The following is a 56,764-nucleotide window of genomic DNA, read 5'->3' on the forward strand; positions in this document are numbered from 1 at the left end:
GGTCGGCCAGACCGGCGAGGCGCTGCAACGCATTGTCAGCCGCGTCGCCGAGATCGACGGCCTGGTGTCGGAGATCGCCGCCTCGGCCCAGGAACAGGCCACGGGCCTTCAGCAGGTCAACACCGCCGTCAACCAGATGGATCAGGTCACTCAGCAAAATGCTGCGATGGTCGAGCAGTCGACCGCCGCCAGCCACTCGCTGTCGCAGGAGGCCGAGACCCTCGCCGGCTCGGTGTCGAGATTCCAGATCGGCGCCCCTCAAGCCTCGGGCGCCTCAGCTCCGGCGGCTCGCAGTGCGCCTAAAACCCAGCCGCGTCCGGCCAATCGCACGGTCGCCCAGATGCGCACCGTCGGCTCCGGCGGCGCCGCCCGCAAACCCCAGCCGGTCGTCTCCGAAGACGGCTGGGAGGAGTTCTGATGACCGCCTCCCTGTCCCTCCCGGCCGTCCTCGACCTGGCCCAGGCTGAAGCGCTGAAGGCGGCCCTGCTGCCGATGCGCGGCCAGTCGGTCGTCATCGACGCCTCGCGCGTCGAGCGCCTGGGCGGCCTGTGCCTGCAGGTCCTCATCTCGGCCCAGCAGACCTGGGCCAGCGACGGCCACTCTTTGAAGATTGACGATGTGTCGCGTGAGTTTGCCGACCAATGGAACGCATTCGGGGCGGCCTCGGCCGATCGCCCGCTGGGAGCCCTCTCGTGATCAAGACAGTCCTGACCATCGACGACAGCCGCACCATGCGCGACATGCTGATGATGGCCCTGGTTGATGCGGGGTACCGCGTGATCCAGGCCGTGGACGGCGTGGACGGGCTGGAGACGCTCGCCGCCGAGGGCGCCGATGTCATCATCACCGACATCAACATGCCCCGCCTGGACGGCTTCGGCGTGATCGAAGGGGTCCGTGCCGACCCCAACCATCGGGCCACCCCCGTGCTTGTCCTGACCACCGAGAGCGACGCCGCCAAGAAGCAGCGAGCCCGCGACGCCGGCGCTACCGGCTGGATCGTCAAGCCGTTCGACCCGGCCAAGCTGGTCGACGCCGTCCGTCGCGTGGCGGCCTGACCCATGACTGACGCGGTCGATCCCTTCGAAGCGATCAAGGTCGTCTTCTTCCAGGAGTGCGATGAACTCCTCGGCGACCTGGAGACGGGCCTGCTCGCCATCGAGCAGGGCAGTGCGGACATGGAAACGGTCAACGCCGTCTTCCGCGCCGTCCATTCGGTCAAGGGCGGGGCAGGGGCCTTCGGCCTCGACGCCCTGGTTCGGTTCGCCCACGTCTTCGAGACCCTGCTGGACGAAATTCGTTCGGAGCGGAAGCCGTGCGACGACGTGACGGTCAAGACCCTGCTGCGCGCCTCGGACGTGCTGGCCGACCACATCGCCGCCGCGCGCGGTCAGGGCGCGCCGGTCGACGAGGCCCGCTCGGCCGGTCTGGTCGCCGAACTGGAAGCCCTGACGCACGGGGAGGCCATCCCGGCCAACGCCGAATCCGAACCCGCTTTCGCTCCTGTCGCCGCCGCGCCGATTGAAGCCGACGAAGACGATTTCGGCTTCCGCCCCGTCGCCTTCAATCTCGCCGATCTGGGCGCCCCGGACGAGCCGGCGGCGCCCGCCGCCCCCCCTGCCGCCGACGCCTGGCACATCGTGTTCCGTCCGCATGGCCGGATGTACGTCAACGCCAACGAGACCGGCCTGCTGCTGCGCGAGCTATCCCACCTCGGCGAGATGACCGTCGAACTCGACGTCTCGGCCGTGCCGGATCTGGACGCGCTGGACGCCGAGGAATCCTACCTCGCCTGGACCATCGACCTGACCACCGACGCCGGCGAAGCCGCGGTCCGCGATGTCTTCGACTTCGTGGAAAGCGATTGCGACCTGTCCATTCGCCCCGCTGCCGCCGCCGCCGCCGCCGCGCCTGAAGCCGCCGAGGAAGCGCCCGCGCCGGCCGCCGACTTCGATATCTCGGCCCTGCTGGCCCGCGCCCAGGCCGAGGTTGTGGCCGAGCTCGCTCCCGCACCCGTGGCTGAACCCGTCCCCGCGCCGGCGCCCACGCCGGTCGCCCCGCCCGTCGCCGCCGTGGCCCCCGCGCCGACCCCGGAGCCAGCCCCGGCCGCCGCCAACGCCCCGGCTGCGGCCCCCGCCGCCCAGGCCGCCGTCACCATCCGCGTCGATCTCGACCGCGTCGATCGCCTGATCAACGTCGTCGGCGAGCTGGTCATCCAGCAAGCCATGCTGGCCCAGCGCGTGATCGAAAGCGGCCTGGCCCGTTCGTCGGGCATCTCGGTCGGTCTGGAAGACCTCGAACTGCTGACGCGCGAGATCCAGGACAGCGTCATGGCCATCCGCGCCCAGCCGGTGAAGTCGGTCTTCCAGCGCATGCCGCGCCTCGTCCGCGAAGTCGGCGAGATGACCGGCAAGCGCGTCCGTCTGGTCACCGCCGGCGAGGACACCGAGGTCGACAAGACCGTGGTCGAACGCCTGGCCGAACCGATCACCCACATGCTGCGCAACGCCATCGACCACGGACTGGAAAGTCCGGAGGAACGGGCCGCAGCCGGCAAGCCGACCGAAGGCACGGTGCGCCTCGCCGCCCTGCACCGCTCCGGCCGGATCGTCATCGAGATTTCCGACGACGGCAAAGGCATCAACCGCGAACGGGTCAAGGGCATCGCGATCTCGCGCGGCCTGATCGCCGAGGACGCGGCCCTGACCGACGACGAGATCGACAACCTGATCTTCCTGCCCGGCTTCTCCACCGCCGAGGTGATCTCCGACATCTCCGGCCGCGGCGTCGGTATGGACGTAGTTCGCCGCTCCATCCAGGGCCTTGGCGGACGCATCTCCATCTCGTCGGAGCCCGGCAAGGGCTCGAAGTTCACCATGTCCCTGCCCCTGACCCTGGCGGTCCTGGACGGCATGGTGGTGACCGCGGCGGAACAGACTCTGGTGGCGCCGCTCTCGGCGATCGTCGAAAGCCTGACACCGCGCACCGAAGACGTGCACTACATCGGCGGCAAGGACGCGGTGATCCGCATCCGCGACATCTTCGTGCCCCTGATCGACGTGGGCGTGGCCCTCGGCTTCCGTGAAACCGCCATCGACCCCGCCTCCGGCGTGGCGGTCCTGGTGGAGAGCGAAGGCGGCGGCAAGGCCGCCCTGCTGGTGGAAGCCATCCAGGGTCAGCGCCAGGTCGTCATCAAGAGCCTGGAGACCAACTACCAGCAGGTCGATGGCGTCGCCGCCGCCACCATCCTGGGCGACGGCCGCGTCGCCCTGATCCTGGACGTCGACGCCATAGTAGCCAGTTCGCGCCGCCGGTTCGTGCGGCACGAGACGGTGCGTTCCGAACTGAAAATCGCGAGTTGATCATGACTGAAGCCACCAACGCCGCCGCACGCGAACTGATCGCCTTCCGGATCGGGGAGCAGGAGTTCTGCGTGGACATCATGGCCGTGAGGGAAATCCGCGGCTGGACCCCGGCCACGCCCCTGCCGCGCGCCCCGGGCTTCATGAAGGGGGTCATCAACCTGCGCGGGGCCGTCCTGCCGATCATCGACCTGGGCGCCCGCTTCGGCCTGCGCACCTCGGAGCCCACGGCGCGTCACGTCATCATGGTCGCCCATGTCGGCGGCCGGATGGTGGGCCTGCTGGTCGACGCCGTGTCCGACATCATCCAGCTCACCGACGAGGCGATGCAGCCGACGCCCGACGTCGCCAGCGACCAGGTCAAGTCCTTCGTGAAGGGCCTGTTCGCCCTGGACGGCCGCCTGATCAGCCTGATCGAGCTGGACCGGATCATCCCGGAAGCCGCGGAAGCCGAAGCCGCATGAGCTCGGATTCCGGATCAAGAAGGGCCGCCGGGCGCGAGTCCCTGGTCGAAGGCGAGTTCGCCTTCACCGCCGAGGACTTCCGCCACATCGCTGAAATCCTGCATAGTCACGCCGGCATCGCCCTCAACGAGGGCAAGGCGGCGCTGGTCTACTCGCGGCTGGCCAAGCGGCTTCGGACCCTCGGCCTGCGCAGCTTCCGCGACTATTGCGCCCTGGTCCAGGGCGTGGACGGCGTCGACGAGCGTCAGATGATGACGGCCGCCCTGACCACCAACGTCACCCGCTTCTTCCGCGAGCCGCATCACTTCGATCATCTGCGCGACCAGGTTATGCCGGGGCTGGCCGAGCGCGCCCGTCGCGGCGAGCGGGTCCGCCTGTGGTCGGCCGCCTGTTCGAATGGTCAGGAGCCCTATTCGATGGCCATGACCGTCCTGGCGGTCCTGCCCGAGGCGGCCGAACTGGACTTCCGCATCCTGGCCACGGACATCGATCCGAACATGGTCGCCGAGGGTATCGCCGGCGTCTATTCGAGCGAACATCTCGACGCCGCGCCGCCGATGCTGCGCAACCGCTTCTTCGAGAAGGCGCCCCATTCTTCTTCGGGGGTGCAGGGTCGCGACATGCTGTCGGCCAATGCGACGCTGCGCGAACTCGTGTCGTTCCGCGAACTCAATCTGATCGGCGACTGGCCGATGCGCGGCAAGTTCGACGTCATCTTCTGCCGCAACGTCGTGATCTATTTCGATGACGCGACCCAGGAGCGGGTGTGGAAGCGGTTCACCCCGCTGATGAACCCCGGAGCCACCCTCTACATCGGCCACTCCGAGCGGGTCAGCGGCCCGGCCGTGAACCAGCTGAGCACCAGCGGCCTGACGACCTACAGGCTGGCCGCATGAGTGCGCCCATCCGGGTTCTGGTCGTGGACGACTCGCCGACGATGCGCGGTCTGATCACGGCCGCCCTGCGCCGCGACCCTGAGATCGAGGTCGTCGGTTCGGCCGCCGACCCGCTGGAAGCGCGCACCCTGATCAAGGAACTGAATCCCGACGTCATCACCCTCGACGTCGAGATGCCCAACATGAACGGGCTGGAGTTCCTTGAGAAGATCATGCGCCTGCGGCCCATGCCCGTGGTTATGGTCTCGACCCTGACCCAGGCCGGCGCCGACGTGACCCTTCAGGCGCTGGAGATGGGCGCGGTCGACGCGGTCGGGAAGCCCGGCGCCGGCGTCACCGCCGTCGAGGCCTTTGCCGAACTGACCCTGAAGGTGAAGACGGCCGCCCGGTCGCGGGTCCGTCGCCGCGAGACGGTCGAGACGCCCCGCCCCCGCACCGACTATCGTCCCGGGGCGGACCACATCCTGGCCATCGGCGCCTCGACCGGCGGCGTGGAAGCCCTGATCACCATATTGTCGGCCTTCCCGGCCAACTGTCCGGCGACCGTGATCACCCAGCACATGCCGGCGACCTTCACGCCCAGCTTTGCCGCGCGCCTCGACAAGATGTCTGCCGCCACGGTCAGCGAGGCCGTCGACGGCGCGCTGCTGATGCCCGGCCACATCTATCTGGCGCCCGGCGGCCTGACCCACCTTGAGGTCTCGGGCACGACCCCGCGTTGCCGCCTGAGCGAGGGCGACACGGTCAGCGGTCACCGGCCATCGGTCGATGTCCTGTTCCGTTCGGTCTCGCGCCTGCGCCGTCCGATGACCGGCGTCATCCTGACCGGCATGGGCCGCGACGGCGCGCAGGGTTTGCTCGAGATGCGCAACGCCGGCGGCCACACCCTGGGCCAGGATGAGGCCAGCTGCGTCGTCTACGGCATGCCGCGCGTCGCCCATGAGATCGGGGCCGTCGAACGCCAGCTGCCGCTCAACCGTCTCTCGTCCGCCATTCTCGATCTGTGCGCCTTCCCCGGCGCCCAGACAGCCGCCTGAGGATTCCAGATGCCCGCCGCCTCCTCCATTCACGTCCTGATCGTAGACGACCAGATGTCGATGCGCAGCCTTATCCGCACCAGCCTGCAGCAGATCGGCTTCCGCGAGTTTCGCGAGGCGGCCGACGGCGAAGCCGGCCTGCGCGAGATGATCACCAAGCCTGCGCACCTGGTCATTTCCGATTTCAACATGCCCAAGCTCGACGGCCTCGGCCTGCTCCGCGCCGTGCGCTCGCACCCGCCGACCCAGGGCGCCGCCTTCGTCATGCTGACCGGCCGCGCCGACAAGGAACTGGTCCAGCGCGCGGTGCAGTTCGGGGTCAACAACTACCTGGTCAAGCCGTTCACCGTCGCCCAGCTCAAGGACAAGCTGGAAAGCGTCTTCGGGCCACTGACATGATGTCGGCCGACGCCCTGGCGACCGAACAGCGGATCCACGTGGGCCAGGGCGAGCACCATGTGACGTCCGACGCAAACGTGATGCTGACCACCATCCTCGGGAGTTGCGTGGCCATGTGTCTGCGCGATCCGGACACGCGCGTGGGCGGCATGAACCACTTCTTGCTGCCGGAAGGCGCGGGGGCAGGAACCGACGCAGGCCGCCGCTACGGCGCCTATGCGATGGAGCTTCTGATCAACGACGTCCTCAAGGCGGGCGGGCGTCGCGACCGGCTGGAAGCCAAGCTGTTTGGCGGCGGGCGGATGTTCGACAGCCTGCGTGACGTGGGCATGGCCAACGCCGACTTCGCTGAACGCTTCCTGCGCGACGAGGGCATCGCCCTCGTGGGCGGCAGCCTGCGCGGCCCGGGCGGTCGACGCCTTCACTACTGGCCCGCCACCGGGCGAGCCCTTCAGCGTGCGGTGACCGACGGCCATGTGCCGGTCCAGGCGCCGCCCCGTATCCAGCCGGTCCCCTCGGGCGCCGTGGAGTTGTTCTGATGTCGAAGTCGCAATCCCGCGCCCTGCTGGTCGCCGTCTCGAACGAACTGGCCGAAATCCGAGAACGTCTCGAGGACCTCGCCGACCTGACGTCGGGGCTGATGGCGGACTGCCCGGCGGAGCGCCATGCAGAGACGATGTGCAGCATTCAGGATTTCGACCTTCTGATCCAGCGTCTCGACGGGCTCAGTGGTCTGGCCGCCGCCCTGGGCGCCGGTGCGCCTATGGCCACGGCCTTGCATGCCCTGACGCTGTCGGACCTCTATGATCGCCTTTCGGGTGACACCGGTATCCGTCCCTCGATGTCCGCGCCTTCGGGCGAACTGACCCTGTTCGACTGAAGCCATGGCGCGTCCTCCCACCCCGGATCGGGTCAACCTCGCGCGCTCCACCGTGCTGCTGGTCGACCACAATCAGAAGTCGCTCGACATGCTGAGTTCGATCTTCCACGGGTTCGGGGTCAAGCAGCAGATCAAGTGCGGCTCCACGGCCGAAGCCGTGTCGATCATGGAAACCCGCGACGTGGACCTGATCCTGATCGACTGCTCGATGCCCGAGATGGACGGCTATGACTTCACCCGCTGGCTCCGGCGCGAAACCAGTCCGCCCGTGCGCTATACGCCGGTCATCCTGCTGACCGGCCACGCCGCCCAGTCGAAGGTGCACACGGGGCGCGACTGCGGCGCCAGTTTCCTCGTCACCAAGCCTCTGACGCCGACCGTCCTCCTGCAACGTATCCTGTGGCTGGGCGCCGATGAGCGGAACTTCGTCGAGTGTGAAACCTACGTCGGCCCCGACCGTCGGGTCCGCAATCTCGGTCCGCCCGTGGGCATGAAGGGGCGCCGTAGCGGCGACCTGTCGGAACACGTCGGCGCCGCCACCGAGGCGAATATGGATCAGTCCGATATCGATATGTTGATGAAGCCGATGAAGGTCTCGTTGTGAGCGAACCCCGGACGTTCAAGATCAAGAGCACTCTGGCCCGCCAGATGAAGGATCCGGGCGGTCGCCAGGTTCGCGATCTCGAGCGGCAGGCGGTGGCGCAACTGGAAACCCACCGCGATGACGCCATGGCCACCGTAGGCGAGACGCTGGCGACGCTTGAGGCCCTGTGCGCCGAGGCGCCGGCACGAGCGGGCCCGCAGGTCTACGCCCTGGCCTCGTCGATCGTCGATCTGGCTGGCTATTTCGACACCGGCCCGCTGTTCGAGGCGGCCTACAGCCTGTGTGAAATCTCCGACCGTATGATCCAGGCCGACACCTGGCACTGGCCGTCGGTACAAGTTCACGCCCAGGCGTTGAGGCTGATCCTCGCGGGCGGATGCCGGACCGGCCGCACCAGCGACACCCTGCTCGCCGGCCTGCGCTCGATTACCCAGACCCGATAACGGCCCGCCATCCCGGAGGTGTCGCGGACAAAGAATTTATTCCCGGCACGCTCTTGTCGGGTTGGACCGCGTCGCCCATGTCCTCTGACGGTCTTTGAAACCGTCAGATGAACGGCCGCCTGGCGACCCGTAGTCGAGTGCGTCCGCAGGGCTGGAACCCTAACCGACTGGACTCATTGAATTCGAGCCGGACTCCCCGGACTCGCCGGACTCTGTTTTGAAGTTCGGCTTCAGCACTGGAAGGGCGCACGGCGCCCCGTCAGGTCGAGGGTAGCAGTTCCGCCGCGAACTGACGGTAACGACCGGCCCGGACGCCGTCCGTCGCGCGGGCGATGTCCGGCGCGAAATAGTGGTCGCTGTCATAGGCGGCGACCGCCTCGCGCACGATCGACCAGATCTGTTCCAGCGCCGGCGAACTCTTCAGCGGGCGATGGAATTCGATCCCCTGGGCGGCCGCCAGCAGCTCGATCCCGACGACGGTCGCTGTGTTCTCGGCCATCTCCAGCAGGCGTCGCGCGCCGTGGGTGGCCATGGAGACATGGTCTTCCTGATTGGCCGAGGTCGGGACGGTGTCGACGCTGCACGGATGGCTCAGCATCCGGTTCTCGGCGACGAGGGCGGCGGCGGTCACCTGGGCGATCATGAAGCCGGAGTTCAGCCCGCTCTCGCGGACGAGGAAGGCCGGCAGTTCGCTCATCTTGGGATCGACCAGGATCGCCGTGCGCCGCTCCGAGATGTTGCCGATCTCGCACAGGACCATGGCCAGCTGGTCGGCGGCGAAGGCGACCGGCTCGGCGTGGAAGTTTCCGCCCGAGATGACGTCGCCGTCCTCGATGAAGACCAGCGGATTGTCGGTCACCGCATTGGCCTCGCGCTCCAGTGTCGCGGCGGCGTTGCGGATGACGTCGAGCACCGCCCCCATGACCTGGGGCTGGCAGCGCAGGGAGTAGGGGTCCTGCACCTTGGCATCGCCCTCGCGGTGACTGTCGCGAATGGCGCTGTCGGCCATCAGACCGCGCAGGGCGGCGGCGACGTCGATCTGGCCGGGCTGGTTGCGGAGCGCGTGGATGCGGGGATCGAACGGGGCGTCGGATCCCTTCAGCGCATCGACAGACAGGGCGCCGGCCGCGATCCCGGCGGCGAAGGCGGCCTCGGTCGCGAACAGGCCGGCCAGGGCCAGGGCCGTCGAACACTGGGTGCCGTTGAGCAGGGCGAGCCCTTCCTTCGGTCCGAGCGTCAGGACCGGCAGACCGGCCCGCGACAGGGCGCTCTCGGCGTCCAGCGTCTCGCCCCGATGCCGCGCCTCGCCGACGCCGATCAGGACGCAGGACATATGGGCCAGGGGCGCCAGATCGCCCGAGGCGCCGACCGAACCCTTGGACGGAATACAGGGCAGGACGTCGGCATTGACCAGGCCGATCAGGGCCTCCAGCGTCTCGCGCCGGATGCCCGACGCCCCCTTCGACAGACTGGCGATCTTCAGCACCAGGATCAGCCGAACGACCGCATCATCCAGCAATGGCCCGACGCCGCAGGCGTGGCTCAGCACAAGGTTCTTCTGCAGCGTCTCCAGATCGCCGGGCGCGATGGAAGTGTTGGCCAGCAGGCCGAAGCCGGTGTTGATGCCATAGACCGTGCGGCCTTCGGCGATGATGGCGGCGACGGTCGCGGCCGACTTATCGACATCGGTCCAGGCGGAGGCGGCGACCTCCACGGTGACCGGGCCGTCGATGACCGCCCGCAGCTGGGCGAGGGTGAGGGGTTCGGCCCCGACGATGATGGTTGTCATGGTCAGGCCTTCAGGCTGGGCAGGTTCAGGCCGTGCTCGCGGGAGGCGGCGCGGGCGATCTCATAGCCGGCGTCGGCATGGCGCATGACGCCCGTGGCCGGGTCGTTCCACAGGACGCGCTCCAGCCGCTTCGCCGCCTCGGGCGTGCCGTCGGCCACGATGACCACGCCGGAGTGCTGGGAATAGCCCATGCCGACCCCGCCGCCGTGGTGCAGGGAGACCCAGCTGGCGCCCGAGGCCGTGTTCAGCAGGGCGTTCAGCAACGGCCAGTCAGACACGGCGTCCGACCCGTCCATCATGGCCTCCGTCTCCCGGTTGGGGCTGGCGACCGAACCCGAGTCGAGGTGATCCCGGCCGATGACGATGGGGCCGCTGAGTTCGCCCGACGCCACCATCTCGTTGAACATCAGGCCGGCGCGGTGACGGTCGCCGAGGCCGATCCAGCATATGCGGGCGGGCAGGCCCTGGAAGGCGATCCGCTCTTCCGCCATGTCGAGCCAGCGGTGCAGGCCGGCATTATCAGGGAACAGACGCTTCATCGCCGCGTCGGTCTTGCGGATATCCTCCGGATCGCCGGTCAGGGCGGCCCAGCGGAACGGGCCGATGCCGCGACAGAACAGCGGGCGAATATAGGCCGGCACGAAACCCGGGAAGTCGAAGGCCTTCGCCACCCCCTGGTCGAAGGCGACCTGGCGGATGTTGTTGCCGTAGTCGGTGACCGGGATGCCCGCCGCCTGGAAGTCGAGCATGGCCTGGACATGGACGGCGCAGGAGGCCTTGGCGGCGGCCTCTACGGCGGCGGGGTCAGACACGCGCTTGTCTTCCCATTCCGCGACCGTCCAGCCGGCGGGCAGGTAGCCGTTGATCAGGTCGTGGGCGCTGGTCTGGTCGGTCACGAGGTCGGGCCGCACGCCGCGCCTCACCATTTCCGGCAGGACCTCTGCGGCGTTGCCCAGCAGGCCGACCGAGATCGGTTTACCGGTCCGCCCGGCTTCCTCGATCAGGGCCAGCGCCTCGTCGAGCGTCTCGGTCATGACGTCGAGGTATCGGGTCTTCAGCCGCATCTCGATCCGGCTGCGCTGGCATTCGACGGCGAGGCAGGAGGCCCCGGCCATGGTCGCGGCCAGGGTCTGGGCCCCGCCCATGCCGCCGAGGCCGGCGGTCAGGATCCATTTGCCCGACCAGTCGCCTCCGTGATGCTGGCGGCCGGCCTCCATGAAGGTCTCGTAGGTGCCCTGAACGATGCCCTGGGTGCCGATGTAGATCCACGACCCGGCCGTCATCTGGCCGTACATCATCAGGCCCTTGCGATCGAGTTCGTTGAAATGCTCCCAGGTCGCCCATTTGGGCACCAGGTTGGAGTTGGCGATCAGCACGCGCGGCGCGTCTTCATGGGTGCGGAAAACGCCGACGGGCTTGCCCGACTGGACCAGCAGGGTCTCGTCCGGCGCCAGGGCCCGCAGGCTCTCGACGATGCGGTCGAAGCTGGCCCAGTCGCGGGCCGCCTTGCCGATCCCGCCATAGACCACGAGGTCTTCGGGCCGCTCGGCGACCTCGGGATCGAGGTTGTTCATCAGCATGCGCAGGGCGGCCTCGGCGGCCCAGGTCTTTGCCGTCATCTCGGTCCCGCGAGGGGCGCGGACGACACGGGCGTTGGAGGGGCTGGAGGTCATGTCAGGCGTTCCGGGCGAAATCGATGCAGGCGGTCAGGACAGCGCGGAGATGCCGGCGCATCGGCTCGGCGCGTTCGGGGTCGTAGGGCGAGGGCCAGTTCGCCTCCGACACGCCGCCCTCCGGGTCGAGGATGTAGCCGCGATCGGCCAGCTCCATCTGGATGGCATGAGTTCCGGTCTCGGGCCGCCCGTAATGCCGTGTCGTCCAGCCGCCCTTGAACCGCCCGTTGGTCACCTGGGAGGGACCACAGGCGGCCTCGACCGCGCGGGTCAGTCCGGGCGCGCAGGTCACCCCGTCGTTGTCGCCGATGTTGAACAGGGGCAGCGCTCCGTCGAACAGGCGCGGCACGACCGAGCGGATCGAATGGGCGTCGTAGAGGACGACAGGCCCTGATGCGGCCAGCCGGTCGATCTGGGCCCGGACGGCGGCGTGATAGGGATCGAACCAGGTCGCGCGCCGCTCGGCGATCTCGGCTTCGGTCGGTTCCTGGCCGGGGCGGTACAGGGGCTCGCCGTCGAAGGTCTCGACGGGGCAAAGGCCGGTCGTCGCCATGCCGGGATAGAGGGAGGCGCCGGACGGATCGCGGTTCACGTCGATGACGCTGCGGCTGATCGCGGTGCGCACCGTCGTGGCGCCCATCTCCCCGGCGAAATCATACAGCCGGTCCACCCACCAGTCGGCGTCCTTGCGGGCCAGCCAGGGCGAGACCATCCGCGTCTCGATGTCGCCGGGAATGCTCGTTCCGGTGTGGGGGAAGGCGACGATCAGACGCGCCGGTCCCTCGACGACGGTCAGCCAGTCTGTGCTCATTCCAGTCTCCCTCGCCAAATGCCCGACACGTGATATGTCTAGACATAGTGTTCTCACCCCGTCGGGATTGTCCAGTGTCGCAGACGCCGTTCGAAGGTCGCAGCCTGTGGTTCGAGCAAGCCCTGTTGCCCCAGGGCTGGGCGCGCGACGTGCGGGTCACGATCGCGGACGGGCTGATCTCGGGCATCGAGGCCGAGACGCCCCGCGCCGCATCTGACGAGGCGCACGGCGTCGCCCTACCGGGCATGGCCAATGTCCACAGCCACGCCTTCCAGCGCGCCATGGCGGGCCTGACCGAGGCACGCGGGCCGGCCAAGTCAGAGGGGGGAGGCGACGCCGGCGACAATTTCTGGACCTGGCGCCAGCTGATGTACCGCTTCCTCGACCGGGGCGGTCCGGAGGAGATCGAGGCCATCACCGCCTTCGCCTTCTGCGACATGCTGGAGGGCGGTTTCACGCGGTGCGCCGAGTTCCACTATCTGCACAACGACCCGACGGGCACGGCCTATGCCGATCCCGCTGAACTGACCGGACGGATCGTCGCGGCGGCGGAGACGACCGGTGTCGCCCTGACGCTGTTGCCGGTCTTCTACGCCCACTCGACCTTCGGCGGCGCGGCCCCGAACGAGGGCCAGCGGCGGTTCATCACCGATGTGGACGGGTTCGCCGATCTGGTCGCGCGCGGTCGCAGCCTGACCGCGAGCCTGCCGGACGCGGTCGTCGGCGTCGCCCCCCACAGCCTGCGCGCGGTGACGCCTGACGAACTGGCGGCCATGCCCGGTCTGGCCGCGGGCGGGCCGATCCACATCCACGTCGCCGAACAGACGAAGGAGGTCGACGACTGCCTCGACTGGTCCGGCGCGCGCCCGGTCGAGTGGCTGCTGGCCAACGCTCCAATCGATCAGCAGTGGTGCCTGATCCACTCGACCCATGTGACCGAGGCCGAGTGGCGCGGCGTCGCCAGGGCGGGCGCCGTCGTCGGCCTCTGCCCCCTGACCGAGGCCAATCTGGGCGACGGCATCTTCCCGGCGCAGGACTTCGTCGAGGGCGGCGGCCGGTTCGGGATCGGCACGGATTCCAACATCCAGATCGGCGTCGCCGACGAACTGCGCATGCTGGAGTATTCCCAACGGCTGGCGTTGCGCGCGCGGGGCGTGATGGCGGACGCGCAGCGCTCCACGGGTCGCGCCCTGTTCGATCGCGCCCTGTCCGGCGGGCGTCAGGCAACCGGTGGCGAGGGCGGTCTCGCCGTCGGCCGGCCCGCCGACCTGATCGGCCTTGACGCGGGCGCCGTCGGCTTCGCGGGACGACAGGGCGATGCGGTTCTCGACAGCTGGATCTTCGGCGGCGAGCGGGCCATCCGCTCGGTCTGGCGACGTGGCCGGCGAGTGGTGGTCGATGGCCGGCACGTCGCCCGCGACGCCGTCGAGGCCCGCTATCGCAAGGCGCTTTCGGTCGTCCTCGGATGAGCGAGCCCGCCACCCTGCACCGCCGCATCTACGACGACCTGGAGGGCCGCATCCTGTCCGGCGACTGGGCGCCCGGCGCGCGCATTCCGTTCGAGCACGAGCTGACGGAGCGCTACGGCTGTTCGCGGATGACGGTGAACAAGGCCATCTCCGAACTGGCCGCGCGGGGGCTCGTGACGCGTCGACGACGGGCCGGAACCTTCGTGGCCCAGCCGCGCGTGCACTCCGCCATCCTCGCCATTCCCGACCTGCGCGCCGAGGCGACGCAGCGCGGCCTGGCCTATGAATACCGGCTGCTGTCGCGACGCGAGCGGCAGCCGGCCGACGCAGAGCGCGACCTGGCGGGCGGCGGGCTGTTGCTGGAGCTCGACGGACTGCACCTCGGGGATGGAACGGCCCTCGCGCTGGAGCGACGCCTGATCGCCCTGTCCGCGGCGCCCGAGGCCGCGAGCGTGGATTTCAGCACGGCGCCGCCGGGAAGCTGGCTGCTCGACGCCGAACCCTGGACCGAGGCCGAGCATCGGATCTCGGCCGTGTCCGCCACGGCGCAGGACGCGCGTCTGCTGGGGCTCAAGGCCGGAGCCGCCTGTCTGTGCGTCGAACGCCGCACCTGGCGGGACGGCCAGGGGGTGACCCAGGTGTGGCAGACCTTCCCCGGCGACCGCTATGATCTGGTGGCCCGGTTCTCGCCCGGCCGTGACGCGCGTGGAGACCGTGGATGAAGGCCGACCGTCTGATCACCGACTGCCATGTCGCCACGATGGTCCCCGCCTCCGACAGAATGGGCGGCGCGGCCTATGGCGCGATTGAGGACGCCGCTCTCCTGATCGCCGACGGTCGCATCGTCTGGATCGGACCCCGCGCCGATCTGCCCGCCCATGAGGTCCTCCGGACGGACCGGCTCGACGGCCGCTGGGTCACCCCCGGCCTGATCGACTGTCACACCCATCTGGTCTTCGGCGGCGACCGGTCGGGCGAGTTCGAACAGCGTCTGAACGGCGCGACCTATGAGGAGATCGCCCGCGCCGGCGGCGGCATCGTCTCGTCCATGACGGCGACCCGGGCGGCGTCGGAGGATCAGCTCTACACCTCCGCCCTGTCCCGCCTCGAGGGGCTCAAGGTGACCGGGGTCACCACGGTCGAGATCAAGTCCGGCTATGGCCTCGACCGCGACGCCGAGCTGAAGATGCTGCGCGTCGCCCGCCGCATCGGACGCGAGGCCGGGGTCCGCGTCCGCACGTCGTATCTGGGCCTGCATGCCGTGCCGCCCGAACATCGGGCCGACCGCTCGGCCTATGTCGATCTCGCCATCGACGACATCCTGCCCGCGGCGCATGCGGAAGGCTTGGTCGATGCGGTCGACGCCTATTGCGAGCCCATCGCCTTCTCAGACGCCGAGGTGTCGCGCCTGTTCGAGAAGGCGAAGGCGCTCCGCCTGCCGGTCAAACTTCACGCCGACCAGCTGTCGGACGGCGGCGGCGCGGCGCTCGCGGCCCGCTACGACGCCCTGTCCGCCGACCACATCGAACATTCCAGCGAGGCGGGCGTCCGCGCGATGGCCAAGGCCGGCGTCGTCGCCGTCCTGCTGCCTGGCGCCTATCTGATGCTGCGTGAAACGACCCCGCCGCCGATCGCGGCCCTGCGATGTCACGGGGTCGCCATGGCCGTCGCGACCGACTGCAACCCCGGCACCTCGCCGGTCGCCTCCATGACCGCCGCCCTGACCCTGGCCTGCGTCCAGTTCCGCCTGACGCCCGAGGAAGCCCTGGCCGGCGCCACCCGCCACGCCGCCCGGGCCCTGGGTCTCGGCGATGAGATCGGCACGCTGGAAGCCGGCAAGGCCGCCGACCTCGCCGTCTGGGACATCACCCGCCCGGCCGAGCTCTGCTACTGGCTCGGCAAGCCGATCCTGAACGCTCGCTACGTGGTGGGCGCCCCGGCCTGGGCGGGGTTGGCGGCGTTCCAGGCGACATAGGCGTCCAGGGCCTTCTGCGGCGAGTTGATCCACCAGGAATAGCCGTTGCGACGGCCGATCGAGATCTCGTTCACGTCGTCGTAGATCATCTGGTTCTTGTCGCCGAAGATCGGCAGGCCGGTCACCAGATCATAGTTGCGGGACCAGAGCGGTCCGGCGCCCGCGCGCTCGATCAGCTTGCGCCCGTCGTCAGTCATCTCGAACGAATGGTCGTAGAGCCGCTTGGATTCCAGCCAGGCGATGGCCGCGCGAACGGCCGTCTGGACTGCCGGCGACGGATCGGGCTGTCGCATCAGGAACAGCAGGATGTCGGTGGTCTCGCCGCTGGCGATCGACTGGGGCTCGTAGTTGCGGGCGCTGGACGGCGCGAGGGTCAGTGGATCGACCTGTTGCGGCCAGGCGGTCAGTTCGCCGTCGACCCTGACCTGTGCGGCCAGGATGACCTCGACGCCGTGACGCACGGCATCGACGGCGAGGGCCTTCAGGTCCCCGGGGACGAAATCGAAGCCGTTCTCGTTCTCGACCACGTCCTCCAGCAGCATGGCCGCCTCGGCTACGGCGTTGTCGTTGAAGGTGACGGCGTCATGGAACCCGCCCTCGACCGGCCAGATCTGAGGCCAGCCGCCGTTCGGGTACTGAGCGTTCAGCAGATACCGGACGCCCTTGATGATGCTGGCGCGCCAGGCGTCGCCTTCGGCGCCGGGATAGTGGCCGGCCACCTTGGCCAGGAAGCGCATCTCGGTCGTGGTGGCGCCGTTATCGAGCGTGCCGACGAAGGTCCAGAAGCGATCGACCGGCGCGTCGAAATTCTGCGGGTTCAGCTCCATTGTCTCGGCGTCGTTGGAATAGCGCTGGCCCGGCAGGCGGGCGATGCGGCGGTCCTGATTCTTGCTCCAGCCGCCGGCCGGGGTCTGGAAGCTGACGATGGCGTCGGCGACGGCACGGGCCTCCGGCGTGCCATACCAGGCGTCCTCGCGGTCCAGAGGCATGTTCCCTTGCGAGCCTCCGACGGCCAGCGGCGGCGGGGGCACGGTCGAGCCGGCCGGCAGTTCGGCCGTCAGGGTCGCGCGGTCGAGCAAGGCCTGGGCGTGGGAGCGATCAAGATAGGCGGCCCAGGCGTCACGCTGCGGCTCGGGCAACCGGGCGATCCGGGCGACGGTCAGAGACTGGGCCGGGACGTTCTGGCGCAGCTCCTCGGCCTGGGCGGTCGGCGCGAACGCAAGGCCCAACAGGATTGGAAGCAGAGCCCCGGCCCGCGCGCGTAAGGTTGTCATGACCGGCCGTCCCTGATCGAAGCGACGAGCAGGCCGCTTTCTCATTATGTTGCACGATATGCTATATGATGAGATCAACCGGTCAACTCATCCGACCGTGAAGGAGCGCCTCAATGCAAAAGATCGCCTTCTGCATGCATCTGAATCCCGGGGCCGAGGCTGAATACAAGGCGCGGCACGACGCCCTTTGGCCCGACTTGCGTGACGCCCTGTATCAGGCGGGGGTGCGCGACTATTCCATCCATCTGGAACGCGAGTCCGGTCGCCTGTTCGCCACCCTTTGGCGCAGCGACGATCATCGAATGGACGACTTGCCCGGCCTGCCGGTCATGCGAAAGTGGTGGGACCATATGGCCGATCTGATGGAGACCGACGCGACCGGCGCGCCGATTCAGACGACGCTGGAGCCGATGTTTCACCTTGAATAGGGGCGCTGTGCTCGCTTGACGGCCTCGCTTCGCGCCCTCTAGGGTGTGTCCAAATAATGAACCGCATGGCGAAAATGTGGGAATGGGACGGAACATCACAGGTCGGCTTCCGCTGACCGCCAGCCCCTTCCGACCTCCATCGCGTTCGACACCGGAGGTTCCGTCTTGCCCGCCAACCCGTTCCTAGGCGTCCTCTTCCACTGGCTCGGCGGCCTGGCCGCAGCCAGCTTCTACGTCCCCTATCGCGGCGTGAAGCGCTGGTCGTGGGAAATCTACTGGATCACCGGCGGTGTCTTCTCCTGGGTCGTCGCGCCCTGGTTCTTCGCCTCGATCCAGACGAACGACCTGATGGGCGTGCTGTCGGCGACGCCGTCCACGACCCTCGGCTACTGCGTCCTGTTCGGATGCCTGTGGGGCTTCGGCGGCCTGACCTACGGCCTGACGATGCGCTACCTCGGCCTGTCGCTGGGCATGGCGGTGGTGCTGGGGCTCTGCACGGTCTTCGGCACCCTGATCCCGCCGATCTTCCAGGGGACGTTCGTTTCCAACCTGATCTCCAGCCCGTCCGGCAACATCATCCTGCTGGGCCTGCTGGTCACCCTTGCGGGTATCATCGTCGTCGCCCTGGCCGGGGCGAAGAAGGGCGAGCCCGTCGACAACGCCGCCATCGCCGAGTTCGACTTCAAGAAGGGGATCGGCGTCGCAATCTTCTCGGGCGTCATGTCGTCCTGTTTCGCCTTCGGCCTGGCCGCCGGCGAGCCAATCCGCCAGCTCAGCGCCGCGGCGGGCACCGGTTCGCTGTGGGTCGGCCTGCCGGTTCTGTGCATCATCATGTTCGGCGGCCTGATCACCAACGCCATCTGGTGCGGCATCCTGATCGCCCGCAACAGGTCGGCCGGTCAGTGGGTCGGCAAGATGTCGACCGATGATCCCTCGACGCCGGTCGCCGGCAAGGTCCCGCTGGCCCTGAACTATCTGTTCTCGGCCGTCGCCGGCACGATCTGGTATTTCCAGTTCTTCTTCTACACGATGGGCGAGAGCCAGATGGGTCGCTTCGGCTTCTCGTCCTGGACCCTGCACATGGCCAGCATCATCATCTTCGGCGCCCTGTGGGGCTTCGCGTTCAAGGAGTGGAAGGGCGCTCCGACCAAGGCCCGCCTGATGGTGTTTTCCGGCATCGGCCTGCTGGTCCTGGCCACCGTCATCATCGGCTACGGCAACTACATCGGGCGCTAAAGAGGGCGGCCGCCAGGACGACCTAGGGCCGGGCGATCGTGTCCGGCCCCAGGTCGCTGATCCGGGTCGATCCGGTCAGGGTCATGGCGACCCGCATCTCCTTCTCGAACAGATCCAGCAAGGTCTCGACGCCCCTCTGCCCGCCTGCCGCGAGCGCATAGACGAAGGCGCGCCCAAGCATGACCGCATCGGCTCCGAGTGCGAGGGCCCGGACGACGTCCAGCCCGTTGCGGACGCCGGAATCGGCAAGGATGGCGATCTGGCCCTTCACGGCTCCGGCGATCGCGGGCAGGGCGCGCGCAGAGGACAGGACCCCGTCCAGTTGTCGCCCACCGTGGTTGGACACCACGATTCCGTCGGCGCCGAAGCTGACCGCGTCCTTCGCATCATCGGCGTCGAGGATGCCCTTGATGATCATCGGACCGTCCCAGAAGTCGCGGATCCACTGCAGGTCCTTCCACGAGATCGACGGATCGAAGTTGGCGCCCAGCCAGCCGATATAGTCGGCCAGCCCCGTCGCCTTGCCGAGGTAGGCCGACACGTTGCCGAGGTCGTGGGGTCGCCCGTTCACGCCGACGTCCCAGGCCCAGGCCGGATGGGTCATGGCCTGGATCATCCGGCGCAGCTCGGCGTTCGGCCCGCTCATCCCCGAGTGGGCGTCGCGATACCGCGCGCCGGGGATGGGCATGTCGACGGTGAAGACCAGGGTCTTCACCCCGGCCGCCTTCGCCCGCTCCAGCGCATCCTTCATGAAGCCCCTCTCGCGCAGGACGTAGAGCTGAAACCACATCGGCCGGTCGATGGCGGGCGCGACCTCGTCGATCGGGCAGACCGAGACGGTGGACAGGGTGAAGGGCACGCCGCGCGAAGCCGCGGCCTTCGCCGCCTGGACCTCGCCGCGCCGTGCATACATGCCGGTCAGGCCGACCGGCGCCAGGATCACCGGCAGGTTCAGGGTCTCGCCGAACAGGCGGGTCGACAGGTCGACTTCGCCGACGCCGCCGAGCACCCGCTGGCGCAGGGCGACCTCCTGCCAGTTCTCGACGTTCCTGCGCAGCGTCTGCTCCGCGTAGGCCCCGCCGTCGATGTAGTGGAACAGGAAGGGCGGCAGCTTGCGGCGTGCGGCCTCGCGGAAATCACCGGGCGAGGAGATGATCACCGTGTGCCTACTGCAGGTTCACGAACATGCCGCCGTCGACCAGCAGGGCCGCGCCGGTGACGTATTTCGCCATGTCGGAGGCCAGGAAGACGACGGGTCCGCCGAGATCGTCGGGCTGGCCCAGACGACCCAGCGGGATGCGGTTTTCCATGTATTCCCGCTTCTTCGGATCGGCGAGATCGTCCTTGTTGATGTCGGTCAGGATGGTGCCGGGCAGGACCGAGTTGCAGCGGATGCCGTGCTTGCCCAGCGCGATGGCGCAGGACTGCATCAGGCTGTGAACGCCGGCCTTGGTCGGGGTGTAGTGGGTCTGGTACTCGCCCCCGACCAGGGCGCTGATCGAGCTGACGGCGATGATGGCCCCACCGTTCCCCTGTTTGACCATCTGGTTGGCCGCCGCCTGGGTCATGAAATAGGCCCCGTGCAGATTGACCTCCATGGTCCGCTTCAGCGTCTCCGGCGGCATGTCGAGGAAGGCGTGGAAGGGGCAGATGCCGGCGTTCGACACGAAGACGTCGACGCGGCCGAAGGCCTCGACGGCGGCGCCGACGAAGGCGGCCGCGCTTTCGTGTTCAGCGACATCGCCCTCGATGTGGATGGCGCGACGGCCCAGGGCCTCGATCTGCGCGATCACCTCGACCGCGACCTCGCCGCCCCTGTTCGAGTGGATCGCGACGTCGGCGCCGTGACGGGCGCTTTCGATGGCGATGGCCGCTCCGATGCCGCGCGAGCCCCCGGTGACGAGGACGACCTTGTTTTCAAGCAGCATGCGAGCTCCGTGGCTTTCGTATCTCAGGGTTTGGGCGCCCAGCCGAGGTCCCGGCTGATGGCGTTGGCCGCGTCGGTGACCGTCTTGGTCAGCTCGGCCATGCGGGCGTCGGACATGTACTGGGCGGCGCTGGAGACGCTGACGGCGGCGACGATCTTGCCGTCCACGCCGCGCACAGGGGCGGCGACGCAGCGGATCTGATCCTCGTTCTCCTCAAGGTCGAAGGCGTAGCCCTTGGATGAATAGCCGCGCATCCGCTCCAGCCAGACGGCGCGGGCGGTGGAATCGAACGGCTTGCCGTCAGGCGCGTAGAAGTCGGTCCACTCGGGTTCGGATTTGTCCAGGATCAGCGCCTTGCCCAGACCCGTCGAGGCGATCGGATGGCGCTCCCCCAGGCTGGAGCCGATGTTGATCCGGCGCCGGCCGGCGACCTTGTCGAGATAGAGGGCGTGGTGACCGTCGAGCACGCCGAGATGGACCGTGTCCTCGGTCTGGGCCGACAGGTGCTCCAGCCAAGGCCGGGCGATGCGGGGCAGGTGCATCTGCTGGCTGGCGGCGTGACCCAGCTCCAGCAGTTTCGGGCCCAGGGTGTAACCTTCACGCGGGCGGAAGGAGAGCAGGCGGCGGTCCACCAGCGCCGCAGCCAGACGGTGCGTCGTGCTGCGCGTCAGCTCAAGCCGCTCCGACAGGTCGGCCAGCGGCAGGGGACCGTCGATCAACGCCTCAATCACGTCCAGACCCCGCATCAGGGTCTGACTGCCCGACGCCTTGCCGGCGGCCGGTTCTTCAGCTTCGAGCTCGATTGACGCTGTTTGTCCCATCACGTAATCACCTGTTTCAGAATGTAGCAAAACGCGCAAGTCGGCGGTCAATTGGACCACGAGTTTGACGCGACACGCGGAGAAACACCAGTGTCATCCCGCAATATGGGAAACAATCGACGGGGAGCGATTCTGCGATGAGCCGTCTGTCTCGCATCAAGGCCGTGCGCGCCTATGTCGTGAAGAACGACGGCTCTGGCGGCGGCGCCGACTATCACGATCAGGGCGACGGCCACTGGATTGACGACCATATCGCCACCCCGATGGCCAAGTATCCGGAGTACCGCCAGAGCCGCCGCAGCTTCGGCATCAATGTGCTCGGCACCCTCGTCGTCGAGATCGAGGCCGAGAACGGCATCGTCGGCTTTGCGGTGACGACCGGCGGCGAACCCGCCGCCTATATCGTCGAGAAACACCTGGCCCGTTTCCTCGAAGGTCGCGATCCGTCCGAGGTCGAGAAGATCTGGGACCAGATGTATTTCTCGACCCAGTACTATGGCCGCAAGGGTCTGGTCGTGAACGCCATCTCCGGCGTCGATCTGGCGCTGTGGGACCTGCTCGGCCGCCTGCGTCAGGAGCCCGTGTTCGCCATGCTTGGCGGCCCGGTCCGAGACGAACTGACCTTCTACGCCACCGGCGCGCGGCCGGATAAGGCGAAGGAACTTGGCTTCATCGGCGGCAAGATGCCTCTGCACCACGCACCCGCCGAGGGCGAGGAGGGGCTGCGCAAGAACCTCGCCGAACTTGAGGCCATGCGGAACGCCTGCGGCGACGACTTCTGGCTGATGTTCGACTGCTGGATGGCGCTGGACCTCAACTACGCCACCCGTCTGGCGCACGAGGCGCACAAGCTGGGTCTGAAGTGGATCGAGGAGGCGCTCAGCCCCGACGACTACTGGGGCTATCAGGCGCTGAAGAAGGCCGCCCCCAAGGGGATGCTGGTCACCACCGGCGAGCATGAGGCCACCCGCTGGGGCTTCCGCATGTTGCTGGAGATGGAATGCTGCGACATCATCCAGCCGGACGTCGGCTGGTGCGGCGGCGTCACCGAACTGATCAAGATCTCCGCCCTGGCCGACGCCAAGGGCGTGCTGATGATCCCGCACGGATCCAGCGTCTACTCCTACCACTTCGTCGTGACGCGCCATAACAGCCCGTTCGCGGAGTTCCTGATGATGGCCCCCGGCGCCGACGAGGTCGTGCCGATGTTCCATCCGCAACTGATCGGCGAGCCCGTGCCCGTGAACGGCCGGCTCAAGGTCCCCGACACCCCCGGTTTCGGCGTCGAGCTGAACCGCGACATCGCCCTGCACCGCCCTTACGCGCGCTAAGACGAAAGACCCCAGATGAAACTGCTGCGTTACGGCCCCAAGGGCGCCGAAAGGCCCGGCCTGCTTGATACCGACGGGCGCATCCGCGACCTCTCGGGCGTCGTCGCCGACATCACCCCGGCCCAGCTTGTCGGCGAGGCGCTGGACGCGCTCAAGGCGATCGACCCGGCCAGCCTGCCGCTGGTCGAGGGCGAGCACCGCTATGGCGTGCCGGTCAACGGCAGCCGCAAGTTCATCGCCATCGGCCTGAATTTCGCCGACCACGCGATGGAATCGAACCTGCCGATCCCGGCCGAGCCCGTCGTCTTCACCAAGGCCATCACCTGCCTGAACGGACCGAACGACGACGTCGTCATCCCGCGTGGCTCGCTGAAGACCGACTGGGAGGTCGAGCTCGGCGTCGTCATCGGCAAGACCGCCTCCTACGTCACGAAGGAAGAAGCGCTGGACCACGTCGCCGGCTACGTCCTGATCAACGATGTGTCCGAGCGCTCCTTCCAGATCGAGCGCGGTCCGACCTGGGACAAGGGCAAGGGCTGCGACACCTTCGGTCCGGTCGGTCCCTGGCTGGTCACCACCGACGAGGTCGGCGACGTCCAGAACCTGGACATGTGGCTCGACGTCAACGGCAAGCGCGTCCAGACCGGCAACACGAAGACGATGATCTTCAACGTCGCCGAGATCGTGTCCTACCTCTCGGAATTCATGACGCTGGAACCCGGCGACCTGATCACCACCGGCACGCCTCCGGGCGTCGGCCTCGGCCAGAAGCCGGAGCCCTGGTACCTGAAGGCGGGAGATACCGTCCGCCTCGGCATCGAGAAGCTCGGCGAACAGGGCCAGACCTTCGTGGCGTGGTCGCGATGAGCGCCGCAGTCTACACCGGCCGCTTCGCGGGCCGCACGGCCATCGTCACCGGCGGCGCCTCGGGCCTGGGCAAATGCTCGGCCGAGCGCATCATCAAGGAAGGCGGTCAGGTTTCCCTGTGGGATCTGAACGCAGACGCCCTGGCCGGCGCCGCCGCCGAGATCGGCGCACAGCATTTCGTGGCGCTGGACGTGTCGGATCCCGACGCTGTCGCGGCCGCGGCGGCCGAGGCCAACAAGATGCTGGGCAAGATCGACATCCTTATCGCCTCGGCCGGCATCACCGGCGCGACCGTACCGGTGCACGAGTTCCCGATCGACAGCTGGAAGCGGGTCGTCGACATCAACCTGAACGGCGTCTTCTACTGCTCGCGCGCGGTCGTCCCCTTCATGCTCGAGAACGGCTACGGCCGGATCGTCAACGTCGCCTCGGTCGCGGGCAAGGAAGGCAATCCGAACGCCAGCGCCTACTCGGCGTCGAAGGCCGGCGTCATCGGCTTCACCAAGTCGCTGGGCAAGGAACTGGCCGGGAAAGGCGTCATCGCCAACAGCCTGACCCCCGCCACGTTCGAGAGCCCGATCCTGGAACAGCTGCCGGCCAGCCAGGTCGACTACATGCGCTCCAAGATCCCGATGGGCCGCCTCGGCGAAGTCGAGGAGAGCGCCGCCATGGTCTGCTTCATGGCGTCCGAGGAATGCAGTTTCACCACCGCCTCGACGTTCGACACGTCGGGCGGGCGGACGACCTACTAGGAGGGCGTGCAGGTGGCGTCGGACCTTCGCATCGTCGATCCGCACGTCCACCTGTGGGATCTGTCCCGCGCCCGCTACGGCTGGCTGCAGGACGATCCCCTGCCTAATAATCCCGCGGGCGACATGAGCGGCATCGCCCACCGGAACTACCTCCTGAAAGACTACCTCGCCGACGCCGAGCCGTGGCGCGTGGACAAGATCGTCCACGTCGAGGCGGGCCAGCCGACGGGTGCGCAACTCGGTGAGACCGAGTGGCTCCAGGCCATGGCCGACGTCTACGGCTACCCCCAGGGGATCGTCGCCGGCGCCGACCTGCTGGACCCGGATCTCGACGGGTTGCTGGAACTGCACGCTACGCGAGCCAATGTGCGCGGCATCCGCCAGATCGTCTGCTGGCACGCCGATCCCCTGAAGACCTACACCGACCGCGACCTTCTGACCGATCCGGCGTGGGAGGCGGGGCTGGCGAAGCTGGCGCGTCACGGCCTGTCGTTCGACCTGCAACTCTATCCGGGCCAGATGGCCACGGCCGCCGCCATCGCCGCGCGCCATCCGGATATCCCCTTGATCGTCAATCATGCGGGTCTGCCTACCGATCGCGACGACGCGGGCATGGCGGTCTGGCGCGAAGGCCTGCGCCTGCTCGCCGCCCTGCCCCAGGTCTCCATCAAGATTTCCGGCCTCGGCATCACCGATCGCAACTGGTCCGTCGCCAGCGTCCGCCCGGTCGTCCTGGAGTGTATCGAGGCCTTCGGGACGGAGCGGGCGATGTTCGCCTCCGACTTCCCGGTGGACCGCGCGCACGGGACCTTCGACGCCGTCTTTTCGGCGTTCGACGCGGTCACGTCCGACTTCAGCCCGACCGAACGCGACCGCCTTTTCGCCGCCAACGCCGAGGCCATCTACCGCATCTGATTTGCCCCCAGTATCGCCCGAGGTCGCACCAAGACGGCCGGGCCTGAGTACCCCCAGGAGACGACCATGGTCATCCAGACCCCATTGAAAACGCAGCGCGCGATCGTCGCCGCCTGTCTGGCCGTTCTCATGGCCGCGCCCATGGCGGCCTGCGCCCAAACGACTGAACGAGCCGTATCGCCTGCTTCGGCCGTGGCGCTTGCCGCGCCCATCGATCGTCAGGCCCTGGTCGGCCGCCACAGCATCACCCTGACCGCGATCGACCGGCACGCGCCGATCATGCTGGGCAACGGGGACCTCGGGTTCACCGCCGATATCACCGGACTCCAGACCTTCCCCGAGCAGTATTCCGAACTCGCCCCCCTGCTGACCATGGCCCAGTGGGCCTGGCACACCTTTCCGAATCCTCAGGGCTACACCGAACAGAACGGCCTCATCCAGGTGCCGGTCCCCGGGCGTGGCGAGCAGCCTTACGCCTGGATGCGGTCATGGGCGGATGCGGAGACCAACCCCGCCTACACCTGGCTGCGCGCCAATCCGCACCGGTTCTCGCTGAGCCGGATCGGGCTGACATTGGCCGACGGCCGGCCGCTGGACTTCGCCAGGGTGACCGGCACGACCCAGACCCTGGACCTGTGGACCGGCGCCCTGACCAGCCGCTTCGCCTATGACGGCCAGGCGGTCGAAGTGATCACCCGCGTTCACCCGACGCTCGACATGGTCATGGTCGAGGTGTCCTCGCCGCTTGTCGAACGCGCCGGCCTGGGTGTCCGCGTCCGCTATCCGGGCGTCGATCCGGCCATCAATCCGGACCCGACGAATTTAGAAAACGAAGGGGCCCAGAGCGTTGCGATCGTGGCCCAGACCGACCACGAAACACGCATTGTCCGCACCATCGACGAGACCAGTTTCATCTCCGCCATCGTGGGCGACGGCCGGGTCACCCGGGCGGGAGATGCAGCGTTCGACGTCACCGCGAGCGCCGGCGACCGCCTGACCGTCATGGTGCGCTTCGATCAGGCCGAGCCTACCGCGGCGACGCCCGCCTTCACCGACGGCGTTCGCGCCGTCACGGCCCACTGGCATGACTTCTGGAGCGATGGCGGCGCGGTCGATTTCTCGGGCAGCACCGACCCGCGCGCGGCCGAGCTGGAGCGCCGCGTGGTGCTGTCGCAGTACCTGTCCGCCGTGAACGGGGCAGGGGAGTTGCCGCCGCAGGAGGAGGGGCTCTTCTCCAACAGCTGGTACGGCAAATTCCATCTGGAAATGCATCCGTGGCATTCCGGTTGGCAGGCCATGTGGGGACATGCCGATCTGCTGGAGCGCAGCCTGCCCTGGTATCTGGGCAACCTCGACAACGCCCGCGCAGAGGCCGCGCGACATGGCGTGCAGGGCGCCTGGTGGCCAAAGATGACGGGGCCGGAGGGCCGCAACAGCCCCAGCCTCGTCTCACCCTTCATCATGTGGCAGCAGCCGCATCCGATCCTGCTGGCCGAACTGGTCTGGCGCGCTGACAACGACCCGGCCGTGCTCGACCGCTACGGCGAACTGGTCGAGGCCTCGGCGGATCTTCTCGCCTCCTGGCCGATCGCCGACGGCGACCGGCTGAATCTTGGCACGCCCCTGATCCCGGCGCAGGAGAACTACGATCCCCTGACCACCATCAATCCGACGTTCGAACTGGAGTATTTCCGCTGGGGGCTGGAGACGGCCCAACAGTGGCGGGTCCGCAGAGGTCAGGCCCGCCGAGCCGACTGGGATCAGGTCCTGGCGAGGATCGCTCCGCCGCCAATGCGAGACGGGCTCTACCTGCCGGTGGAGAGCGTGCAGGACTTCTGGGCCACGGCCGCGTCGGACGCATGCCGCGAGCACGCAGCCGCACCTCAGTGCAAGAACCGCGACCACCCGTCTTTCCTGATGGCCTTCGGCTTCATCCCCGGCGCGCGGATCGATCCTGAGGCCATGCGCCGGACCTTCGAGGCGGTCGAGACGAACTGGGACGTGCGCCAGACCTGGGGCTGGGACTTCCCGATGATGGCGATGACGGCGGCGCGTCTGGGCGAACCCGAGAAAGCCGTCGACTGGCTGTTCGCCGACCTGAAGAACAACCAGTGGGGCGTTACCGGCATGACGCCGCGCGTGCATCTGGACGAGCACGCCGACGAACTGGTGCCTGTCTCGGCGGGAGCCGGCGGGGTGGCGATGGCGATCAACCCGGATGGCCCCGGCTACCGCCGCGCCGCGGAAACCTATTTCCCGTCGAACGGCTCGCTGCTGATGGCTGTGGGCCTGATGGCGGCGGGCTGGGACGGCTCCACCGGACACGCGCCGGGCTTCCCGAAGGATGGCTGGACCGTCCGGGTCGAAGGCCTGACGCCCGCACCGTGATCACAAGAACAAGAGGAACGCCCCGATGACGACCTCGCGCCGCACTGCCCTCAAGGCCCTGCTCGCCGCCCCCGCTGTCGGCGCCTTCGCGAACGCCGCGAACGCACAGACTGTATCCGCCGTCTCGACGCCAGCGCCGGGCGAGACGCCGGTCTGGCCCGCCCCGAACACGGCCCCGCCCTCGGTGCAGGAGACCCCGCCGGAGTTTCCGACCTGGGACGGCCCGGTCCCGACCGAGTGGATCGACGAAAAGACCGGTCACCGCGTCCGCCGCATCTCGCCGGACGGCGGTGGCGGCAAGCCGTATTTCTACAAGAACATGTTCGTGCCGAAGAAGGGCGGCGCGCCCGACCTGATGGTCATCTCCACGCCCCAGGGCATCTCGACCGTCGACCTGTCGGACTGGTCAGTCAGCGTGCTGGTTCCGGACGAGCATGCCGACCTGATGTTCACCGGTCGCGCCGGGCGCAATGTCTATTACTCGGTGACCGCGCCGGGCGAGGTCCAGCTTATGGACCGGGCCAAGACCATCTTCGTCATCGACGTGGACACCCGTGTCTCGCGCGAGATCGCCCGCGTTCCGAACGGCAACATCAATTCGGTGAACGCGGACGAGACGATGCTGCTGGGCTTCGTGGCCTATGGATCGGAGCCGCTGCAGCCCAGCGTGCCCGATCCCCGCAATCGCCGCTTCGATCAGGCAGAGTATGCGGCCAATGGCCCTGACGGCCGCCCGCTGAACTTCGCTCGCGCCAAGGGCGTGCGGATGCTCCAGCGCTGGGCCGCCCGCTACCCGATGGAGATCTTCGTCATCGACATCGCGACGGGCGAGCGACGGGTGATCCACCAGACCAACGAGTGGATCGGCCACACCCAGTTCTCGCCGACCGACCCGCAGCAGATCATCTTCTGCCACGAGGGGCCCTGGCACCGGGTCGACCGGATGTGGGCCATTCGCGCCGACGGCACGGGCCTGCGCAAGACCCACCAGCGGACCATGAATTTCGAGATCTTCGGGCACGAATGGTTCAGTCCGGACGGGAAGTCCGTCCACTACGATCTGCAGACTCCGCGCGGTCAGGTCTTCTGGGTCGCCTCGGTCGATCTGGAGACGGGCAAGCGAACCTATCGCCGCGTCGAACAAAACGACTGGTCGGTCCATTTCAACGCCTCGCAGGACGGGACCCTGTTCGCCGGCGACGGCGGTGACGGGGACATGGTCGCCCATGCGCCGGACGGCAAATGGATCGTCCTGCTGAAGCCTGAGCCGATCATCGACGGAGACCCGATGAGCGACCAGCCAGAGCTGATCTCGGTCGAGTATCTGCGCTCCGAACGGCTGGTGGACATGGGCCGTCACGACTACCGGCTGGAGCCGAATCTGACCTTCACCCCTGACGGCGGATGGATCGTCTTCGTGTCCAACATGCATGGCCGCAACCACGTCTATGCGGTCGAGGTCGCCCGGCCCTGACGGTCTTTGGGGTGTGGCTCTACTGTTCTGTTGCAATAAGCGAGAAGCTGTTGCAGTAAGTGGAACGGGTTGCCGTCCCAAAGGTCGCAACGCCATATCAACTAATGACACCGGTGCCATGAGCGCCGGGCGGGGAGAAGACACATGAGCCGGTCCAGCCAGGTCAAAGTCACGCTTGCGTCCAGCGCATCGGCCATCGCCATGCTGGCCGTCGCCGTTACGCCCCAGATCGCCGCCGCCCAGACGGCCGCGCCGGCCGCCACTGCGGCGCAGGACGAGACCCAGGTCGACGAGATTGTCGTCACCGGCTTCCGCTCCAGCCTTCAGCGCGCCCTGTCGATCAAGCGCAACGAGGCGGGCGCCGTAGACGCGATCCTGGCCGAGGACATGGCCGACTTCCCCGACCAGAACCTGGCCGAGGCCATCCAGCGCCTGCCGGGCGTGACCATCGACCGCGTCAACGGCCAGGGCACGACCATCTCGGTTCGCGGTCTGGGATCCGACTTCACCCGCACCCGCATCAACGGCCTGGAGGCCCAGGCGGCCAACGGCGGCAGCCGCAACCGCTCGTTCGACTTCTCGATGTTCGCATCCGAGCTGTTTAACTCGATCCGCGTCCGCAAGACCCAGTCGGCCGAGATCGAAGAGGGTTCGCTGGGCGCCACCGTCGATCTGCAGACCGGCCGCCCGCTGGACTTCAACGAGAGCGGCTTCCGCTCGGCGCTCTCGGCCCAGGCCTCCTACAACGACCTGTCAGAGACCACGATCCCGCGCCTCGCCGGCCTGCTGAGCTGGTCCAACGAGGACCAGACCTTCGGCGCCCTGGTGTCGGTCGCCTATTCGGAACGGGCCCCGGTCCTGGGCAGCTTCAACACGACCCGCTGGCAGCGCGGCGACGCGGCCAACGTCAACCCGACGACCGGCTCGCCCTACGGCCGGGGTCAGAATTTCGGCGGCTGCATTCCCTGCACCACCACGGCGCAACGGGACACGGTGCTGAACGCCTTCTATCCGCGCATCCCGCGCTACACCCTCGGCGAGACCTTCGAGGATCGTCTGGGCATGACCGCCGCCCTGCAGTGGCGCCCGAGGGAAACCACCGAGGTCAATCTTGACCTGCTGTGGTCGCGTTTCAACTCGGAGACCGAGAGCCCGAACATCGAGGCCTGGTCGTTCAGCCGCGCCGCCGTCAACCAGGTCGTCGTCCGCGCATACGAGATCGATGCGGCGCGCAACGCCTTCTCCTATGGCGTCTTCGACAACATGATCGTGGCTGCCGAAAACGGCTTCACGCGCAACGAAAGCAACTTCTACCAGACGTCGCTCAACGCCCGTCACGACTTCACCGATCGCCTGCACGGCACCCTGAAACTGGGCGTCAACCGCTCGGAGGCCCGCACGCCGTTGAACGTCGCCTATCGGTTCGAGACGGCGGCCAACAACACCTACACCTACGATGCGCGAGACAATAATCGCCAGCCGCTGCTGGACTATGGTTTCGACGTCACCTCGGGTCAGCGCTTTACCCTCGTCAACGCCACCCGCTCGAACGGCGGCGGCAATTTCGAGAACAATGTCGCATCCGGCGCCCTGGCCTATGACTGGACGGACTCGATCAGCTTCAAGCTGGGCGGCGAGTACCGCACCTATGCCTTCGAGACCTTCGGTCTGGCGCGCGCCATCACCAGCCCGACTGGCGCCGACCGGATTGTCGGCGTCGACGCGGTCGGTCGCGTCGTCGACATCGGGGGCTACGTCAACGCGCCCTCGGGCACGGATCTGCGCTTCATCGTGCCGGACATCGATGCACTCGCCCGGACGCTGAGCATCTACAACAACCCGCTGGTCGCCAACCGCAGCGAGCGCGAGGTGGACGAGACCGACAACGGCATCTTCCTGCAGTCCGACTTCAACACCATGCTGGGAAGCTGGGTCGTTCGCGGCAACGTCGGCATCCGCTACGCCACGACCGAGGTCACGGCCAAGGGCTGGCAGACGGTGACCGCCGGCACGCCGCCGGTGCCGAGCTTCAACTACGTCACCACCGAGAACGAGTATTCGGACACCCTGCCTTCGTTCAACCTTGTGTTCGAGCCTCGCGAGGACCTGCTCGTCCGCTTCGGCGCCGCCAAGGTCATGTCCCGTCCGACCCTGGGCGACCTGACCCCGGGCGGTTCCGTGGCCCCGACGACGCGCACGGTGTCCTACGGCAACCCGCTGCTGAACCCGTTCCGCGCCACCAACTATGACGCCTCGATCGAATGGTACTTCCAGAACGAAGGTCTGCTGGCCGTCGCCGTCTTCCACAAGGAAATCGACAGCTTCATCACCTCGGTCACCGAGGGCCTGGCCTACAACACCCTGGGTCTGCCGCTCGAACTTCTGCAGGGCGCGGCTCAGCCGACCGATATCTTCCAGGTCACGCGTCGCATCAATGGCCAGGGCGGTACGCTGGACGGGGTCGAAATCCAGTACCAGCAGCCGTTCACCTTCCTGCCGGGCTTCTGGTCGAACTTCGGCTTCACAGGCAACATCACCTTCGTGGACTCTGAAGTCAGCTACGGCACCGCCGGCAAGAACCGCCTGACGGGCCAGTCGAAGAACACCGCCAACGCCACCCTCTACTACGAGGACGGTCCGTTCCAGGCCCGCGTCTCGGCGGCTCACCGCAGCCAGTATCTGCTGTCCTTCCCGGGCGCGAACGGCAACTCGGAAGAGGGCGTCAACGACACGACCAACATCGACTTCTCGATGTCCTATGACTTCTCCGACAGCATGACGGTGTCGCTGGAAGGCATCAACATGACCGACGAGTACGTGGATCGCTACGTCGATGTCCTCGACCGGGTCTCGGACTACCGTCACACCGGCCGCGAGGTCGCCATCGGATTGCGCTGGAAGTACTGATCTCCTCCCAAGGATTTTCCCAGAGCAAAACTCGGCCCGGAGCGAAAGCTCCGGGCCGCTTTCTTTTGGTCGTGCGATAAAAGGGTGGGTTAGGCCCGCAACCCCGTCACGCCGGTCGACTCCGCGACCCTCGGCCCCTTGCCGTCGAGCGTGTCGATATTGCAGTCGGTGAACCGCCAGTTCGAGGCGTTGGCGATGGTGCCCGCATCGCGCACGTCCCAGTCCAGCCGCTCGAACGCGAAGTCGGTCAGCGGAGCCTCGGGATAGGCGGCGGCCTCGAACCCGACCTTGCCGCCGACCACCTTCATGTCCGACAGACGGACGTTGTGGATTCGGGGGATGCCCTGTTCACGCGGCACCGGCGTCGCCAGGGCGCGCCAGTAGTCGGGCACGTCGGTGATGCCCGCCGGGATCTGGGCGTAGCTGTAGTTCGGGTACCAGTTCAGGTTCACCCGGAAGAGGGTCGCCACGTCCTGCATGAAGACGTCGCGGATGCGGATGTTGGAGATCACCCCGCCGCGCGTGTGGCCGGACTTGAAGAAGATCCCCAGCGGCACCGGGTACTCGATCCTCAGGCCCGATACCTCGATGTCCTCGAACCCGCCGGAGGTCTCGGATCCAAAGGTCATGCCGGCCAGGGCGTCGCGGACGATACAGTCCTTGATCCGCACCTCGCGGCACTGGCGGGCGACGCGCAGGCCGTCCCAGTCGCGCCCGGCCTTGATGCAGATGGCGTCGTCGTTGACCGACAGGTCGCAGCGCTCGACCAGCACCCGCTCCGACGAGTCGATATCGATCCCGTCGGTCGACGGCCCGCGTCCGCCGAGGTTGTTGCGGATGATCAGGTCCGACACCTTCACGTCGCGCGAATAGCAGACATGCACGGTCCAGAAGCCGGACCGCGCCAGGTTCAGGCCCGACACCTCGACCTCGTCGGAATCATAGACGTGAATCAGGCGCGGGCGCCGGCAGTCGTAGTCGGCGGCCCAGCGCAGATCGCGCGGATCATAGTCGCGTCGCATCGCCCAGTAGCTGTCCCAGAAGACCTTGCCGTCGCCGTCGACCAGTCCCTCGCCGGTGATCTTGGCGCCGCGCTGCTGGTAGACGTTGAGCAGGCCGGCGGGCCAGTCCATCTCGATCCCGGCGACGCGGGTCCTGACCATCGGATAGGCGGCGAGGTCGCGCAGTCCCTTCACCGTCGCGCCGCGCCCGATCATCAGGGTCACGCCCGACTTCACGAACAGAGACCCCGACAGATAGACGCCGGGATTCAGCACCACCGTGCCGCCGCCCGCGCCCGCCGCCGCGTCGATGGCGGCCTGGATCGGGCGGGTGTTGATCGTCTCCCCGTCCCCGACTGCGCCGAAATCGGCGGCGTCGAAGGTGCGGCCGGCGGATTGCCCGAAGGCGGGGGTGGCGGAGACGAGCGCGCCGGTGAGGCCGAGACGCAGCAGGTTTCGACGGTGCATGATGGTCCTCCGGAGCGGCGGGAGCACCCGACGCTCTGCAGCGGAGTTTCCCACATTCTGTTCTTTCGTCCCACGATAGCGGACGATAGGGTGAACACAAGACGCGCAGCCGTCACGGAGGTAACCGATGTCATTCGCTTCACGAGCCGGTTTGGGCCGCGCCGCTTTCGGCCTCGCCGCGGCCCTGCTTTCGACGACCGCGCTCGGCACGACCGCACTGGCGCAAAGCCCTGCTGCGCTGTCTCCGGGCGTGGAGGCCGAATGGCTCCAGGCCCGTCCGCGTCCTGCCCTGAACACCGATCCGTCGCACCTGCCGTCACGCGAAGAGGCGATGGCTGCGGTCGAATATGTCGCATCGTCCCAGATCGCCGCCATGGCCGCCGAGCCGCTCGCCCTGTCGACCGGCAGCAACCTGTCTCAGATGTCGTCCAACTGGGTGGCGGCGACCTTCTACGTCGGCGCTGCGCGGCTGGCCCGGGTGTCCGATGACCCCGAGACCCTGCGGTTCCTGACCGCCGTGGCCGAGCACTATAACTACAGCGTCCGCGGCGCCCGGTCCGGCCCGACCATGCTCAACGCCGACGACATCGCCATCGGCGATCTCTACGAGGAGCTCTATTCCCGGCGGGGTCAGGAAGGCGTCCTGATGCCCCTGCGTCAGCGTCTGGACTGGCAGGTCCCGCACCTGAACCGCGCGACCGAGACCCCCGCGCTTGTCTGGTGGTGGGCCGACGCCCTGTACATGGCGCCACCGGTTCTCGCCCGGATGTCGGCCATTACCGGCGACCCGAAATACCTGATCGCCGCCGACAGGGAATGGCGTCGCACCGCGGAACGTCTGTGGGTCCCGGACGAGCGTCTGTTCCTGCGCGACGAGCGGTTCAAGGACGAGAACCACCGCGACGCCCACGGCGACCGCATCTACTGGTCGCGCGCCAACGGCTGGGTCATGGGCGGTCTGGTCCGCTGGCTGGAGAGCGTCCCGGCGGGCTTCGCTGGCCGCCAGTACTACGTCGATCTCTTCCAGCAGATGGCCCCGCGGATCGCCGGACTGCAGCAGGACGACGGCCTGTGGCGTGCGAGCCTTCTGGATCCCGAGACCTATCCGGAAGCCGAGACCTCCGGCTCGGTCTTCTACGTCTACGCCCTGGCCTGGGGCGTGAACCACGGCCTGCTGGATCGGGCGACCTACCTGCCGGTGATCCAGAAGGGCTGGGCGGCCCTGAACCGCCATGTTCTGCCGAACGGTCTGATCGGCGCGGCCCAGAAGACCGGCGACCAGCCCGTCTCGACCGCCCCGACCGACATCGGCCTCTATGTCTCCGGAACCTACATCCTGGCGGGTCTGGAGATCGCCGACCTGAACGGTCCGGTGAAATCACTGCCTCTGGCCGAACCCGCGCGCGACAGCGCCGAGGTCATCGTCGCCACCACCCCGACCCCGCCGGCGCCGGTCACCGTGCGCGGTCCGGAAGAACAGGCCCGTCGCGACGCCGAGATGCGCGCCACCCGCGCCCTGGCCTATGACCCCGCCGGTCTGGGCCGTCCCTCGACCATCGAACGCCTTTCTCCGCCCACCGAGGAGGAACAGGTCCCGCGCGCCGTCGCCCGCTTCGCGCCGGACCGTCTGGACGACCTGTTGTGGGAGAACGACCGCGTCGCTCACCGCATCTACGGCCCGACACTGGAGGGCCGCGAGCCGCCGTCAGGTTCGGGCATCGACGTCTGGGCCAAGCGCGTCCGCTACCCCTACATGGACCGCCAGCTGCGCTATCCGAACTATCACACCGACCGGGGCGAGGGCCTCGACTTCTATGACGTCGGTCGCGGTCGCGGCGCGGGCGGCCTCGGCGTCTGGTTCGAGAACAAGCTGTGGACCAGCCGAAACTTCTCGACCCACCGGATCGAGGAGACGGGCGGCGACGAGGCCCGTTTCACGGTCGACTACCGCCCCTGGCCGGTCGATGTGAGCCGCCGGGTCTGGGAGACGCGCGAGTTCTCCCTGCCGATGGGTTCGAACTTCACCCGCATGACGTCCACGATCCAGTCGGACAGCACAGAGCCCCTGATCGTCGGCATCGGCATCTCAAAGCGGACCAACGACGCCGGAAGCGGCTTCGTGACGCGGGATCAGGCGAACGGCCGGTTGATGTTCTGGGAGCCGAGCGACCCCGGCCACGGCAGCCTCGGCATCGCCATCCTGGTCGATCCGGCGATGGTCGAGGGGTTCGTTCAGGACGCGGAAAACTATCTGATCCTCGTGCGGGTCACCCCCGGCGTACCCTTCACCTATTACATGGGCTCGGCTTGGGATCACGGTCTGGACTTCTCCACGCGCGAGGCGTGGGAGACCTTCGTGGCGGGTCAGACGCCAGAGTTCTGACCCGCCACGCCGGGGCCTAGAAGCGACGGATGTAGCTGACCGACCAGGTATCGGCCTCGCCGCCGTCGTCCTGGAAATCGCGGCGGGTCCAGTCGACGCGGACGCCGTTCCAGCCGTCGAGGAAGGCGCTGGCGCCGACGCCGTAGTTGAAGCTCTCGCCGTCGCCGTCGCCGCGCACGTTCACGGCGCCGATCGAGGACTCGATCTTGGTCGTGCCGTAGCCCACGCGGGCGAAGGCCTCGAAATGATCGCCCAGCGGCAGGAAGGCGACCGCATAGGCGGCGACGTCATGCTTCAGTTCGATCGTGCTGCTCGTGCCGCCGATCGTGACGTCGAAGCTATCGTCCTGGATGCCGATACCGGCTTCCAGCTCGGCGCCGACCCAGGGCAGGACCTTGTAGCCGAAGCGGCCGGTGACGGCGCCCAGTTCGGACTGTTCAGTGTCGACGGCCGTGTAGCCGAGGGTGGCGTAACTGCGGGAATCGCTCTGGGCCTGGGCGGCCGCGGGCATGAGGGCGCAGGCGGCCACGAGAGCCATGAGGGTGGTCTTCATCATGCGGGAGGGTCTCCGGGTTCTGTTCGGGCGGCGCGCACATCCGCATCGCCGCCATGAACCAAGGACGCCGTCCGGCCGAATACGCCTTACGGTCGGCCCCGAAAGCTCGTCAGAAGGCGGCCTCGAACGCCAGCCGGACGGTCAGCGGACGCACCGGCACCGCCTGGGGCGAAGTCAGCTGATAGGGCGATCCGATGCCATAGCGGACGCCATCCTGGTTCAGGGGATTGGAGATGCGCAGCGTCGCCGCGCGCCGCTCGTCGCCCAGCCGCGCCGTCAGCTCGGAGCGGGTGTAGCCGCCCTGGGGCACGTCGAGCGAAGGGCCGACGCCGATGCGGGACTGGCCGATATAGCGGAAGTCGGCGCCCAGCCTCAGCGGCAGGCCTCCGAGCGTTCCCGCATCGTAGTCGACGCTCAACTGGGCGCCGAACGGGGCGACATTGGGGATGTCGGTCGTGCCGCCGCCGATGATGCTGAAACGGGTCTGCGTCAGTTCGCTGTCGTTGACGAAGACGCCGCCCGAGATGTCCAGCATCGGGGTCGGCGTCCAGGATCCCTTGATGGAGACGAAGCGGATCACACCATCGCCGACGTTGTCGGTGACCAGGTCGCCGCCCTGGGTGACGATGTCGGCCTGGACGTCGCGCCAGTCGACCCAGCCGATGGAGACCTCGCCGGACAGGTCGTCGCGCCACTGACGCGAGCGGGCGCCGACCTCGACCAGGGTGACGCGGTCGCCGTTGTAGCGCTGGAAGGCGCCGTTGGCCTCGTTGACCCCCGCCGGTCGCACTGCCTGCTCGGCGCGTGCGAACACGGTGGCGGCGGGCGTGGCGTCCCAGCGCGCGGTCAGACTCGGCGTCACCCGCAGGCTGAAACCGTTAATCTGCGGCCCCGCCCGCGCGGAGGCCAGGTCGACGATGCTCACGTCGCTGTCGATCTTCACGGCGGACAACCGCGCCCCCAAGGCGATCCGCCAGTCGTCCGCCGGCGACATCGAGGCCTCGCCGAAGGCCGTGGCCTCGGTGAAGGTCCGTCTCAGATCCGCGCCATAGGTCGGACGAGGCGTCGGCGACAGGTCGCGACGACGACGCTCTACCAGGGTCTCCCCGACCGCCAGCGCCGCCCCGCCCGACCAGGTCCAGCCCGCGATCGGGTCGGTGTCGATCCGCAGCTCGGTCGAGGTCGTCGTCGCAGTCTGGCGCCGATCGACCAATTCGGGGAAGGGCTCGCTGACCTGGCTGGCGTCGAACCGCTCGTTCAGCTGCTGGCGCGAGATGCTCGTCGCCGAGGTGAGGACGGCCGACCCCAGTCGCCTCTGGGCCGTCAGCCCGGCCAGGACGATGGTGCTCTGGTAAGGCTCCAGCACGCGGCCCAGCTTGACGAAGCGCGCCGCGCCGATGGCCGTGGTCTGGGCATCGTCCGCCGTCACCCTCTGGCCGACCCCGACCAGATCGACCGTCCAGTCTCCGTCCGTCCAGCGCACCGAGGCGCGCCCCCCGACCGTGTCGACGGTATCCGCCTCGCGTACCCCTTGCGTCGGATTGTCGAGGAAGCCGCCCTCGCGCCGCGAATAGGCGACCACCCGTCCCGCCGTCCGGTTGTCGAGCGAACGGTTCACGACCAGCGAGGCCTCGGTGCTTTCCGCCCCGCCCGAGGTGACGCCCGCGCCGACGACGAACCGCCCCGTCGTTTCCCGGAAGGCCGGCTCTTCGGGCTGGAGCCTCAGCACGCCGCCAATCGATCCGGCCCCGAACCGCGTCCCCTGCGGTCCTTCGAACACCTCGATCCGCCGCACGTCGATCAGGGCCAGGTCGGGGTCCGGCGATCCGTAGTTCAGGCGCAGGTCGCCCAGATACTGACCCACGGTCGCCTGCAGCGGGCCGTTCATGGCCGAGTCCGCCAGACCCCGGATGAACAGCTTGTTCCGGCCGGTCCCCTGACGCGTCGACTCGACCGTGGCCGACAGATCGGAGACGGCGTCGCTGGCCGCCGCGCCCTCGACCCTCTGAAGGGCGCCCCTGTCGACGGTGTCGCGCCCCGACACCCCGCCAAGCCCGACCGGCGGCATGGCGGTGACCACCACCTCGTTGAGCAGGGTCGGCGCAATCTCGGGCGGCGGCGGCGGACGAACCAAAGGTCGACGGGGCGGAACCGGCGCCGCCTCGACCCGGTACATGCCCTCGCCGATCCGCACCGCTCGCGCGCCCAGTGGACGCAGCATGCGGTCCAGGGCGGCCTCCGGCGACATCCGGCCGCGCAGGTCGGGCGTCCGGCGACCGTTCAGGTTTGTGGTGATGACGATGTCGATCCCGGCTTGGGCCGCCAGCCGGTTGACGGACTGGGCAGCGGGCCCGGCGCGGACGTCGAACGTCTGCGGCGCCCCGGACTGCAGGGCGATCATTCCGGCCGCCAGCAGGGCCGCCGTCGTCACGGCTCCAGCCGCCAGCCTTCGCCGTCCTCGACCACCGACACGCCCAGCAGCCGCGCCAGCCGCGCCCTCTGGTCCGCCGCCTCCGTCGTGGCGGTCAGGCTGCCGCTGAAGCGACGGTTCGCGACCGACGGGCTGACCGTGATCGGCCGGTTCAGCGCCCGCGACAGATCCTGCGCCACGATGCTCAGGCTCTCGCCCGTGTATGACAGCCGACCCTCGCGCCAGGCCGCGACCTCCTCGGTCGAAACCTCGCGACGCTGGATCCCTGCCGATGTCGCCAGCGCGCCGTCGCCGGCGTTGAGGGTCTCCGTCGCGTTCTGCATGTCGACGCGGACGATGCCTTCGGAGACCGACACGCGTGCGCCATCGGCCAGACGGGTGACGTCGAAGGTCGTGCCGAGGTCGGTCAGGGTCGCATCGGCCACCTGCACCACAAAGGGCCGTGCCGCGTTATGCTCGACCTCGAACAGGGCGCGCCCGGCTTCCAGGTCCACATCGCGCGGATGCTTCCGATCCAGCACAAGCCGCGTGCCGCCGGCCAGCGAGACCTGTGACCCGTCGTCCAGCGTCACGGTCCGCGTCTCGCCCGGCGCGGTCTCGATGATCCAGGGCTGGGCCCGCTGGCTCCAGCCGATCCAGGCGCCACCGACGGCCAGCACGGCCACGGCCGCCGCGATCGCCGACCGGCGGGGCAGGGCAAAGGCGCGGCGCGGCATGACCCGCCGCACGCCCGGCGCCGGAGCCGCTTTCAGCGCCTCGACCGCGTCATCTTCGGCCTCGGCCAGCCGCCAGTAGGCCTCGGCATGGCGCGCATCGGCGGCCATCCAGACGTCCCAGTCCTCCCACGCCTCGAAGGCGGTATCGTTGACGCGAACCAGCCAGCCCAGCGCCTCCCGATCGATGTCTGTCCTGAACGCGCTCATCCCCATGACTCCAGGACGCCGCCCGACGCGATCCGCCTCACGACTGTTCCTCCTGCAGGTCCAGAAGGACGGCATAGGCCCGCCGCAGATGTTTCTCGATGGTGCTCAGCCCCATGCCGAATTCCTCGGCCAGCCGGCGCTGGGTCACCCCCTCGATGCGGTGCCGCCGAAAGATCGCCGCCGCCGGATCGCCCAGCGCCATCAGCCGCGCCTCGACGGCCCGCAGCGTCTGCAGCGCGATCAGCCGACGCTCCGCATCGGCCGGTTCGACCGTGTCCTCGGCCAGGTTGGCCGGGCTCTGCCAGGTCGCATCGCGCACCGCCGCCCGGCGCAGGCCCCGGCGGCGATCCAGCACGGCCGTATAGACCATCCTCAGGAGGTAGGCGTGGGGGCTGGCCACCGGCGCATCGACGCCGCCCAGCTTCAGCCAGACGTCCTGGACCACGTCCTCGGCGTCCCCGGCAGCGCCCATTGCGGCGGCGCGGCGGACCAGCGCCGGGCGCATTTCGGCGAAGATCGCTTCAAGGCCGGCGGCCGGATGTTCGGGCGACGCTTCCATTCGCGCGCCCCATAGCGCCTCGCCGATCCGGCTGGCAACCAGGTCGGAAGATCGTCTGTCGCATTCGTGTAAGGCTGGGGCGCGCCTGCGGCGTCTTCCCTCTGATCGGCCAGAGGGAGGAGACGCCATGACCACGAGCGGCCCGGAACCGCAGCCTCCATCCGGCGCGCTGCAGACGATCCACATGGTGTTCGCGGCCATCGCTGCGATCGTGATCGCTGTGTGCAACGGCGCCTGATCCGATGACAGCGCCGGTCGATCACCGGTCTGCGCCGTACGATGCGTACGCTGCAGGCGTCGTAGAGGCCGCAGATCACGCGCCGCGCTGACCGCTCCGGCAGGGGGCGTTTCCCCCCGCGCCCCGTCGTGAGCGGAGGGTGCGGTCCGCGGGGCCGCACCTCTTTCACGCCACCGCTATTTCAACGGCAGATGCAGCTCCGCCGCCGTGCCCAGCTCCGGGTCGTCGAGAAGAAATCGCTGACAGTAGATGGGGAAGTCCCGCATCTCCTCGCCGCTCGCCGGCAGCCAGTCGCGGTACAGATAGAGCGCCGCGGGCTCCAGATTGTGGGTGTCTCCGGTCACCCGCAGCACCGCGCACCGCCCGCCGGGAATCTCGCCTTCCCTGACGGACCCGTCCGTCGACTCGATCCGCTGATCGGGGCCGACGCCGACGCACAGCTCCATCCGATAGTCGGCGGGGTTCGCGGGTCGCCGCTCGGTGTGCCAGATGTTGAAGGTCGAGCTGGTCCGGGGCGTCAGCCCGGCGGCCTTCCGCCAAGCGATGAATTCCTGGATGGTGACCTCGAGCGTCCCGGGATCGCCCCGATGCTCGAACATCGCCACGCGGGTCGGCGCGACGTCGCGGAGGGTCACCTGTTCGGGGGTGAATGTGGTCGTCATGATCTTGCTCCTGGCTGAGTTGAGCGGCCCGAAGGCGCTGAGCCACGGCTCCCAGTCGGGAGATTTCCGGAAACTCGACGGCGACTGGCGGAACCTTTGCCGAAAGGCGCGGGCGAAGGCATCAGGCGTCTCGTAGCCGGCGTCCAGGGCGATTTCGGTGACGCTCTGACCCTCGCCATCGGCCAGCCTTTTCGAGGCCCGTCGCATGCGGGCCAGCTGGACATAGCGATGCAGGGACACCCCGAAGGTCGCCTTGAACTGCCGGTGGAAATGGAATTTGGAAAACGCCGCGACGCCGCTGACCGCCTCAAGATCCAGATCGCCGTCCAGATGCCGGTCGATATGATCCAGCACCCTCTGCATCCGGGCATGATAGTGATCGAGCGCCGCCGTCATCGTCCTCATCCGCTGTGGTGACTACGGTATGGAGGGGGCCGTTGTCCCGCGCTCGCCCGATCTTGCGGTTCAGCGACGCGCCGGCTCTCTGTCTAGGGCTCGCGCCGCGCCCGGAGGGTTCCGGCCGCCCGGACCATCTGCACGAAGGCCGCGCGGTCGCCGTAGGGGTCCTGGCCTCGGGCGCCCTGGGCCAGGGCCAGGATGGCGGCGTTGTCGAAGTCGGCGTTCATCCACGGATCGCCACGCAGGCCCTGGCCGAAGGCGGCGACGGCCATGGCCCAGCGGGTGGCCTCCGGCGGCCGGGCAGAGGGGCGGGAAACCGCGTGCTGGATCAGGCGCGAGGTCGGCTCTCCCGGCAGTTTGTAGCGGACCTGGACGAAGCCGATCTCGCCGTTCGGATCGCCTACGGAAGACTCTGGCCGGTTGGCGTCATAGCGGCGCTCGGGGATCTGGCTCGGCCCGCCGACGGGGGTGATCTCGTACAGGGCGGTGACGGAGGCGCCGGACCCGACCTCGCCCGCGTCGACGGCGTCGTTGGAGAAGTCTTCCTCGTTCAGCAGCCGGGTCTCATAGCCGATCAGCCGGTATTCGGAGACGCGGGCCGGGTTGAACTCGACCTGGATCTTGACGTCGTCGGCGATGGGGAAGGCGCCGCGATCGAAGGCGGGGCCGAACAGGCGCCGGGCCTCGTTCAGGTCGTCGACATAGGCGGCGATCCCGTTCCCGGCCTGGGCGATCGTCTGCATCCGGGCATCCTGATAGTTGCCGCGCCCGAAGCCGTAGACCGACAGATAGATGCCCGTCTCCCGCTTGTCGGCGACATAGTCTTCCAGCCGCCTGTCGTCGGTGACCCCGACGTTGAAGTCGCCGTCGGTGAACATCAGGATGCGGTTGACCTTGTCGGCCCCGAAGGCGGCCTCGGCCTGTTCATAGGCGTTGACCATGCCCGCCGCCCCGGCGGTGCCGCCGCCGGAGTTGAGCGAGGCCACGGCGCAGCGCAGCTTCAGCTTCTCGGATCCCGACGTCGGCCCGACCGCCGTCCCGACCGACCCGGCGTAGTAGGTCACCGCCACCCGGTCCTCGGGCCGGAGTTTGTCGATAATCAGGTTCATCGTCTGCTGGGCCAGGGGCAGCTTGTCGGGCGCGAACATCGAGCCGGAGACATCGACCATGAAGGTCAGGTTCAGCGGCTTCCGCTCTCCCGCCGGCAGCTCATAGCCCTGCAGCCCGATATGGACGATCTGGCGGCCTTCTGACCAGGGCGATCCAGTGACGTTGGTGGTGACCGCGAAGGGCTCGGCCGCGCTGCCGGGCCGGGCGTATCCGTAGTCGAAATAGTTGATCATCTCCTCGACCCGAACGGCGTCGCGGGGCGGTGTCTGGCCCTCGGAGATAAAGCGCCGGACGTTGGACCAGGCGGCCGTGTCCACGTCGATCGAGAAGGTTGAAACCGGCGCTTCGGCGACCCGCCGGACGGGGTTGGGCGTTGCGTCTGGATAGCGCTCGGTGTTGGCCGGCTGGGGCAGGCTGGAGATGACGCCGTTCACCGTCGTCTGGCCTGCGGCGTTCATCCCGATGACCGGGGGCCGCATCGGCGCGGGCGGGGCGGGCGGGGCGGGCGGCGGCGGCGGGGGCGGCGGGGGTGGCGGCGCGCCGTACTCAACGCGATCCTCCTTCTTCGTCGGCTCGATCGGCAGGGCGACCGGCGGCGGCCCGTTGTAGGCGGGGGTGACAATACGCGATGCGCTGACGACGACGTCGTCCACCGGGGCTCTCAAGCGGATGCCGAGGGCCTCGCAGGCGGCGGCGCTGACCGCCCCGTCGCCGGGCTCATAGGCGGGTCGGGTCTGGACGGGCGCCGCGGCGATCGGCGAAGCGAGGCTGAGGCCGACGACGGCCGCCACCCCCTGTTTCAGCATGGTCGCCAGCATCGCTTCCTCCGGGGTTATGTCGTTGATCCCATGAGACGGACCGGCGTTGGTCGGAACTGTGGCGTGTATCGGTGCGGATTAAGGCGCGGCCGGGGTGTGTCTTTCAGGCGCTCAGGCCTGTCTGCGCCCCGGTCAGCATTCGGCAGCGCGCTGAAACAGCCGGCCCTGCTCAGCCAAGCCTGTTGAGCGATGACCGTTGCAGCGCCGCAGCGACAGTCGTGAACCGTGTGATAAAGGGCGGACATGATCATTCTGACCTTGCTGCTGCTCGCCCTGCAAACCACGACGGGCCCGGACCTGAGCGCCTATCCGGAGGCGTCCCCGCGCCTGCTCGCGGCCGCGCCGGCTGTCACGGAGATCGAGAACGTCACCCTGCGCGGCTACGAGGTTCGGGGCCGGAACGCCCGGGCCGTGCGGGCCAGCATCAATGACGGCAAGCCCGCCGATCTCAGCGGCGCGCGCCACGACGCCGTGACCTACTGGAACTACAGGTGGCAGTTGTCCGGGACGAACGGTCGGTGCGACCCCGCCCGGACTGCGGTGACCTATACCGTGACTGTCGTCCTGCCCGATCTGGCCACCCTGAATCAGATGAACCGGACCGACCGCGAGAAATGGAACACCTATTTCGCGGCCCTGGTCCTTCATGAGACCAATCACGTCCGGATCGCCGCGGCGGGCGCCCAGGGTGTTCAACAGGCGATGAGAGCGGCGCCCGACTGCGCAGCCGCCCAGGCGGTCGGCCTCGCGGAAAACCAGAGAGTCGGCGCCGCGAGCGCCGAGTATGACCGTTTGACCAGCCATGGCCGCAACGAAGGCGCGGTCTTCTGACGACCGCGGGCCGGGTCAGCTACGTCTGAGACCAGGACGTCCTTTCCGGCTTGCCTTGATCGCCCCGCTCGGCTCCGTTGGAGACATGCGCGCCCATCCCGTCTTCGCCCACATGCCGGTGACCATTTTCGAGGTCATGTCCAGCCTCGCCCGCGAGCATGGCGCGATCAATCTGGGCCAGGGCTTCCCCGATGATCAGGGACCCCAGAGCCTCCGCCGCCTCGCCGCTGACGCCCTGATGACCGGCTCCAACCAGTACGCCCCGTCGCGCGGCCTGCCCGAGTTGCGCCACGCCGTGGTCGAACACTACGGGCGGCTGCAGGGCGTCCCCCTGACGTTCGACGGCGTCCTGATCACCTCCGGCGCCACCGAAGCGATCGCCGCCTCCATCATGGCCTGGGTCCATCCGGGCGACGAGATCGTCATCTTCGAACCCGCCTATGACGCCTATCGCCCCCTGATCGAGCGCGCCGGCGGCATCGCCGTCCCGGTCCGGCTCCAGCCGCCGCTGTGGCGCCTTACGGACGACGCCATCGAGGCCGTGATCACGCCCCGTACCCGAATGGTCGTCTTCAACAATCCCCACAACCCGACCGCCCGCGCCTTCGACGCCGAAGAGGTCGCGGCCCTCGCCCGGGTCTGCGTGCGTCATGACCTGATCGCCGTCAGCGACGAGGTCTGGGAGCATGTGATCCTGGACGGTCGCCGCCATCGCTCCCTGATCGCGGAGCCGGGCATGACCTCGCGGACCCTCAAGATCGGATCCGCCGGGAAGATATTCGGGATGACGGGATGGAAGATCGGCTTCGTCTGCGGCGACCCCGCCCTAGTCGACCCCGTCGCGAAGGCCCACCAGTTCATCACCTTCGCCACCCCGCCGAACCTGCAGAGCGCCGTGGCCGCGGGCCTCGGCTGGCCGGAAGCCGCCTTCGCCGAGATGGGCGCCGACTTGCAACGCTCTCGCGACCGACTGGCGGCGGGTTTGACGGCCCACGGTTTCGTCCTGACCCCGAGCGAAGGAACCTATTTCCTCGGCCTCGACCTCACGGCCTCGGGTATCGCCTCGTCAGATGAGGCCTTCTGCCGCCGGGCCGTCGTCGATTTCGGGGTCGCCGCCATCCCCCTGTCCGCCTTCGTCTCGGACGCGGCGGCCGGATCGGTCATCCGCCTCTGCTTCGCCAAGGCCGACGCCGTCCTGGACGAGGCGATCGAGCGGCTGGGCGGGGCGGCCGAGACCCTGCGCCGGGCCTAGACCCGTCGCCTCAGAGGCCCATGCCCGCCCGCTCCGAGATCAGGCCTCGACGCCGACGCCGATCGGGCAGACCACGCCCGTGCCGCCGATGCCGCAGTAGCCTTCCGGGTTCTTGGCCAGATAGCCCTGGTGATAGCCCTCGGCGAAATAGAAGGGCCCGGCCTCCGTGATTTCGGTCGTAATCTGGCCCTTGCCGGCCTTCGCCAGTGCGCCCTGATAGGCGTCGCGCGACGCCTCGGCCTCGGCACGCTGTCCGTCGTTCAGATAGTAGATGGCCGAGCGATAGGTCGAGCCGACGTCATTGCCCTGGCGCATGCCCTGGGTCGGGTCGTGCCCTTCCCAGAAGGTCTTCAGCAGCTGGGCGTAGGAGATCTCCGCCGGATTGAACACGACCTGGACCACCTCGGTCTGGCCGGTCAGCCCGGTGCAGGTCTCCTCATAGGTCGGATTCGGCGTGATCCCGCCGGAATAGCCGACGGCGGTGACCCAGACGCCCGGCAGCGACCAGAACTTGCGCTCCACGCCCCAGAAACAGCCCATGCCGAAGATTGCGGTCTCGAACCCCTCCGGATGCGGTCCCTTCAGCGGACGACCATTGACGAAATGGACCTCGTCGGTCGGCAGGGGGGTGGACCGGCCGGGCAGGGCGCTTGCGGCGGTGGGCAGGGTGGTCTTCTGGCTCAGCATGGATGCCATCCGTGAGAAAAGGGACATGGCGACCATATGGGAATGGCCCGCGCCTTTGCCCAGACCCGTTTTGACCAGCGCGGCGCTTGCCCACAGCGCTCGGCTGTTCTATCAGCCCTCCCTCCCCGGGCGACCTCCCGGGCGTTAGCCCTCGTGGTGAAACGGACAGGTGGCGGAGTGGTCGATCGCGCACGCTTGGAAAGCGTGTGTAGGTGAAAGCCTACCGAGGGTTCGAATCCCTCTCTGTCCGCCACGGATGCCCAGGAGGCAGTCGACCTGATCGACGCCGAGGGCGCTCAACGGCTTCTGCGCGACAGCCTCCATGCGTGACCTCGAACAGGCGTGTGGCGGCCGCTGCACCCTGATCGTCAAGGTGGCCGCCAACGTCTCGCCGGAGAACCTGCGAGCGGCCACGGAGGCGGCGCTGACGCCTATCTCGCCAGGCCTCCGGACGATCGCGAGCTGTTCAACGTCCTCGCGGCTCTGCCGGCCTGATCCGCGAGGACGGGCGTCGTTTCAGTGATTGTCGCGGGGCAGCCCGAGCGTATCGACGATCCGGTGGAAACGCGTCGTGCCTTCGAGCACGGCCCCGGTCTGCAACTCGCCGACGAGCCCCCGCTGGATTTCCTGCCAAGGGGTCTGGGAGGCCGGATATCTGTAGCCTCCGGCGTCTTCCAGAGCGTGCCGGCGTTTGGACAGTTCTTCGTCTGTGAGGTCGACGTCCACCCGGGCGCGAACCAGATCGATGCGGATTCTATCGCCGTTCCGGAGAAGGGCGATATTGCCGCCCGTCGCCGCCTCCGGCGACGCGTGCAGGATCGAGGGCGAGCCCGAGGTGCCCGACTGGCGGCCGTCGCCGACGCAGGGCAGTTCGGTGATCCCTTGTCTGATAAGATACGCGGGAGGCCGCATGTTCACGACCTCCGCCGCGCCCGGGTGTCCGACCGGACCCGAGCCGCGCATGACCAGAACGCTTTCGACTGTGATCGCCTCGTCCGGATCGTCGATGCGCCGGTGATAGTCCTCGGGCCCGTCGAAGACGGTCACGACCCCGTCCAGCACGTCCGGTGCGGCGGGCTCGGAGAGATAACGTCGGCGGAAATCCGCCGAGATCACGCTCGTCTTCATGATGGCGGACTCGAAGACGTTGCCGGTCATCACCAGGAATCCCGCATCCTCGACGAGGGCCGTCTCGAAGGTGCGGATAACGTCGGGCAGGACGATCTCAGCGCCCGCGCAATTCTCGCCGATCGTGCGGCCGTTGACTGTCAACGCGCCTTCGTGGATCAGGCCATGGCGCATCAGCTCCGCGATCACGGCGGGCGCGCCTCCGGCTTGATGGAAGTCCTCGCCGAGGTAGGTCCCCGCCGGCTGCAGGTTCACGAGCAGGGGCACCTTGTGCCCGACGGTCTGCCAGTCCTGAAGCGGCAGATCGACGCCGACATGGCGAGCCAGGGCCGTCAGATGCACGGGAGCGTTGGTGGACCCGCCGATCGCGGAGTTGACGACGATGGCGTTCTCGAACGCATGGCGCGTCAGGACGTCGGAGGGCTTCAGGTCCGCCTTAACCATTTCAACGATCCGCAGGCCGGTCTGATAGGCGACCTGGGGACGTTCGCGGTAGGGCGCGGGAATGGAGGCGGAACCCGGAAGCGACATGCCCAGCGCTTCCGTGAGCGTGTTCATGGTCGAGGCCGTGCCCATGGTGTTGCAGTAGCCGACCGATGGCGCCGAGGTTGCGACCAGGTCGATGAAACCTTCGTAGTCCAGTTCGCCCGCCGCCATCATCTCGCGGGCCTTCCAGATGATGCTGCCCGATCCGACGCGCTCGCCCCTGTGCCAGCCGTTGAGCATGGGGCCGACGGACAGGGCGATCGCCGGCATGTTGACGGTCGCCGCCGCCATCAGACAGGCGGGCGTGGTCTTGTCGCAGCCAATGGTCAGGACCACGCCGTCGAGCGGGTAGCCGTAGAGCAGTTCGACCAGGCCCAGATAGGCCAGGTTTCGGTCGAGTCCGGCGGTCGGCCGTTTGCCCGTCTCCTGAATTGGATGAACGGGAAATTCCATGGCGATGCCGCCGGCCTCGCGAATGCCTTCGCGGACGCGTTTCGCGAGCTCGATGTGGTGGCGGTTGCAGGGGCTGAGATCGGAACCCGTCTGGGCGATGCCGATGATGGGCTTGCCGGACCGGAGCTCCTCGAGCGTCAGCCCATAGTTGAGATAACGCTCCAGATAGAGGGCGGTCATGTCGGGATTGTCGGGATTGTCGAACCAGGCGCGCGACCGCAGCCGGCGAGGCGTTTCCGTCGTCATCGAACCTGGACTCCGGCGCGCGCCGCGGCGCCCGCTACGAAACTTTTGATCAAGACGCCCTCCCGCCGCCCTCGATGCGGCTTTTAGAATCATATCATCATATAATTGAAACTCTAGCCAGGCGACGGATTTTGACGGGCGCCAGTCGCCTTGCGGATTCGCGCGGAGCGTATAGAGCGGGACTATGCAGGGGCCGCAGAAGACCATGGGCTATGCTCTCGCCAGTCGAGGCGTTCGCCAGACTGTCTCAAGCCACGACCAGATCGTCCGCTCGCTCGGCCAGGACATCCTGAGCGGACGTATCGAGCCCGGATCCAAGATTCCCAACGAAGCCGAACTGCTGGAGCGGTTCGGCGTGTCCCGGACTGCGCTGCGCGAGGCCCTGAAGACGCTGGCCGCCAAGGGCTTCCTGATCGTCAAGACGCGGGTCGGGACCAAGGTGACCGACCCGATGCGCTGGAACTTCTTCGATACGGAAGTCCTGGCCTGGCAGGTCGGCAACGGGATGGACGCAGCCTTCCGCCGTCATCTGGCCGAGGTGCGTCGCGCGCTCGAACCTGCGGCGGCTGCCCTCGCGGCCGAGCATCGGAGCGCCGACGATCTTGCGCAGATGCGCGAGGCGATCGAGGCCATGCGTCGGGAACAGCACTCTGAGTACGACTTCGCCCGCGCGGATCTGGAACTGCATCTGTGGATCGCGGTGGCGTCGCAGAATCCCATGATGCGGTCTCTGGCCAGCGTCATCGAGACGGCGCTGCTGGAAGCCTTCACCCTCAGCCCGCCGACCCGGAGCGAGGCGCTCCACAGGGAGACGGTGGATGCGCACGAACGGATCGTCGACTGCATCGAAGCGCGCGACCCCGCCGCCGCGGCCGCCGCCATGGTCGCGGTGATCGACGCCGGATATCAGCGCGTCGAGGCCGAGAAGCACGCGGGCTGATACGCGTTCAGGGCACCAGACCGCGCCGCAATTCAGGGACGGCGATCATCAGGTCGCGGGTGACCATCGCCGCGAAGAAGTCGGCGCCGGTTCGCCCGAGGTGGGTGTAGTCGAACGAGGTCCGCGCCTGACCGACCGGCTCGATGGCGGCGTTCTGCGCCTGGGACGTGGTTGGCGTGGTCGCGGGAGCCGTCGGGAGGACGGTCAGGGGGACGCCTGTCGCGGCCGGGATGGTCGTGCCGGTCAGAAGCGCCGTGGAAACCTCCGCCGAGGGCGCGGCCTGGGCGAACCGCGCGGCCATCGCCGGTCCCATCGCCTGGACAGCCGCGACGCTGGAGGCGTTGAGATCGACCAGCGGGGTTCCGGTCTCCGCCGCTATCGCACGGATCGTCTCGGCCCAGGGTTCGAGGTCGTTCTGCACCCGACCGTCGACGAACTGCCGCCGGGTCAGCGGCGTCAGCAGGACGGGAATGGCCCCGCGTTCGCGCGTCTCGGCGACATAGCGGCGGAGGTTGTTCGGGAACTCTGTGGCGAGGTCGGTGGATCGCCCGGGTTTGCCGGGCTGGTCGTTGTGGCCGAATTGGATCAGCACATAGGTGGCCACGAAACCGCGCGTCGACATCTCGGCCAAGGCCAGGTCCCAGGAGCCTTCCGCGAAATAGCTGCCGCTGCTTCGACCGCCCCGCGCGAGGTTCACACAGGCCACGAACGAGGTGACGTGATCGGCGCAGAAACTCGGTCCCCATCCGCCGATCACAGCCGTGGTCGAGTCCCCGACGAGAATGATCTTGGAGGCGGAGATGGGCCGCACTGGCGTCGGCTCGACGGGCGGTGGAGTCTGGGCGGCGGCCTGGAGCGCGAGGACGAAGACGAGGGAGGCGATCATGGGAGGTCCTGTCGGTCTGTGATCTGATCGGCCTCAGGCGCGGCCGTTGCGTCGACGCCAGGCGGGGTAGTCTTCGGTGATGAGGCTCTGGGCCCAGGTCCCGAAGTAGCGATAGCCGGTCCGCCGCTCGCGTTCGATCTCGGCGAAGTCATAGCGGACGATCGACTCCCGCCCGAGGAAGATGGGACGGCTCGAGCCGAGCTCATAGAACCGGGCCCACACTGGGCCCGCTCCGGCTTCCTGGACGAGGCGGACGTCGGGCGCGCCGTCGGCGGCGGTGAAATTCTCTATCCGTGCGTTCTCGATCGCGCTGGACCGGAACCATAGGACCGCGCCCTCGATCGCCTCGACGACCTCCAGTGAAGGATCCGGAATCGACATCAGAAAGCGGGTGAGGCCGACGCTCTCGCTGCCCGACAGGGAAGGGGGCTCATAGCGACGGGCCCAGGCGGGCTCCAGCGTGCGTTCGTCGTGCTGGGCGCACCAGACGGTCAGGACGCCGTTCTGGCGCACCTGGGTGGCCAGGATGACCTGGATCCCCTTGTCGACGGCCGCGCTCGCCCGGGCACGCCGTGCGGCATCGACGAAGGCGTAGGGCTCGGCCCCTCTGGCCACATCCCGGAGAACCGTCAGTGTGCGGACCATCGCATCGTCATTGAAGGTGATGTGCGTGTAGTAGCCCTCGCGCAGCGGGTAGAACTGTGGCCAGCCGCCGTTCGGATATTGGGCAGCGAGGACGTAGTCGAGGCCGCGATCGAAGGCTGCGCGATCCGAAGGCCGGCCTGCTGCGCTGATCACCCGGGCCAGGAAGGCCATCGGCAGGGTCGTCGCTTCGTTGTCGAAGGTGTTCTTGACCGCATCCTCGACGGGGGCGACGGCCGGCGAAATGTCGAGGCTCGTGTTCTTGGGCCATCCCCCCTCGGGCGACTGGTGCAGAATGACCGTCTCGGCCAGATGGAGGGCTTCGGGCGAGCCGTACCAGGCCGCGTCCTGATGCAGGATCTCGCTGTTCCAGGTCGGCGCCTGCGCGAAGGCGGCCTGCGCCATGGCGAGGACCGCAAAGGTCATGGCCGCGAAAAGGCTGCGGATCATCGATCTTCTCCTTGGGTGGTCGCTGATGCGGCTGCAGTGATCCGCATCGAAATCGACAGGGTCTCGCCGGGCTTCAGGGAGACGAGGCCCGACGTCTCGCCGCGCGGGGCGTTGTGGGCGTCGGGGCGATGGGTGACCGGCTCGATGCAGACGAAGCCGCCGGACCCCGGCGCATAGACCTGAACCCAGGGCGCATTGGCCGAAGCGCTCATTTCGACGAAATGGTCGCGATGCTCAAGCCGCGCGGGGCCGGACCAACCGCCGTAGGCGTTGTCGACGAACGGCGCGCCTGCGAGCGGAATGCCGGCCGCCCAGTCAATCACCGCGGAAGGCGTCGAGTGTTTGCGCGGAATCTCGCTCGGGTCGGTCAGCCAGACCTCGTCTGCCGAAAGGGTCATGATCGTCTGGTCTGTCGCCACGAAATAGGGATGCAGACCCAGGCCGGCGGGCATCGGGGTCTCGTCCTTGTTGGTGATGGACAGGGTCGCTTCCAGACCGTCGTCGTCGAGCTGCAGTCGATGGGCTGCCGTCCAGGCCCAGGGCCAGTCGGCGCCGGCCTTGGCATCGGTTGCGAGATCGACGAAGTCGAGGTCGGTGCTCAGCACCGACCAGGGCTGCAACCAGCCTAGGCCGTGCAGGGCATGGGGTTCGAAGCCCGACGTTGCGGGCAGGCTGATCTCACGGTCCGCGAACCGGAAGGCGCCGCGATCAATGCGGTTCGCATAGGGGACGAGCGGAAAGCTCGCTGTCTCCAGCGGATGGGTCGCGTCAACCGGGGCGGGTCGCAGGATGTCGCGACCCCGCCAGACCAGCCGGGTCACCGAGGAGCCGAGTTCCGGCCGCAGCGCCAAGGTCCAGTCGCCGTGCGCGAGTTCGATCACAGCCGCACCCGGTATTGCGGCAGGCCGGGGGTCTCGACACGGACGCGGAACAGGCCTCCGAGCGTCGGCTGAACGGCTCGTTTGTCGGCGTTGTTGAGCCAGGCGGTGGTGCAATAGAGGTCCCGCAGATCGTCGCCGCCGAACGCCGCCTTGGTCACGGTCTGGACGGGGAAGCGGATCGTTCCGATCCGCTCGCCTTCAGGGGAAAACCGAGCCACCCCCCAGCCGTTGAACAGGGCCACGTGGAGCACCCCTTCGGAATCGACGCTGGGGCCATCGGCGAATCCGTCAGCCGTCTCCGCGAAAATCCGCTTGTTGGTCAGGACCCCGCCCGCGTGATCGAAGGCGAAGACACGACGCCCGACGGTGTCGTTGTGGTAGAGCGTCCGGCCGTCGGAGCTCATCGCCGGGCCGTTGGTGACCAGATAGCCGTCGTCGTGGCGGGTCAACTCGCCCTGATGGAAACGGTAGAGGGCGCCGGACCGCACCGTCTCGCTGTCGTCCATCGACCCGAACCACAGGGATCCATCCGGCGCGACAAAACCGTCGTTCAGCCGGTTCTGCGGACGCTCCTCTTCCACGGGGAGCAGCAGGGCGAAAGCGCCGCTCTCCGGATCGAACCGGCGCAGGCCGCCGCGGACGCCGCAGACCAGTGACCCGTCCTCGGCGGGCAGGGCGAAACCGATCTGGTCCGGTGCGTCCCACGACGCCCTGGCGCCGTCATCGACGCCGTAGCGGTGCAGTTTGCGGCCCTTGATGTCGACGAACCAGACGGCCCGGCGATGGGCGTCCCACACCGGGCCTTCGCCCAGTTCCGCCCGAACATCCCAGACCAGTTCCGGCTCCGACATCGGTCAGCTCCAGGAGTAGGCTGTTTTGGTCTGGGTGTAGAACTCGACCGCGGCGAAGCCTTGTTCCCGCGCGCCGTAGCTGGAGGATTTCGAGCCGCCGAACGGGACATGGTAGTCGACCCCTGCGGTGGCCAGGTTGACCATGGTCATGCCGGCGCGGGCGCGGCGCTGGAAGTCGCGGGCGTGCTTGAGGCTGGTGGTCACGATGCCGGCCGACAGACCGAACTCGGTGGAGTTGGCGACGGCCAGGGCCTCCTCATAGTCCTTGACGCGGATGGTCGAGGCGACCGGGCCGAACACCTCCTCGGTGTTGATGCGCATGGACGGATCGGTGTCGGCGATCAGGGTCGGCTGTACATACCAGCCGGGGGTGTCGAGGTTCAGACGCTCGCCTCCGGTGGCGATCCGGCCGCCGGCCTCGCGGGCGATGTCGATGTACCTGTAGCTGGTCTCCATCTGGGCTTCGGAGACCGCGGGTCCCATCTGGGTGTTCGGATCGAGGGCGTCGCCGACGCGAAGGGCCGCGACCTTCTCGGCCAGCAGGGCGACGAACCGGTCATGGATGGCGTCGGTGACAATCAGGCGGCTGGAGGCGGTGCAACGCTGGCCAGTGGCGAAGAAGGAACCGTCGAGCGCCACCATGACCGCGCGCTCCAGATCGGCGTCGTCCAGGACGATCAGCGGGTTCTTGCCGCCCATCTCGAGCTGGACCCGGGCCTGACGCTTGATGGCGCCGAGGGCCACGCCGGAGCCGACGCTCTGCGAGCCGGTGAACGACAGGCCGTCGACGTCGGGGTGATCGACGATCGCCTGGCCTACGCCGCCGCGACCGATGACCAGGTTGAACACCCCCTTGGGCAGACCGGCTTCGACCAGGATGTCCGCCAGGGCAGAGGCCGTGGCCGGGGTGGGACCGGCGGGCTTCATCACCACGGTGTTGCCGAACGCCAGGGCCGGCGCGGCCTTCCACGCCGGGATGGCGATGGGGAAGTTCCAGGGCGTGATCAGGCCATAGACGCCGACCGCCTGACGATAGGTCTGGATCTCGACGCCGGGGCGCACGCTGTCGAGATTCTGGCCGTGGCGACGCAGGGCCTCGCCGGCGAAATACTTGAGGATGCGGCCGGCGCGGACGGTTTCACCGATGCCTTCGGGCAGGGTCTTGCCCTCTTCGCGCGAGAGCAGTCGACCCAGCTGTTCGCGGCGCTCCATGACCAGCGTCCCCGCCCGATCCAGCACGTCCGAGCGGACCTCGGGCGACGCTTCGGACCACGCAGGGAAAGCGGCCTTCGCGGCGGCGACGGCGGCGTTCACCTCGGCTTGACCGCCGTCCGGCGTGCGGGCCACCACCTCGGCCGTGTTCGAAGGGTTGAGGCTCTCCGTCGGCCGGGCGACGTCCGCGCGCTCGCCGTCGATCAGATGACTGAGGTTCAGGGTGTCGGTCATGGTCAGGTCCTGTGAAACAAGTTCCCGGCGACGGGGGAGCGTCGCCGGGGAAGGTGAAAGGTCAGCCGGTCATGTCTTCCAGCTCGCGGCCCCGGGTCTCCTTCACCCAGGCCTGGACGAGGAAGTAGGACACCAGGGCGCTGGCGGCATAGAAGCCGTAGGTGGCCGGGAGGCCGAATCCTGCGGCCATGGCCGGGAAGCTGACCGAGATGGCGAAGTTGGCGATCCACTGGGCGAAGCCCGCCACCGCCAGCGCCGAACCGCGCATCTGGTTGGGGAACATCTCTCCCAGCATGACCCACATGACCGGGCCCCAGCTGAGGTTGAAGAACACGACATAGGCGTTGGCTGCAATCAGGGCGATCAACCCGACCTGGTCGGGCAGGGTGACTGCCCCGTCGACCGACTGGGCCTGCGAGAAACACCAGGCGACGACCGCCAGGGTGACGAACATCCCGGCCGAGCCGATCAGCAGAAGGGGCTTGCGCCCGATCTTGTCGATCACAGCCATGGCCGCGAGGCAGGCCAGGATCGACAGGGTCCCGGAGCCGATGTTGATCAACAGGGCGTCGTTTTCGGAGAAGCCCACCGACTGCCACAGCACCGCACCGTAGTAGAAGACGATGTTGATGCCGACGAGTTGCTGGAACACAGCCAGGATCAGACCGGCCCAGACGATCGGGCGCACATTGCGTGTGACGGGATCCAGGAGATCGCGGAAGCTCGGCTTGTGATCGACCGCGAGCGAGGCCCGGATTTCAGCGACCTTGCGGGCGCCGGCCTCGGGGCCGAACAGCTTGGTGAGGACAGCCAGGGCCTGGGCGTCGCGGTTCTTGACCACCAGATATCGGGGGCTCTCGGGGATCAGCAGCAGGGCGAACAGATAGATCGCGGCGGGGACCACCTGCAGCCAGAACATCCAGCGCCAGGCCGGATAGCCCAGCCAGAACTCGGCGGTCGATCCGCCGGCGGTCGCGGCCAGGGCATAGTTGGCGACGAAGGCGCCGGTCAGGCCGGTGATGATCATGATCTGCTGCACGCTGGACAGCCGCCCGCGCATCGAGGCCGGCGTGACCTCGGAGATATAGGCGGGCGTCAGGACGCTGGCCGCGCCGACGCCCAGACCGCCGATGAAACGGGCGATGATGAAGTGGGCGGAGGAGTCAGCCGCACCCGCCCAGAGGGCGCTGACGATGAACAGGGCTGCGGCGATCAGCATGACCGTCTTGCGGCCGATCAGATCGGCCAGACGACCCGCGATGAAGGCGCCGACCGCACAGCCCAGAAGGATGGCGCCGACGTTGAAGCCGGTGCCCAGGGCCGACAGGTTGAACGCGCTCTCCAGTCCGTCCTGGGTGCCGTTGATGACGCCTGAATCGTAGCCGAACATGAAGCCGCCGATAGTCGCCACCGCCACGATCAGGGCGATGAAGGCCATGTTGACCTGGTCGGCCCCGGCGATGTCGGGGCCCGAGCCCCCGGTCGGTCCTGCCATTCTCTTTCCTCCTCCGATGGGCTCTGACGGCCCGTTGTCGTGGCGACCGGCTAGCGCCAGCCGGCGTCCACGAAATACTCGTGTCCCGTGATGAACCGCGCGTCGTCCGAGGCCAGGAACAGGGCCAGGGCGGCGACGTCCGACGGCTCGATCCGACCCTTCAGGCACTGGGCTGCGACGATCTCGGCCTCTCCCTCGGGCGTGTACCATTTCATCTGGCGCGGCGTTTTGACATTGCCCGGCACGATGCAGCTCACGCGAATGCCGTCGACGCCGAGTTCGCGCGCCAGGGCCCGGGTCATGCCTTCGATGCCGGCCTTGGCGGTCTCGTAGATCGACAGGTCAGGCAGGCCGAGATGCCAGCTGATCGAGCCGAGGTTGAGGATCACGCCGCGTCCGCGCTCCCGCATGCCCGGCGC

The 56,764-nt window shown here is 68.1% G+C and carries 51 protein-coding genes and 1 tRNA gene (1 of these 52 cut by a window edge); 29 read left to right on the forward strand and 23 right to left on the reverse strand.

Annotated elements, in window-relative coordinates; genetic code table 11:
- The 12 genes from RMO01_RS14685 to RMO01_RS14740 form a co-directional block, all read left to right on the forward strand.
- The coding region (locus tag RMO01_RS14685) for a methyl-accepting chemotaxis protein (protein ID WP_309629806.1) at positions 1 to 418 on the forward strand (418 nt) is incomplete at its 5' end.
- Positions 418 to 696, forward strand: coding sequence for an STAS domain-containing protein (locus RMO01_RS14690; protein ID WP_309629807.1), 279 nt, complete (start codon positions 418 to 420; stop codon positions 694 to 696). The genes RMO01_RS14685 and RMO01_RS14690, both read left to right, overlap by 1 nt.
- Entirely contained in the window at positions 693 to 1,058 is a 366-nt protein-coding gene (locus tag RMO01_RS14695; protein ID WP_309629808.1) for a response regulator, read from the forward strand. Before RMO01_RS14690 ends, RMO01_RS14695 begins: the two co-directional genes overlap by 4 nt.
- Before the next feature lie 3 nt (positions 1,059 to 1,061).
- Positions 1,062 to 3,362, forward strand: coding sequence for a chemotaxis protein CheA (locus RMO01_RS14700; protein ID WP_309629809.1), 2,301 nt, complete (start codon positions 1,062 to 1,064; stop codon positions 3,360 to 3,362).
- A 2-nt stretch (positions 3,363 to 3,364) separates the two neighbouring features.
- Positions 3,365 to 3,826, forward strand: coding sequence for a chemotaxis protein CheW (locus RMO01_RS14705; protein ID WP_309629810.1), 462 nt, complete (start codon positions 3,365 to 3,367; stop codon positions 3,824 to 3,826).
- Positions 3,823 to 4,722 (forward strand): protein-glutamate O-methyltransferase, encoded by a 900-nt coding sequence (locus tag RMO01_RS14710; RefSeq protein WP_309629811.1) that lies wholly within the window; start codon positions 3,823 to 3,825, stop codon positions 4,720 to 4,722. The genes RMO01_RS14705 and RMO01_RS14710 overlap by 4 nt, the downstream gene beginning before the upstream one ends.
- The gene (locus RMO01_RS14715) at positions 4,719 to 5,759 is read left to right on the forward strand and encodes a chemotaxis response regulator protein-glutamate methylesterase (protein WP_309629812.1); all 1,041 of its coding nucleotides are present in this window, start codon (positions 4,719 to 4,721) and stop codon (positions 5,757 to 5,759) included. The genes RMO01_RS14710 and RMO01_RS14715 overlap by 4 nt, the downstream gene beginning before the upstream one ends.
- A gap of 9 nt (positions 5,760 to 5,768) precedes the next feature.
- The gene (locus RMO01_RS14720; protein ID WP_309629813.1) at positions 5,769 to 6,158 is read left to right on the forward strand and encodes a response regulator; all 390 of its coding nucleotides are present in this window, start codon (positions 5,769 to 5,771) and stop codon (positions 6,156 to 6,158) included.
- Positions 6,158 to 6,697: a chemotaxis protein CheD gene (locus tag RMO01_RS14725; protein WP_409013088.1), complete on the forward strand. Its 540-nt coding sequence runs from the start codon at positions 6,158 to 6,160 to the stop codon at positions 6,695 to 6,697. Before RMO01_RS14720 ends, RMO01_RS14725 begins: the two co-directional genes overlap by 1 nt.
- Complete coding sequence (locus RMO01_RS14730) at positions 6,697 to 7,038, forward strand: hypothetical protein (RefSeq protein ID WP_309629815.1); 342 nt, start codon at positions 6,697 to 6,699, stop codon at positions 7,036 to 7,038. Before RMO01_RS14725 ends, RMO01_RS14730 begins: the two co-directional genes overlap by 1 nt.
- A gap of 4 nt (positions 7,039 to 7,042) precedes the next feature.
- Entirely contained in the window at positions 7,043 to 7,642 is a 600-nt protein-coding gene (locus tag RMO01_RS14735; RefSeq protein WP_309629816.1) for a response regulator, read from the forward strand.
- The gene (locus RMO01_RS14740; RefSeq protein ID WP_309629817.1) at positions 7,639 to 8,085 is read left to right on the forward strand and encodes a chemotaxis protein CheE; all 447 of its coding nucleotides are present in this window, start codon (positions 7,639 to 7,641) and stop codon (positions 8,083 to 8,085) included. The genes RMO01_RS14735 and RMO01_RS14740 overlap by 4 nt, the downstream gene beginning before the upstream one ends.
- Positions 8,086 to 8,344: 259 nt before the next feature.
- On the opposite strand, the gene hutH is transcribed toward RMO01_RS14740, so the two are convergent.
- The 3 genes from hutH to hutG are packed head-to-tail and all read right to left on the reverse strand — an operon-like array spanning position 8,345 to position 12,358.
- Positions 8,345 to 9,874 carry a histidine ammonia-lyase gene (gene hutH, locus RMO01_RS14745; RefSeq protein WP_309629818.1) on the reverse strand — a complete coding sequence of 510 codons (1,530 nt, stop codon included), beginning with the start codon at positions 9,872 to 9,874 and terminating at the stop codon, positions 8,345 to 8,347.
- A gap of 2 nt (positions 9,875 to 9,876) precedes the next feature.
- On the reverse strand, positions 9,877 to 11,547 hold the full coding sequence (hutU, locus tag RMO01_RS14750) for a urocanate hydratase (RefSeq protein ID WP_309629819.1): 1,671 nt from the start codon (positions 11,545 to 11,547) through the stop codon (positions 9,877 to 9,879).
- Between the two features lies 1 nt (position 11,548).
- Entirely contained in the window at positions 11,549 to 12,358 is an 810-nt protein-coding gene (hutG, locus tag RMO01_RS14755; RefSeq protein WP_309629820.1) for an N-formylglutamate deformylase, read from the reverse strand.
- Between the two features lie 74 nt (positions 12,359 to 12,432).
- Between hutG and RMO01_RS14760 the strand changes: the two genes are divergently transcribed.
- Genes RMO01_RS14760 through hutI form a run of 3 tightly spaced genes read left to right on the forward strand, consistent with a single transcriptional unit; the run spans position 12,433 to position 15,802 of the window.
- Complete coding sequence (locus tag RMO01_RS14760; RefSeq protein ID WP_309629821.1) at positions 12,433 to 13,827, forward strand: formimidoylglutamate deiminase; 1,395 nt, start codon at positions 12,433 to 12,435, stop codon at positions 13,825 to 13,827.
- Positions 13,824 to 14,549, forward strand: coding sequence for a histidine utilization repressor (hutC, locus tag RMO01_RS14765; RefSeq protein ID WP_309629822.1), 726 nt, complete (start codon positions 13,824 to 13,826; stop codon positions 14,547 to 14,549). Before RMO01_RS14760 ends, hutC begins: the two co-directional genes overlap by 4 nt.
- Positions 14,546 to 15,802 carry an imidazolonepropionase gene (gene hutI, locus RMO01_RS14770; protein ID WP_309629823.1) on the forward strand — a complete coding sequence of 419 codons (1,257 nt, stop codon included), beginning with the start codon at positions 14,546 to 14,548 and terminating at the stop codon, positions 15,800 to 15,802. Before hutC ends, hutI begins: the two co-directional genes overlap by 4 nt.
- On the opposite strand, the gene pelA (RMO01_RS14775) is transcribed toward hutI, so the two are convergent.
- A complete protein-coding gene (pelA, locus tag RMO01_RS14775) occupies positions 15,748 to 17,076 on the reverse strand; it encodes a pectate lyase (RefSeq protein WP_309629824.1) in 1,329 nt (442 codons plus the stop codon). The genes hutI and pelA (RMO01_RS14775) overlap by 55 nt on opposite strands.
- Before the next feature lie 113 nt (positions 17,077 to 17,189).
- On the opposite strand from pelA (RMO01_RS14775), the gene RMO01_RS14780 reads away from it, so the two are divergent.
- Together RMO01_RS14780 and rhaT are read left to right on the forward strand one after the other, a co-directional pair.
- On the forward strand, positions 17,190 to 17,504 hold the full coding sequence (locus RMO01_RS14780; protein WP_309629825.1) for an L-rhamnose mutarotase: 315 nt from the start codon (positions 17,190 to 17,192) through the stop codon (positions 17,502 to 17,504).
- Between the two features lie 165 nt (positions 17,505 to 17,669).
- A complete protein-coding gene (gene rhaT / locus RMO01_RS14785) occupies positions 17,670 to 18,740 on the forward strand; it encodes an L-rhamnose/proton symporter RhaT (RefSeq protein WP_309629826.1) in 1,071 nt (356 codons plus the stop codon).
- A 22-nt stretch (positions 18,741 to 18,762) separates the two neighbouring features.
- Here the strand turns inward: rhaT and lldD are convergent, their stop codons facing one another.
- Genes lldD through RMO01_RS14800 form a run of 3 tightly spaced genes read right to left on the reverse strand, consistent with a single transcriptional unit; the run spans position 18,763 to position 21,489 of the window.
- On the reverse strand, positions 18,763 to 19,899 hold the full coding sequence (lldD, locus tag RMO01_RS14790) for an FMN-dependent L-lactate dehydrogenase LldD (RefSeq protein WP_309629827.1): 1,137 nt from the start codon (positions 19,897 to 19,899) through the stop codon (positions 18,763 to 18,765).
- A gap of 7 nt (positions 19,900 to 19,906) precedes the next feature.
- Complete coding sequence (locus RMO01_RS14795; protein WP_309629828.1) at positions 19,907 to 20,668, reverse strand: SDR family NAD(P)-dependent oxidoreductase; 762 nt, start codon at positions 20,666 to 20,668, stop codon at positions 19,907 to 19,909.
- Between the two features lie 23 nt (positions 20,669 to 20,691).
- Positions 20,692 to 21,489: an IclR family transcriptional regulator gene (locus tag RMO01_RS14800; protein WP_309629829.1), complete on the reverse strand. Its 798-nt coding sequence runs from the start codon at positions 21,487 to 21,489 to the stop codon at positions 20,692 to 20,694.
- Between the two features lie 137 nt (positions 21,490 to 21,626).
- Here RMO01_RS14800 and rhmD point away from each other — a divergent pair, with 137 nt between their 5' ends.
- The 7 genes from rhmD (at position 21,627) to RMO01_RS14835 (ending at position 32,123) form a co-directional block, all read left to right on the forward strand.
- Complete coding sequence (gene rhmD / locus RMO01_RS14805) at positions 21,627 to 22,820, forward strand: L-rhamnonate dehydratase (protein ID WP_309629830.1); 1,194 nt, start codon at positions 21,627 to 21,629, stop codon at positions 22,818 to 22,820.
- A gap of 15 nt (positions 22,821 to 22,835) precedes the next feature.
- On the forward strand, positions 22,836 to 23,687 hold the full coding sequence (locus RMO01_RS14810) for a fumarylacetoacetate hydrolase family protein (protein WP_309629831.1): 852 nt from the start codon (positions 22,836 to 22,838) through the stop codon (positions 23,685 to 23,687).
- Entirely contained in the window at positions 23,684 to 24,439 is a 756-nt protein-coding gene (locus RMO01_RS14815; RefSeq protein WP_309629832.1) for an SDR family NAD(P)-dependent oxidoreductase, read from the forward strand. Before RMO01_RS14810 ends, RMO01_RS14815 begins: the two co-directional genes overlap by 4 nt.
- A gap of 12 nt (positions 24,440 to 24,451) precedes the next feature.
- Complete coding sequence (locus RMO01_RS14820; protein ID WP_309629833.1) at positions 24,452 to 25,354, forward strand: amidohydrolase family protein; 903 nt, start codon at positions 24,452 to 24,454, stop codon at positions 25,352 to 25,354.
- Between the two features lie 66 nt (positions 25,355 to 25,420).
- Positions 25,421 to 27,742 carry a hypothetical protein gene (locus tag RMO01_RS14825; protein WP_309629834.1) on the forward strand — a complete coding sequence of 774 codons (2,322 nt, stop codon included), beginning with the start codon at positions 25,421 to 25,423 and terminating at the stop codon, positions 27,740 to 27,742.
- 25 nt (positions 27,743 to 27,767) lie between these two features.
- Positions 27,768 to 29,216, forward strand: a complete 1,449-nt coding sequence (locus RMO01_RS14830) for an oligogalacturonate lyase family protein (protein WP_309629835.1) — start codon at positions 27,768 to 27,770, stop codon at positions 29,214 to 29,216.
- Between the two features lie 144 nt (positions 29,217 to 29,360).
- Positions 29,361 to 32,123 carry a TonB-dependent receptor gene (locus tag RMO01_RS14835; RefSeq protein WP_309629836.1) on the forward strand — a complete coding sequence of 921 codons (2,763 nt, stop codon included), beginning with the start codon at positions 29,361 to 29,363 and terminating at the stop codon, positions 32,121 to 32,123.
- 89 nt (positions 32,124 to 32,212) lie between these two features.
- Here RMO01_RS14835 and RMO01_RS14840 read toward each other — a convergent pair whose 3' ends face one another.
- Complete coding sequence (locus RMO01_RS14840) at positions 32,213 to 33,592, reverse strand: glycosyl hydrolase family 28 protein (protein ID WP_309629837.1); 1,380 nt, start codon at positions 33,590 to 33,592, stop codon at positions 32,213 to 32,215.
- Between the two features lie 127 nt (positions 33,593 to 33,719).
- Between RMO01_RS14840 and RMO01_RS14845 the strand changes: the two genes are divergently transcribed.
- Positions 33,720 to 35,975 carry a glycoside hydrolase family 88 protein gene (locus tag RMO01_RS14845; RefSeq protein ID WP_309629838.1) on the forward strand — a complete coding sequence of 752 codons (2,256 nt, stop codon included), beginning with the start codon at positions 33,720 to 33,722 and terminating at the stop codon, positions 35,973 to 35,975.
- A 16-nt stretch (positions 35,976 to 35,991) separates the two neighbouring features.
- Here RMO01_RS14845 and RMO01_RS14850 read toward each other — a convergent pair whose 3' ends face one another.
- The 6 genes from RMO01_RS14850 to RMO01_RS14875 form a co-directional block, all read right to left on the reverse strand.
- Entirely contained in the window at positions 35,992 to 36,528 is a 537-nt protein-coding gene (locus tag RMO01_RS14850) for a porin family protein (RefSeq protein ID WP_309629839.1), read from the reverse strand.
- A gap of 112 nt (positions 36,529 to 36,640) precedes the next feature.
- Positions 36,641 to 38,962: a TonB-dependent receptor gene (locus tag RMO01_RS14855; RefSeq protein WP_309629840.1), complete on the reverse strand. Its 2,322-nt coding sequence runs from the start codon at positions 38,960 to 38,962 to the stop codon at positions 36,641 to 36,643.
- A complete protein-coding gene (locus RMO01_RS14860; protein ID WP_309629841.1) occupies positions 38,959 to 39,885 on the reverse strand; it encodes a FecR domain-containing protein in 927 nt (308 codons plus the stop codon). Before RMO01_RS14860 ends, RMO01_RS14855 begins: the two co-directional genes overlap by 4 nt.
- Positions 39,886 to 39,922: 37 nt before the next feature.
- Positions 39,923 to 40,444 (reverse strand): sigma-70 family RNA polymerase sigma factor, encoded by a 522-nt coding sequence (locus RMO01_RS14865; RefSeq protein WP_309629842.1) that lies wholly within the window; start codon positions 40,442 to 40,444, stop codon positions 39,923 to 39,925.
- 414 nt (positions 40,445 to 40,858) lie between these two features.
- Entirely contained in the window at positions 40,859 to 41,740 is an 882-nt protein-coding gene (locus RMO01_RS14870; RefSeq protein WP_309629843.1) for an AraC family transcriptional regulator, read from the reverse strand.
- Positions 41,741 to 41,832: 92 nt separating this feature from the next.
- Entirely contained in the window at positions 41,833 to 43,671 is a 1,839-nt protein-coding gene (locus RMO01_RS14875; RefSeq protein ID WP_309629844.1) for a von Willebrand factor type A domain-containing protein, read from the reverse strand.
- A 243-nt stretch (positions 43,672 to 43,914) separates the two neighbouring features.
- Here RMO01_RS14875 and RMO01_RS14880 point away from each other — a divergent pair, with 243 nt between their 5' ends.
- Both RMO01_RS14880 and RMO01_RS14885 read left to right on the forward strand, forming a co-directional pair.
- Positions 43,915 to 44,502, forward strand: a complete 588-nt coding sequence (locus tag RMO01_RS14880; RefSeq protein WP_309629845.1) for a DUF922 domain-containing protein — start codon at positions 43,915 to 43,917, stop codon at positions 44,500 to 44,502.
- A gap of 85 nt (positions 44,503 to 44,587) precedes the next feature.
- Positions 44,588 to 45,754: an aminotransferase gene (locus tag RMO01_RS14885; protein WP_309629846.1), complete on the forward strand. Its 1,167-nt coding sequence runs from the start codon at positions 44,588 to 44,590 to the stop codon at positions 45,752 to 45,754.
- Between the two features lie 39 nt (positions 45,755 to 45,793).
- Here RMO01_RS14885 and msrA read toward each other — a convergent pair whose 3' ends face one another.
- Positions 45,794 to 46,441, reverse strand: a complete 648-nt coding sequence (gene msrA, locus RMO01_RS14890; protein WP_309629847.1) for a peptide-methionine (S)-S-oxide reductase MsrA — start codon at positions 46,439 to 46,441, stop codon at positions 45,794 to 45,796.
- 163 nt (positions 46,442 to 46,604) lie between these two features.
- Between msrA and RMO01_RS14895 the strand changes: the two genes are divergently transcribed.
- Positions 46,605 to 46,694 (forward strand) — tRNA-Ser (locus RMO01_RS14895).
- 263 nt (positions 46,695 to 46,957) lie between these two features.
- On the opposite strand, the gene RMO01_RS14900 is transcribed toward RMO01_RS14895, so the two are convergent.
- Complete coding sequence (locus RMO01_RS14900) at positions 46,958 to 48,754, reverse strand: IlvD/Edd family dehydratase (protein ID WP_309629848.1); 1,797 nt, start codon at positions 48,752 to 48,754, stop codon at positions 46,958 to 46,960.
- Positions 48,755 to 48,938: 184 nt separating this feature from the next.
- Here RMO01_RS14900 and RMO01_RS14905 point away from each other — a divergent pair, with 184 nt between their 5' ends.
- Positions 48,939 to 49,694 carry a FadR/GntR family transcriptional regulator gene (locus RMO01_RS14905; protein ID WP_309629849.1) on the forward strand — a complete coding sequence of 252 codons (756 nt, stop codon included), beginning with the start codon at positions 48,939 to 48,941 and terminating at the stop codon, positions 49,692 to 49,694.
- A 7-nt stretch (positions 49,695 to 49,701) separates the two neighbouring features.
- Here the strand turns inward: RMO01_RS14905 and RMO01_RS14910 are convergent, their stop codons facing one another.
- The 7 genes from RMO01_RS14910 to RMO01_RS14940 all read right to left on the reverse strand — a co-directional run.
- Entirely contained in the window at positions 49,702 to 50,580 is an 879-nt protein-coding gene (locus tag RMO01_RS14910) for a rhamnogalacturonan acetylesterase (protein ID WP_309629850.1), read from the reverse strand.
- A 33-nt stretch (positions 50,581 to 50,613) separates the two neighbouring features.
- Complete coding sequence (gene pelA, locus RMO01_RS14915; protein ID WP_309629851.1) at positions 50,614 to 51,672, reverse strand: pectate lyase; 1,059 nt, start codon at positions 51,670 to 51,672, stop codon at positions 50,614 to 50,616.
- On the reverse strand, positions 51,669 to 52,553 hold the full coding sequence (locus tag RMO01_RS14920; protein ID WP_309629852.1) for an aldose 1-epimerase: 885 nt from the start codon (positions 52,551 to 52,553) through the stop codon (positions 51,669 to 51,671). The genes pelA (RMO01_RS14915) and RMO01_RS14920 overlap by 4 nt, the downstream gene beginning before the upstream one ends.
- Complete coding sequence (locus RMO01_RS14925; RefSeq protein ID WP_309629853.1) at positions 52,550 to 53,404, reverse strand: SMP-30/gluconolactonase/LRE family protein; 855 nt, start codon at positions 53,402 to 53,404, stop codon at positions 52,550 to 52,552. The genes RMO01_RS14920 and RMO01_RS14925 overlap by 4 nt, the downstream gene beginning before the upstream one ends.
- Before the next feature lie 3 nt (positions 53,405 to 53,407).
- Complete coding sequence (locus RMO01_RS14930) at positions 53,408 to 54,850, reverse strand: aldehyde dehydrogenase family protein (protein ID WP_309629854.1); 1,443 nt, start codon at positions 54,848 to 54,850, stop codon at positions 53,408 to 53,410.
- A 61-nt stretch (positions 54,851 to 54,911) separates the two neighbouring features.
- Positions 54,912 to 56,345 carry a sugar porter family MFS transporter gene (locus tag RMO01_RS14935; RefSeq protein WP_309629855.1) on the reverse strand — a complete coding sequence of 478 codons (1,434 nt, stop codon included), beginning with the start codon at positions 56,343 to 56,345 and terminating at the stop codon, positions 54,912 to 54,914.
- Between the two features lie 50 nt (positions 56,346 to 56,395).
- Positions 56,396 to 56,764: the 3' portion of an SDR family oxidoreductase gene (locus RMO01_RS14940; protein WP_309629856.1), read on the reverse strand. It continues 390 nt past the right edge of the window; 369 of the gene's 759 nt are visible here — the last part of the coding sequence; its start codon lies beyond the right edge, outside the window; it ends in the stop codon at positions 56,396 to 56,398.

The sequence above is a fragment of the Brevundimonas sp. genome (assembly GCF_031412435.1).
Classification (GTDB): Bacteria; Pseudomonadota; Alphaproteobacteria; order Caulobacterales; family Caulobacteraceae; genus Brevundimonas.

Excerpts from the sequence above, each read along its gene's own strand:
- RMO01_RS14690 (WP_309629807.1), top strand. The coding sequence starts at position 418 with ATGACCGCCTCCCTGTCCCTCCCGGCCGTCCTCGACCTGGCCCAGGCT.
- RMO01_RS14700 (WP_309629809.1), top strand. The coding sequence starts at position 1,062 with ATGACTGACGCGGTCGATCCCTTCGAAGCGATCAAGGTCGTCTTCTTC.
- RMO01_RS14705 (WP_309629810.1), top strand. The coding sequence starts at position 3,365 with ATGACTGAAGCCACCAACGCCGCCGCACGCGAACTGATCGCCTTCCGG.
- RMO01_RS14710 (WP_309629811.1), top strand. The coding sequence starts at position 3,823 with ATGAGCTCGGATTCCGGATCAAGAAGGGCCGCCGGGCGCGAGTCCCTG.
- RMO01_RS14715 (WP_309629812.1), top strand. The coding sequence starts at position 4,719 with ATGAGTGCGCCCATCCGGGTTCTGGTCGTGGACGACTCGCCGACGATG.
- RMO01_RS14720 (WP_309629813.1), top strand. The coding sequence starts at position 5,769 with ATGCCCGCCGCCTCCTCCATTCACGTCCTGATCGTAGACGACCAGATG.
- RMO01_RS14725 (WP_409013088.1), top strand. The coding sequence starts at position 6,158 with ATGTCGGCCGACGCCCTGGCGACCGAACAGCGGATCCACGTGGGCCAG.
- RMO01_RS14730 (WP_309629815.1), top strand. The coding sequence starts at position 6,697 with ATGTCGAAGTCGCAATCCCGCGCCCTGCTGGTCGCCGTCTCGAACGAA.
- RMO01_RS14735 (WP_309629816.1), top strand. The coding sequence starts at position 7,043 with ATGGCGCGTCCTCCCACCCCGGATCGGGTCAACCTCGCGCGCTCCACC.
- hutH (WP_309629818.1), bottom strand. The coding sequence starts at position 9,874 with ATGACAACCATCATCGTCGGGGCCGAACCCCTCACCCTCGCCCAGCTG.
- hutU (WP_309629819.1), bottom strand. The coding sequence starts at position 11,547 with ATGACCTCCAGCCCCTCCAACGCCCGTGTCGTCCGCGCCCCTCGCGGG.
- hutG (WP_309629820.1), bottom strand. The coding sequence starts at position 12,358 with ATGAGCACAGACTGGCTGACCGTCGTCGAGGGACCGGCGCGTCTGATC.
- hutC (WP_309629822.1), top strand. The coding sequence starts at position 13,824 with ATGAGCGAGCCCGCCACCCTGCACCGCCGCATCTACGACGACCTGGAG.
- hutI (WP_309629823.1), top strand. The coding sequence starts at position 14,546 with ATGAAGGCCGACCGTCTGATCACCGACTGCCATGTCGCCACGATGGTC.
- pelA (WP_309629824.1), bottom strand. The coding sequence starts at position 17,076 with ATGACAACCTTACGCGCGCGGGCCGGGGCTCTGCTTCCAATCCTGTTG.
- RMO01_RS14780 (WP_309629825.1), top strand. The coding sequence starts at position 17,190 with ATGCAAAAGATCGCCTTCTGCATGCATCTGAATCCCGGGGCCGAGGCT.
- RMO01_RS14795 (WP_309629828.1), bottom strand. The coding sequence starts at position 20,668 with ATGCTGCTTGAAAACAAGGTCGTCCTCGTCACCGGGGGCTCGCGCGGC.
- RMO01_RS14800 (WP_309629829.1), bottom strand. The coding sequence starts at position 21,489 with ATGGGACAAACAGCGTCAATCGAGCTCGAAGCTGAAGAACCGGCCGCC.
- rhmD (WP_309629830.1), top strand. The coding sequence starts at position 21,627 with ATGAGCCGTCTGTCTCGCATCAAGGCCGTGCGCGCCTATGTCGTGAAG.
- RMO01_RS14810 (WP_309629831.1), top strand. The coding sequence starts at position 22,836 with ATGAAACTGCTGCGTTACGGCCCCAAGGGCGCCGAAAGGCCCGGCCTG.
- RMO01_RS14815 (WP_309629832.1), top strand. The coding sequence starts at position 23,684 with ATGAGCGCCGCAGTCTACACCGGCCGCTTCGCGGGCCGCACGGCCATC.
- RMO01_RS14825 (WP_309629834.1), top strand. The coding sequence starts at position 25,421 with ATGGTCATCCAGACCCCATTGAAAACGCAGCGCGCGATCGTCGCCGCC.
- RMO01_RS14830 (WP_309629835.1), top strand. The coding sequence starts at position 27,768 with ATGACGACCTCGCGCCGCACTGCCCTCAAGGCCCTGCTCGCCGCCCCC.
- RMO01_RS14835 (WP_309629836.1), top strand. The coding sequence starts at position 29,361 with ATGAGCCGGTCCAGCCAGGTCAAAGTCACGCTTGCGTCCAGCGCATCG.
- RMO01_RS14840 (WP_309629837.1), bottom strand. The coding sequence starts at position 33,592 with ATGCACCGTCGAAACCTGCTGCGTCTCGGCCTCACCGGCGCGCTCGTC.
- RMO01_RS14845 (WP_309629838.1), top strand. The coding sequence starts at position 33,720 with ATGTCATTCGCTTCACGAGCCGGTTTGGGCCGCGCCGCTTTCGGCCTC.
- RMO01_RS14850 (WP_309629839.1), bottom strand. The coding sequence starts at position 36,528 with ATGAAGACCACCCTCATGGCTCTCGTGGCCGCCTGCGCCCTCATGCCC.
- RMO01_RS14860 (WP_309629841.1), bottom strand. The coding sequence starts at position 39,885 with ATGAGCGCGTTCAGGACAGACATCGATCGGGAGGCGCTGGGCTGGCTG.
- RMO01_RS14865 (WP_309629842.1), bottom strand. The coding sequence starts at position 40,444 with ATGGAAGCGTCGCCCGAACATCCGGCCGCCGGCCTTGAAGCGATCTTC.
- RMO01_RS14870 (WP_309629843.1), bottom strand. The coding sequence starts at position 41,740 with ATGACGGCGGCGCTCGATCACTATCATGCCCGGATGCAGAGGGTGCTG.
- RMO01_RS14875 (WP_309629844.1), bottom strand. The coding sequence starts at position 43,671 with ATGCTGGCGACCATGCTGAAACAGGGGGTGGCGGCCGTCGTCGGCCTC.
- RMO01_RS14880 (WP_309629845.1), top strand. The coding sequence starts at position 43,915 with ATGATCATTCTGACCTTGCTGCTGCTCGCCCTGCAAACCACGACGGGC.
- RMO01_RS14885 (WP_309629846.1), top strand. The coding sequence starts at position 44,588 with ATGCGCGCCCATCCCGTCTTCGCCCACATGCCGGTGACCATTTTCGAG.
- msrA (WP_309629847.1), bottom strand. The coding sequence starts at position 46,441 with ATGCTGAGCCAGAAGACCACCCTGCCCACCGCCGCAAGCGCCCTGCCC.
- RMO01_RS14900 (WP_309629848.1), bottom strand. The coding sequence starts at position 48,754 with ATGACGACGGAAACGCCTCGCCGGCTGCGGTCGCGCGCCTGGTTCGAC.
- RMO01_RS14905 (WP_309629849.1), top strand. The coding sequence starts at position 48,939 with ATGCAGGGGCCGCAGAAGACCATGGGCTATGCTCTCGCCAGTCGAGGC.
- RMO01_RS14910 (WP_309629850.1), bottom strand. The coding sequence starts at position 50,580 with ATGATCGCCTCCCTCGTCTTCGTCCTCGCGCTCCAGGCCGCCGCCCAG.
- pelA (WP_309629851.1), bottom strand. The coding sequence starts at position 51,672 with ATGATCCGCAGCCTTTTCGCGGCCATGACCTTTGCGGTCCTCGCCATG.
- RMO01_RS14925 (WP_309629853.1), bottom strand. The coding sequence starts at position 53,404 with ATGTCGGAGCCGGAACTGGTCTGGGATGTTCGGGCGGAACTGGGCGAA.
- RMO01_RS14930 (WP_309629854.1), bottom strand. The coding sequence starts at position 54,850 with ATGACCGACACCCTGAACCTCAGTCATCTGATCGACGGCGAGCGCGCG.
- RMO01_RS14935 (WP_309629855.1), bottom strand. The coding sequence starts at position 56,345 with ATGGCAGGACCGACCGGGGGCTCGGGCCCCGACATCGCCGGGGCCGAC.